49 protein-coding genes (1 of these 49 running past the window's edge) are annotated in these 57671 nt (G+C 35.2%); 4 read left to right on the plus strand and 45 right to left on the minus strand.

Going from position 1 to position 57671, the window contains the following annotated elements; all coding sequences use genetic code 11:
• Nucleotides 1-574: 574 nt before the first annotated feature.
• From I6F65_RS13245 to wecA (I6F65_RS13370), 26 genes are all read right to left on the minus strand, one after another.
• Nucleotides 575-1582, minus strand: coding sequence for an NAD-dependent epimerase (locus I6F65_RS13245; protein ID WP_197113267.1), 1008 nt, complete (start codon nt 1580-1582; stop codon nt 575-577).
• 422 nt (nt 1583-2004) lie between these two features.
• A complete protein-coding gene (locus I6F65_RS13250; protein ID WP_197113269.1) occupies nt 2005-3963 on the minus strand; it encodes a polysaccharide biosynthesis protein in 1959 nt (652 codons plus the stop codon).
• A gap of 156 nt (nt 3964-4119) precedes the next feature.
• Complete coding sequence (locus I6F65_RS13255; protein WP_197113271.1) at nt 4120-5295, minus strand: DegT/DnrJ/EryC1/StrS aminotransferase family protein; 1176 nt, start codon at nt 5293-5295, stop codon at nt 4120-4122.
• 42 nt (nt 5296-5337) lie between these two features.
• Nucleotides 5338-5970, minus strand: a complete 633-nt coding sequence (locus tag I6F65_RS13260; protein WP_197113273.1) for an acetyltransferase — start codon at nt 5968-5970, stop codon at nt 5338-5340.
• The gene (locus I6F65_RS13265; protein WP_197113275.1) at nt 5963-6559 is read right to left on the minus strand and encodes a sugar transferase; all 597 of its coding nucleotides are present in this window, start codon (nt 6557-6559) and stop codon (nt 5963-5965) included. The genes I6F65_RS13260 and I6F65_RS13265 overlap by 8 nt, the downstream gene beginning before the upstream one ends.
• Entirely contained in the window at nt 6556-7773 is a 1218-nt protein-coding gene (locus I6F65_RS13270; protein ID WP_197113277.1) for a glycosyltransferase family 4 protein, read from the minus strand. Before I6F65_RS13270 ends, I6F65_RS13265 begins: the two co-directional genes overlap by 4 nt.
• Before the next feature lie 2 nt (nt 7774-7775).
• Nucleotides 7776-9590, minus strand: a complete 1815-nt coding sequence (locus I6F65_RS13275; protein ID WP_197113280.1) for a heparinase II/III-family protein — start codon at nt 9588-9590, stop codon at nt 7776-7778.
• Nucleotides 9587-11728, minus strand: a complete 2142-nt coding sequence (locus I6F65_RS13280; protein ID WP_197113283.1) for a bi-domain-containing oxidoreductase — start codon at nt 11726-11728, stop codon at nt 9587-9589. The genes I6F65_RS13275 and I6F65_RS13280 overlap by 4 nt, the downstream gene beginning before the upstream one ends.
• Nucleotides 11725-12693 (minus strand): hypothetical protein, encoded by a 969-nt coding sequence (locus I6F65_RS13285; RefSeq protein WP_197113286.1) that lies wholly within the window; start codon nt 12691-12693, stop codon nt 11725-11727. The genes I6F65_RS13280 and I6F65_RS13285 overlap by 4 nt, the downstream gene beginning before the upstream one ends.
• A 52-nt stretch (nt 12694-12745) precedes the next feature.
• Nucleotides 12746-13990, minus strand: coding sequence for an O-antigen polymerase (locus I6F65_RS13290; protein ID WP_197113289.1), 1245 nt, complete (start codon nt 13988-13990; stop codon nt 12746-12748).
• Nucleotides 13990-14949 carry a glycosyltransferase gene (locus I6F65_RS13295; RefSeq protein ID WP_197113291.1) on the minus strand — a complete coding sequence of 320 codons (960 nt, stop codon included), beginning with the start codon at nt 14947-14949 and terminating at the stop codon, nt 13990-13992. The genes I6F65_RS13290 and I6F65_RS13295 overlap by 1 nt, the downstream gene beginning before the upstream one ends.
• A gap of 131 nt (nt 14950-15080) precedes the next feature.
• Nucleotides 15081-16100 (minus strand): ATP-grasp domain-containing protein, encoded by a 1020-nt coding sequence (locus I6F65_RS13300; protein WP_197113293.1) that lies wholly within the window; start codon nt 16098-16100, stop codon nt 15081-15083.
• Nucleotides 16097-16777, minus strand: a complete 681-nt coding sequence (locus tag I6F65_RS13305) for a CatB-related O-acetyltransferase (protein ID WP_231613180.1) — start codon at nt 16775-16777, stop codon at nt 16097-16099. The genes I6F65_RS13300 and I6F65_RS13305 overlap by 4 nt, the downstream gene beginning before the upstream one ends.
• 60 nt (nt 16778-16837) lie before the next feature.
• Nucleotides 16838-18328 carry a lipopolysaccharide biosynthesis protein gene (locus I6F65_RS13310; RefSeq protein ID WP_231613181.1) on the minus strand — a complete coding sequence of 497 codons (1491 nt, stop codon included), beginning with the start codon at nt 18326-18328 and terminating at the stop codon, nt 16838-16840.
• Between the two features lie 31 nt (nt 18329-18359).
• Nucleotides 18360-19445, minus strand: coding sequence for a DegT/DnrJ/EryC1/StrS family aminotransferase (locus tag I6F65_RS13315; RefSeq protein ID WP_231613182.1), 1086 nt, complete (start codon nt 19443-19445; stop codon nt 18360-18362).
• Nucleotides 19446-20321, minus strand: coding sequence for a glucose-1-phosphate thymidylyltransferase RfbA (rfbA, locus tag I6F65_RS13320; protein ID WP_197113295.1), 876 nt, complete (start codon nt 20319-20321; stop codon nt 19446-19448).
• 1 nt (nt 20322) lies between these two features.
• The gene (gene rfbB / locus I6F65_RS13325) at nt 20323-21411 is read right to left on the minus strand and encodes a dTDP-glucose 4,6-dehydratase (RefSeq protein ID WP_197113297.1); all 1089 of its coding nucleotides are present in this window, start codon (nt 21409-21411) and stop codon (nt 20323-20325) included.
• The gene (wecC, locus tag I6F65_RS13330; RefSeq protein WP_197113300.1) at nt 21412-22689 is read right to left on the minus strand and encodes a UDP-N-acetyl-D-mannosamine dehydrogenase; all 1278 of its coding nucleotides are present in this window, start codon (nt 22687-22689) and stop codon (nt 21412-21414) included.
• 175 nt (nt 22690-22864) lie between these two features.
• Nucleotides 22865-23986: a non-hydrolyzing UDP-N-acetylglucosamine 2-epimerase gene (gene wecB, locus I6F65_RS13335; RefSeq protein WP_197113302.1), complete on the minus strand. Its 1122-nt coding sequence runs from the start codon at nt 23984-23986 to the stop codon at nt 22865-22867.
• Nucleotides 23987-24360: 374 nt separating this feature from the next.
• Entirely contained in the window at nt 24361-26592 is a 2232-nt protein-coding gene (locus tag I6F65_RS13340; protein ID WP_197113304.1) for a polysaccharide biosynthesis tyrosine autokinase, read from the minus strand.
• A gap of 15 nt (nt 26593-26607) precedes the next feature.
• A complete protein-coding gene (locus I6F65_RS13345) occupies nt 26608-27042 on the minus strand; it encodes a low molecular weight protein-tyrosine-phosphatase (protein WP_197113307.1) in 435 nt (144 codons plus the stop codon).
• 13 nt (nt 27043-27055) lie between these two features.
• Nucleotides 27056-28171 carry a polysaccharide export protein gene (locus I6F65_RS13350; protein ID WP_197113309.1) on the minus strand — a complete coding sequence of 372 codons (1116 nt, stop codon included), beginning with the start codon at nt 28169-28171 and terminating at the stop codon, nt 27056-27058.
• Nucleotides 28172-28587: 416 nt separating this feature from the next.
• Nucleotides 28588-29073 (minus strand): transcription/translation regulatory transformer protein RfaH, encoded by a 486-nt coding sequence (gene rfaH, locus I6F65_RS13355; protein WP_197113312.1) that lies wholly within the window; start codon nt 29071-29073, stop codon nt 28588-28590.
• A 648-nt stretch (nt 29074-29721) separates the two neighbouring features.
• Nucleotides 29722-30915 (minus strand): glycosyltransferase, encoded by a 1194-nt coding sequence (locus I6F65_RS13360; RefSeq protein WP_197113315.1) that lies wholly within the window; start codon nt 30913-30915, stop codon nt 29722-29724.
• A 218-nt stretch (nt 30916-31133) separates the two neighbouring features.
• Nucleotides 31134-32213 carry a UDP-N-acetylglucosamine--undecaprenyl-phosphate N-acetylglucosaminephosphotransferase gene (gene wecA, locus I6F65_RS13365; protein WP_166111985.1) on the minus strand — a complete coding sequence of 360 codons (1080 nt, stop codon included), beginning with the start codon at nt 32211-32213 and terminating at the stop codon, nt 31134-31136.
• A gap of 292 nt (nt 32214-32505) precedes the next feature.
• Nucleotides 32506-33579, minus strand: coding sequence for a UDP-N-acetylglucosamine--undecaprenyl-phosphate N-acetylglucosaminephosphotransferase (gene wecA, locus I6F65_RS13370; protein ID WP_166111982.1), 1074 nt, complete (start codon nt 33577-33579; stop codon nt 32506-32508).
• Between the two features lie 508 nt (nt 33580-34087).
• Here wecA (I6F65_RS13370) and I6F65_RS13375 point away from each other — a divergent pair.
• The 4 genes from I6F65_RS13375 (at nt 34088) to I6F65_RS13390 (ending at nt 37958) form a co-directional block, all read left to right on the plus strand.
• Complete coding sequence (locus I6F65_RS13375; RefSeq protein ID WP_197113318.1) at nt 34088-34993, plus strand: Wzz/FepE/Etk N-terminal domain-containing protein; 906 nt, start codon at nt 34088-34090, stop codon at nt 34991-34993.
• Nucleotides 34993-35823 (plus strand): glycosyltransferase, encoded by an 831-nt coding sequence (locus I6F65_RS13380; RefSeq protein WP_197113321.1) that lies wholly within the window; start codon nt 34993-34995, stop codon nt 35821-35823. Before I6F65_RS13375 ends, I6F65_RS13380 begins: the two co-directional genes overlap by 1 nt.
• A gap of 142 nt (nt 35824-35965) precedes the next feature.
• A complete protein-coding gene (locus tag I6F65_RS13385; RefSeq protein ID WP_197113324.1) occupies nt 35966-36691 on the plus strand; it encodes a WecB/TagA/CpsF family glycosyltransferase in 726 nt (241 codons plus the stop codon).
• Nucleotides 36678-37958 (plus strand): O-antigen ligase, encoded by a 1281-nt coding sequence (locus tag I6F65_RS13390; RefSeq protein WP_166111970.1) that lies wholly within the window; start codon nt 36678-36680, stop codon nt 37956-37958. Before I6F65_RS13385 ends, I6F65_RS13390 begins: the two co-directional genes overlap by 14 nt.
• Nucleotides 37959-38391: 433 nt before the next feature.
• On the opposite strand, the gene I6F65_RS13395 is transcribed toward I6F65_RS13390, so the two are convergent.
• From I6F65_RS13395 to I6F65_RS13485, 19 genes are all read right to left on the minus strand, one after another.
• The gene (locus I6F65_RS13395; RefSeq protein ID WP_166111967.1) at nt 38392-39498 is read right to left on the minus strand and encodes an acyltransferase; all 1107 of its coding nucleotides are present in this window, start codon (nt 39496-39498) and stop codon (nt 38392-38394) included.
• A 61-nt stretch (nt 39499-39559) separates the two neighbouring features.
• Complete coding sequence (locus I6F65_RS13400; protein ID WP_166111964.1) at nt 39560-40993, minus strand: hypothetical protein; 1434 nt, start codon at nt 40991-40993, stop codon at nt 39560-39562.
• Between the two features lie 18 nt (nt 40994-41011).
• Nucleotides 41012-42304: an oligosaccharide flippase family protein gene (locus I6F65_RS13405; protein ID WP_166111961.1), complete on the minus strand. Its 1293-nt coding sequence runs from the start codon at nt 42302-42304 to the stop codon at nt 41012-41014.
• Nucleotides 42294-43529, minus strand: coding sequence for a glycosyltransferase (locus tag I6F65_RS13410; RefSeq protein ID WP_197113327.1), 1236 nt, complete (start codon nt 43527-43529; stop codon nt 42294-42296). The genes I6F65_RS13405 and I6F65_RS13410 overlap by 11 nt, the downstream gene beginning before the upstream one ends.
• A complete protein-coding gene (gene wcaK / locus I6F65_RS13415; protein WP_197113330.1) occupies nt 43520-44773 on the minus strand; it encodes a colanic acid biosynthesis pyruvyl transferase WcaK in 1254 nt (417 codons plus the stop codon). The genes I6F65_RS13410 and wcaK overlap by 10 nt, the downstream gene beginning before the upstream one ends.
• A gap of 8 nt (nt 44774-44781) precedes the next feature.
• Nucleotides 44782-46830 (minus strand): secretin N-terminal domain-containing protein, encoded by a 2049-nt coding sequence (locus I6F65_RS13420; RefSeq protein WP_197113333.1) that lies wholly within the window; start codon nt 46828-46830, stop codon nt 44782-44784.
• Complete coding sequence (locus I6F65_RS13425; protein WP_166111950.1) at nt 46827-47315, minus strand: hypothetical protein; 489 nt, start codon at nt 47313-47315, stop codon at nt 46827-46829. The genes I6F65_RS13420 and I6F65_RS13425 overlap by 4 nt, the downstream gene beginning before the upstream one ends.
• Entirely contained in the window at nt 47312-47860 is a 549-nt protein-coding gene (locus tag I6F65_RS13430; protein WP_166111947.1) for a hypothetical protein, read from the minus strand. The genes I6F65_RS13425 and I6F65_RS13430 overlap by 4 nt, the downstream gene beginning before the upstream one ends.
• Nucleotides 47851-48810 (minus strand): hypothetical protein, encoded by a 960-nt coding sequence (locus tag I6F65_RS13435; RefSeq protein WP_166111944.1) that lies wholly within the window; start codon nt 48808-48810, stop codon nt 47851-47853. The genes I6F65_RS13430 and I6F65_RS13435 overlap by 10 nt, the downstream gene beginning before the upstream one ends.
• Nucleotides 48810-49649, minus strand: a complete 840-nt coding sequence (locus I6F65_RS13440; protein WP_166111941.1) for a general secretion pathway protein GspK — start codon at nt 49647-49649, stop codon at nt 48810-48812. The genes I6F65_RS13435 and I6F65_RS13440 overlap by 1 nt, the downstream gene beginning before the upstream one ends.
• On the minus strand, nt 49633-50319 hold the full coding sequence (locus I6F65_RS13445; protein ID WP_166111939.1) for a type II secretion system protein J: 687 nt from the start codon (nt 50317-50319) through the stop codon (nt 49633-49635). Before I6F65_RS13445 ends, I6F65_RS13440 begins: the two co-directional genes overlap by 17 nt.
• On the minus strand, nt 50300-50701 hold the full coding sequence (locus I6F65_RS13450) for a type II secretion system protein J (protein ID WP_166111936.1): 402 nt from the start codon (nt 50699-50701) through the stop codon (nt 50300-50302). The genes I6F65_RS13445 and I6F65_RS13450 overlap by 20 nt, the downstream gene beginning before the upstream one ends.
• Nucleotides 50691-51191: a prepilin-type N-terminal cleavage/methylation domain-containing protein gene (locus I6F65_RS13455; RefSeq protein WP_166111933.1), complete on the minus strand. Its 501-nt coding sequence runs from the start codon at nt 51189-51191 to the stop codon at nt 50691-50693. Before I6F65_RS13455 ends, I6F65_RS13450 begins: the two co-directional genes overlap by 11 nt.
• Nucleotides 51178-52368, minus strand: a complete 1191-nt coding sequence (locus tag I6F65_RS13460; RefSeq protein WP_166111930.1) for a type II secretion system F family protein — start codon at nt 52366-52368, stop codon at nt 51178-51180. The genes I6F65_RS13455 and I6F65_RS13460 overlap by 14 nt, the downstream gene beginning before the upstream one ends.
• Nucleotides 52365-54038 (minus strand): GspE/PulE family protein, encoded by a 1674-nt coding sequence (locus I6F65_RS13465; protein WP_331461422.1) that lies wholly within the window; start codon nt 54036-54038, stop codon nt 52365-52367. Before I6F65_RS13465 ends, I6F65_RS13460 begins: the two co-directional genes overlap by 4 nt.
• Nucleotides 54013-54417, minus strand: coding sequence for a type II secretion system major pseudopilin GspG (gspG, locus tag I6F65_RS13470; protein ID WP_166111927.1), 405 nt, complete (start codon nt 54415-54417; stop codon nt 54013-54015). Before gspG ends, I6F65_RS13465 begins: the two co-directional genes overlap by 26 nt.
• Before the next feature lie 100 nt (nt 54418-54517).
• Nucleotides 54518-55234, minus strand: coding sequence for a thioredoxin domain-containing protein (locus I6F65_RS13475; protein ID WP_166111924.1), 717 nt, complete (start codon nt 55232-55234; stop codon nt 54518-54520).
• Between the two features lie 76 nt (nt 55235-55310).
• The gene (locus I6F65_RS13480; protein ID WP_166111921.1) at nt 55311-57083 is read right to left on the minus strand and encodes a hypothetical protein; all 1773 of its coding nucleotides are present in this window, start codon (nt 57081-57083) and stop codon (nt 55311-55313) included.
• A 272-nt stretch (nt 57084-57355) separates the two neighbouring features.
• A protein-coding gene (locus I6F65_RS13485) for an SLBB domain-containing protein (protein WP_166112054.1) crosses the window boundary here: on the minus strand, nt 57356-57671 show its 3' end. Its footprint extends 2300 nt past the window's final position; 316 of the gene's 2616 nt are visible here — the last part of the coding sequence; its start codon lies beyond the right edge, outside the window; its stop codon occupies nt 57356-57358.

Here is a 57671-nt window from a genome sequence, read left to right on the forward strand (position 1 = left end):
TTTACTTCGCGCTTGTGTAACATGGGTTCAATATTTTAAAAGCAATAAGCGAGGTGTAAAACCTCACCTACAATAAACATCAAACCCAACACATATGCCAAACTTGTAGGTGCGAATTTACTTCGCGCTTGTGTAACGTGGCTTTAATATTTAAAAAGCAATAAGCGAGGTGTAAAACCTCACCTACAATAAACATAAAACCCGACACATACACCAAACCCGTAGGTGCGAATTTACTTCGCGCTCATGTAGCGTGGTTTTAATATTTTAAAAGCAAAAAGCGAGGTATAAAACCTCACCTACAACAAACATCAAACCCAACACACGCAAAACCTGTAGGTGCGAATTTACTTCGCGCTCATGTAACGTGGTTTTAATATTTAAAAAGCAATAAGCGAGGTGTAAAACCTCACCTACATCAATACATACACCCGACCCGTAGGTGCGAATTTACTTCGCGCTTGTGTAACATGGGTTCAATATTTTAAAAGCAATAAGCGAGGTGTAAAACCTCACCTACAATAAACATAGAAAAAAAGGCACCATAAGGGTGCCTTCTATGAATACTTAAACTTTAGTTTTGGTAAAATTCTTTATACCATTTAACTAATTGGCTCACACCCTGTTTAACATCAACTTGAGCTTTGTAACCTGTGATCTTAAATAAATCTTGTGTATCAGCAAAGGTTTTATAAACATCACCGGCCTGCATTTCACGAAAGTTCTTTTTAGCTTCAATACCGAGTTCAGTTTCAATAGCTTCTATAAACTTCATTAAATTAATTGGGCTTCCATGACCTATATTATAAACAGCGTACGGAGCTGAACTACTAGCAGGTGAGCCTGTTTCAACTCGCCAATCAGGATTTGCTGTAGGTATTACATCAGCGGCACGTACTACACCTTCAACAATATCATCTATGTAAGTAAAATCTCTCCACATATCACCATTATTATTTATATCAATAGTGTCGTTGTTGAGTATTTTTTTAGTAAAAATATATGGAGCCATATCTGGACGACCCCATGGTCCATAAACGGTAAAAAAGCGTAACCCCGTCGTTGGTAAACTATATAAATGCGAATAGCTATGCGCCATAAGCTCATTCGCTTTTTTAGTAGCAGCGTAAAATGAAACGGGATGATCAACACTATCCGTTGTTTCAAATGGCGTTTTTTCGTTTAAACCATATACAGAACTAGACGATGCATAAACCAAATGCTTAACGCCGTTATTTCTACAGCCCTCTAGTACATTTAAATGCCCAACTAAGTTAGAGTCTGCGTAAGCATCAGGGTTTTCTATCGAGTAACGTACACCCGCTTGAGCCGCTAAGTGTATTACTTTATCAAACTGATGAGTTTTAAATAGCTCACTCATTACTGGTCGTATTGCTATATCGAGCTTAATAAATGTAAAAGCTTCATGATTTTCAAATTGCGCTAAGCGTGCTAATTTTAAATTCACATCGTAATAATCATTAAGGTTATCAATACCTACAACCTCATGCCCTGCTAATAACAATTTTTGACATGTGGCTGCACCTATAAAGCCTGCAGCGCCAGTTACCAAGTATTTCATATTTTTCCTTTAATAATAAAAGCGAGGTATAAAACCTCACCTACAAATAAAACATACACCCAACTCGTATGTGCGAATTTATTTCGCGCTCATGGATCATATAATGTGGGTTCAATGTTTAAAAGCGAGGTGTAAAACCTCACCTACAAATAAAACATACACCCAACTCGTAGGTGCGAATTTACTTCGCGCTCATGGCTCATGTAATGCGGCTTCAATGTTTAAAAGCGAGGTGTAAAACCTCACCTACATCAATACATACACCCAACCCGTAGGTGCGAATTTACTTCGCGCTCATGGCTCATGTAATGTGGCTTCAATGTTTAAAAGCGAGGTGTAAAACCTCACCTACAAAGCAAAGAAAGCGAGGTGTAAAACCTCACCTACATCGCCAATACATTCAGCATAAATCAGAGTTTATTTTACTTAGTTTTTAAGTTAACCACATTATCTAAATTTTTATCTACTGTAAGTTTTTCACTTTTAGCATTCCATACTAAATCGCAAATACCATCGGTTGGGTTAAATCCTGTTGGGGCATCAAGCAATAATTGGCGTATTTTTTCATGCTCAAAGTTATGGCACGCATTATCCATATCATCAATAAACACGTTAAGTTCGCTAAGCGGTAACATAATTTCTTGAGCGGTCATTATACGTTCGTGCGAGGTTTGAGCTACGCTATCGCCAATTAAAAGTTCTTCATAAAGTTTTTCACCTGGGCGAAGTCCGGTACATTGTATTTCTATATCACCGTGGGGGTTTATATCGCTTTTAATATCGAGACCCGAAAGCCTAACCATTTTGGTAGCAAGGTCTTTAATTTTAACAGAGTCCCCCATATCCAGAACAAATACATCACCGCCTTTACCCATGGCACCTGCCTGTATAACCAACTGAGCAGCTTCGGGAATGGTCATAAAATAACGGGTAATATCAGGGTGAGTGAGCGTTATAGGTCCGCCTTCTTTTATTTGCCTACGAAACAAAGGCACAACAGAACCCGACGAGCCAAGCACATTACCAAAACGAACCATGCAAAAACGAGTGTTATGCTTACTCCCCTGCTCTTGCGCTAAACCTTGCAGCACAAGCTCAGCCATACGCTTTGTAGCGCCCATAACATTCGTTGGGCGTACGGCTTTATCGGTAGAAATAAGTACAAAGGTTTCTACACCTGCATTAATCGCCGCTTTTGCAGTGTAATAGGTACCAAACACATTATTACGCACGCCCTCTACAACATTATGCTCAACAAGCGGTACATGTTTGTATGCCGCTGCATGATAAAGAGTTTGTACACCAAAGGTTTTCATAACCGTTTCAATACGGTTAATACGCTGTACCGAGCCCATCATTGGGAGTAGCTCAATATCTAAATTATTTTTAGCTATATATTCACATAACTCTTTTTCGATTGAATATAAACCAAATTCGCTTAGCTCAAACAACACTAATTTACGTGGATTTTGTTTAATTATTTGCCTACATAGCTCAGACCCAATAGAGCCACCGGCTCCAGTAACCATAACCACTTTATTGGTGATATTTGCGGTCATTAAATCGGGTTTAGGGGTTACTGCATCGCGCCCTAGTAGGTCTTCAACTCCAACATCGGTAATTTCAGCTAATGTTGCTTTACCTTCTACTATGTCGGCCATGCCAGGCATCGACAGTACTTTAATTGTTAAAGGTTCTAACTGCGCTAAAACCTCTTTACGACGAGATCTGCTCGCGCTAGGAATAGCCAATAAAACTTTAGTCGCTTTACGTTTAGTTATTAGCTCATAAATACTTTTAAAACCAAGTACAGGAATACCTTGTATTACAGAGCGATGCTTTGCTTTATCGTCGTCAATAAATGCACATACAAAATACTCTGGTCCTGCACTAAGAGCCGTAGCTAACTGCCGCCCTGCTGAGCCCGCACCATAAATAATTACCGACTCTTTTTTACTAGTCGTCATTTTACCTATAATGGCACGTACCAATACACGCGAACCACCAACGGTTAATAAACATAACCAAGCAAATATAAACGGCATAGTACGCGGTATATTTACATTTATAAAAAAGGCGATTAAAACTAAGCTCACCGTTGTTATTACAGTACCAAGTACTACAGCCCATATAGCTTGCGAGTTCATGTACCTAAGTACCGCCCGATAAAGCCCAAGGTTTACAAAAGCATATAAGCTAGTAGGTATTAACATGACAAGTAACAGCCAGTTACTTGCTACTTTTAATGGCTCAAAGCTATCAAGCCTAACAATAAGAGCTAGCCAAAATGCAAGCATAATAAATATCGAATCAATACATAAGGTAATAATTCGCTTTTTAGCGCGTGATGAGTTTAAAATTAAACGTATAAAACTATCCACAGCAAGTTCCCTATTGTTACTTTGTATAACAATTAATTAATAAAAGAGGATTAACATAAATATTATTTAAATTTGTGAATTATAGGTAAGAAGTAACTAAAACTATAGGAAACATAAAGTATACCCTCTTAAATAAATGCACTTCAATTTTATGCTTTAGGCATTTGCTAACCCTAACACGTCTTTTATTACTTGAGTTGTTTTAACTATTTCAGCTTCAGTTAAAGTAGGGTGCACTAAAAACATGATTGAGGTTTCACCTAGTTCTACAGCATTTGGCAAACGTTTTTCAGGGCGCCACTGTGTGTTATCAAATGCTTTTTCAAGGTAAACCTCAGAGCAACTACCTTGAAAGCACGGTACACCTCTGCTAACTATTTCGTTAACAATACGATCACGATCCCAGCCATCAGCTAGTTGTTCAGGTTTAATAAACATATAGTGCTTATATTCAGCGTGTTCAATGTACTTTGGCACTTTAACTAAACGGATACAGTTAAACTCACTCGCTGCGCCATCAAGCAGGGCAGCATTAGCTCGACGCTTTGCCGTCCAATCAGTCATGCGTGTTAATTGAATGCGACCAAGTACAGCTTGCATTTCTGTCATACGCCAGTTAGTGCCAAAGCTTTCGTGTAACCATCTAAATCCTGGTGGGTGTTCACGATTATAAATAGCATCAAAGCTTTTACCATGATCTTTATAGCTCCACATAGCTGACCATAACTCTTTTGAATTAGTAGTTACCATGCCGCCCTCGCCGCCAGTTGTCATAATTTTATCTTGGCAAAAACTCCATGCGCCAACATGACCAATGCTGCCAACTGACTTACCTTTGTATTTAGCACCATGCGCTTGAGCACAGTCTTCAATTACATAAAAGCCATGCTCTTTACTCAATGCCATTATGTCGTCCATTTCGGCAGGCATACCCGCTAAATGCACCACAATAACCGCTTTAGTTTTTGGTGTAAGTACCGCTTTAATACTAGCTGCTGTAATAGCCTGACTATTTAAATCTACATCGGCAAATATAGGGGAAGCACCTGCGGTAACAATGCTTGACGCAGAGGCTAAGAAAGTACGAGGCGTAGTGATCACTTCATCGTCAGCGCCTATATTTAAAGCTTTAAGTGCTAAATCAAGTGCTAAAGTGCCATTACCTAATGCAATTGCGTAATCGCTATCAGTCCATGTAGCAAATTCTTTTTCAAATTCGCGACCTTCCGTACCCGTCCAGTAGTTAACTTTGTTTGATAAAACAACACGGCTTACAGCATCAGCTTCTTGCTGAGTAAAGCTAGGCCAAGGAGAGAATGGGGTATTTAACATGATATTCCTATTAATTCTATACAATAATGGGGAAGTAAATATTTATATATTAGAAACTGCCGGAGAGCCAAATGCAGTAACGTTGTCGGGGATGTTTTTTACAACCGTGCTGCCAGCACCTATTAAACAGTTTTCACCAATTGTTATTAACTGCTTTACTTGACTACCGATACCAACCCAACTCTTAGTGCCAACTGTGACCCCTCCTGCTAAGGCGACATTAGGGCAAATATGAGTAAAATCACCAACAACACAATCATGCTCGACAATTGCCGCAGTATTAATGATGCAGCCGGTTCCTACTTTAGCAAATGCATTAATAACAGCACCCGAAAAAACCACAGTACCTTTTCCTATTAGCGCATACTGGCTTATAACTGAAATAGGATGAATTAATGTAACAAGGTTAAAATTGTTTTGTAGTAATAACTCTATTTTTTGCTGGCGAATATCGTTATTACCAATAGCAACTACAACATCGTTGTTAAATGCTTCATTCGCATTATTTAGAGCTATTAAATCATCGCACGTACCATGTATTGACCAATGTTCAATATGCGCTTTACTTGGGTAGGCATCATCATAAAAGTTAGCAGTAAAGCCAAGTTGCTCTGCAATATCGGCAATTACTTTACCATGACCACTGGCGCCAACTATAGCGAGCTTTTTAGTCATGATGTGAACCTTTAAATGGCTCAATAGTCACATGCCCGTCAGCGCTTATACCTTCGCGTACGAAAACTTTTTTTACTGTGAGTAACAATATTTTAAAGTCGAGTAAAAAACTTTGGTTATCGACATACCACACATCAAATTTAAACTTTTGCTCCCAACTAATAGCGTTACGCCCGTTCACTTGTGCCCAACCAGTTATACCTGGGCGCACATTATGCCGGCGTGCTTGATCACTGCTATAAAGAGGCAAATATTGCACAAGTAGTGGCCTTGGCCCAACTAAGCTCATATCGCCTTTTAATACATTAAATAAACCTGGTAGTTCATCCAAACTAGTAGAGCGTAAAAAAGCACCAAACTTAGTCATACGCTCATTATCAGGCAGCATATTACCAAGCTTATCTTTTCCATCAAGCATGCTTCTAAACTTCATCATTTTAAATATTTTACCATTCAGACCAGGACGATCTTGAGTAAATAAAATAGGTGAGCCTAATTTAAAACGAATGAGTACTGCAACTAAAATTATTACTGGTAATAAAATAAATAAAGCGCTTAGAGCAACTATAAAATCAAAAAGTCGCTTCATTTTTTTACTCCAGTAACCCAAACAACCCACTTATCAGCTAGATTATGACGATTAAAATCACGCTTAGCCAAAGCTTGGGCTCTTTCACCCATTTCAGGTAGTAATTCTTTATTATTTGCTGCATTTTGTAACGCGTCAGCAAATGCTATTGCGTTATCTGGTTCAATTGCATAACCGCAATTATTATCTTTAATCATACCGGCTAACCAACCAGGGTAATTATTAAGCACAGGTAAGCCCGCTGAAATATAGTCAAAAAACTTGTTTGGCGATGTCCCGTAATAAAAAGCAGGGATATTTGCTAATAACTGTAAGCCTATATCAGCTCCTTTCATTAGCTCTGCAAGTTTACTTTTATTGACCGGAGGGTGGAATATTACATTATCCAACCCTTCTAGCTTAGCCCTTGCCTGTAAGCCCTCTTTCAACTTGCCTTGACCAACAAGAACCAGCTTAATGTCGTTACGACCTCGTCTTTTTAGTTCAGATGCTGCATCCAATGCCGCATCTAAACCATTAGCCTGCCCATGGGTGCCAGTAAATACAGCCATTAAATCTTTATCTTCTACTCCCTCAGGTCGCCAAGCAGTAACACCATCAGCAAATATAGTTAAATCACATCCATTTGGGACAATTTCAACTCTACTTGCTTTCACACCACGTTTTTTAATACCTTCAACAATACCTGGCGACAAGCCTATACAACGATGAGCAGAGCGATACGAACACCACTCAAGCATAGACATTGCAGCTAACACTAAAGGATTTTTTATTACTCCCATCTCTTTTGGTAATTCAGGCCATAAGTCCCGAACCTCAAATACGAAAGGCTTACCTCGTAACCAACGCGCAAATATGCCAGGTATTCCAGCAGTCAAAGGGGTTGTAGTTGCAAAAAGCACGTCATATTTGTACGTTAGCGCAATACCGATACTCTTAACTGCAAACTTTAAAAATGTACCGGCACGTTTCATTAAACCATCAGTATTAGAATAAGCTAAATCAAATTCAATTATATTAATGCCATCTACCACGCCCTCTCTGCGACCCTTTATAAAATTTGGGGTTAAGCCTGTTTCTCCGCCTCCATAACTGCCGCAAACCATAGTCACTTGATGTCCATGTTTTAATAATCGCTGCGCCATTTCATATGAACGAATACCTGTAGAGCCGCTAGGTGTAGAAAAGTGTTGGTGAAAATATAAAACATTCATAATTAAAATTTTACTTCCGTAGTCAGTGTTCCAGGCTCGGCAACTTCTATTTCGAGTACTGGTATTTCAGATTCTTGGTGGTAATAACGAGATTCAAAACCTGTCGTTAGTTCAATGCGCATTATACTAATATTTGCTGAGATATTAATTGTACAAAACTCACTAACAAGGCTACTTCCAACTAACTTCCAATCTACTGGGATAAGTCTAAAACGAAGTACTGCCTTTTGCTTAAAGCCACTAACAATGTCTTCTATAGTAAGAAAATTTGGTTCTAAGCTAATTGCACGTGTATGTTTGCAACCAAATCTATCTTCATAACCTGCACTAATCTGTTGCGCACTACCTGAAAATGCAAGCTCCTTTTTAATAGTGGTTTTTAACCAATCACCTAATAAAAAGCGGCTCAAGCGTGGCATTTGATCGTGCGAGTCAAATTCAATTGTATTATGGCTTTTTACTCCACCATAATAATCTATGTATTTTTGCCCAGCATTGTAGCTAAATGTACCACCATCTCGAAATACATTTTGGTCATTCAACCAAAAGTCAATGTGCAATGCGTCACACTGGCTGGGTCTAAACTTAAACATAGGGTAGTTAAAATAAAGTGCGGCATTAGTCGTATTCAAATAAGCATAGCCACCATCTCCAAAGTCTTTTGCAACTTTTCTTGCTACGCATTGGCTAGGCTTTTTTAATTCTAACCATTCAAGTGGGACATTAAAATCACCGCTAAAGTTATACACTAGTTTATTAGCAAACAATGTACTGGCAAGCTGAACACTAGGCCTAAAGTCTCTATAATCAGTATTTGTTAACGGAATTAAGCGCGCCCCATCGTTAGCACCAAGGTTTGGAGTATCTCCAGTTTTAGAGTCTGTAAAATAAAATAACCACTTGGTAGCAGCTTCTAACTTTACATATAAAAGTTTTGAAAAATGGGGCAAGCTATGTTTTAGACGCCACGCTTCTGTCAAGCTATAAGTATCAAGCATCACTCTATGGTAATTTACTGAGTACTGACTAAAACTTCCGTCTATTTCAATTAATTTATTAGCTCTGTTTTCAAGCCACTTTAAACCTTGTTTTTGCCATTTAGCGCCGTCATTATCACCATTTAGCACAAGCCAGGAACCGCCAATATAAAGCGCTGCCGCTTCAGAAGTCCCATGGTTATTGTCTTGAGCAACTGCATACATGATAGTTGGCGATATTCGCTTTAAATGTGCTTTAACTAAACTCAATAATGCAGGAGTCGTGTTTTGGGTTTGTTTGAGCAATAACGCAGCCAAAGCTAAATGCATCACTCTTATTGATGCCTCTTGTCCACACTTCCAATTAACTCCACTATAAGTGGGGTTATTTTCAATCCAGTCGGTAACCCAAAAATTTAACTTAGTAAGCGTGTTTTTATCACCACTAACAACTTGTTGAGCAAAGCCAACTATCCAGTCAAAGCGTGATGCTTCCCAGACACCTTTTATGTCACCTAATTGGTTATTAAAATCATCTATTAAATACCAAGGTTTGTCAGAAGGTGCTAACTCGCTATTTAAACAGCTTTGATGCCAATTAGGGACCTTTAAGCTAGCTTTTTCAAAGCCAAAGTATACATGTTGATCAAACCACTGTGTATTACACTGGCTATGAATAATAGAGCCTACGTACGGAGTAAAAAAACTTCCCTGTTTAATTTCACTCTTAATGCTTTTTACTTTATTTAACCCTGTTTTTATTCCAAGTTGATATATAAACACTCGAGTTAGGTTTGATAAACCTAAATCGAGTGCTGTTTTAACTTTGACTAAACTCATTTTTGTATGCGCAACTGCTCTGCAATATCAATCGTCACTTTAGCAACTTCAAATAACTCATCTGCAGGTATTGGTGCTAATGTCCCATATTTTACAGAGTCAATAAAAGCCGAAGAACAAGCTTTTTGACCTTTATCTTGCTTCCATAAATTAAGCTTTTTAAATCCTTTCCAGCCAAAGCCCTTCAATTTAATAAAGTTATCTAACTGCAATGTACCACCAGCTGCAAATACCTCAATTCTTTCTTTTGGATAGCTCGCTGCACCATTTGCTAAATAGTGAATAGTTCCAAATGATCCATCAGCAAAGCCAAGAATAATTGCCGCTTTATCTTCTGTAACATCAACTTCATTTGTATCGCCCATTCTTCGAGCTTGCACACTTACAATTTCACTATCGGCTAAGTAACGCATTAAATCGATGAAATGACACGCTTCACCAATAATACGCCCGCCTCCTACGTTATTATTTTGCGTCCAGTGATCAGCTGGAATACAACCAGCATTCATTGTCATAATAAATGATTTAGGTTCTTTAATTGGTGCCAATAGCGATTTTATTTTTTGTATTTGAGGTGAAAAACGCCGATTAAAACCAACCATTAGCTTAGGTGCTTTTTCGGTTTTTATTGCCTCATCATAAACGGCCTTAACTTCGGCTAACTCATCATGTGTAATTGCGAGTGGTTTTTCTACAAATACATTTTTGCCCGCTTTAAGCGCTTGCTGAACAAAATATGCGTGGCTGTTGTGTTGAGTAACAATAGCAATAGTATTAATACTCGGGTTTTCAATCATATTCTGCGTATCAGTGGTTGCCTCGCTAAAACCAGCTTTCTCACCATGAATTACACCATTAATACCACCAGATGTAGAAATGCTATGAAATTGTGCACCAGCTTCTTTAAAAGCGGGGATCAACATACGTGAAGCATAATTACCCGCACCAATGAAACCAACTACAGGCTCATCCGCTTCATATTTAGGCGCTTCTTTCAATTTTATTATTTTTTTATGGCGACTTGTTACATCTGACTCAAACTGCAATAAAATACCCAAAGCACTTTTATCGGTTGTTAATAAGTCATAAGCGTCACTTGAATTTTCGAATTTAAACCGATGTGTAATTAGCGGTTTCACATCAATTTGCCCACCTGACATCATATCAAGTATTGCTTCGAAGTTACGTTGCTCTGTCCAACGCACAAACGCTAATGGATAATCATTACCTTGCTCTTCGTAACTAGGATCGTAACGCCCTGGTCCATAAGAGCATGAAACTTGAAAAGTTAGTTCTTTTTCATAAAAGTCAGCACGACTTAGTTCAAGACCAATTACACCAACTAAAATAATGCGACCGCGCTTTCGACTCATTCTAGCCGCTTGCGTGACTGGGTCATTTGATTTAGTTGATGCCGTAATAATAACGCCGTCAACACCAATACCGCGGCTAAATGCCATGCCTGCAGCTACGGGATCTTCCCCTTTACCAGGATTACACGTTTGTGCACCAAATTGCTTGGCCAAATCGAGTTTAGATTGGTCAAAGTCAATTGCTAACACTCGGCAACCTTGCGCACGTAACATTTGTACTGTTAATAGACCAATTAAGCCAACACCAGTTACAACAAAGCATTCTCCTAAAGTAGGATTAGCTAAACGAATGCCCTGTAAACCTATACTTGCAACAACAGTAAATGATGCTTCTTCGTCGCTTACATTATCAGGTATTTTGGCAACTAAGTTTTTAGCGACACGCACTACATCAGCATGTGGACCATTCGATACAACCCTATCTCCCGCTTTGAAATCTTCAGCACCTTTCCCTGCTATCTCAACAGTACCGACATTGCAGTAACCTAGAGGTAAAGGCTGTGCAAGTTTTGATTTAACAGCATCAACTGTAGTCATCAAGCCATCAGTTTGTACTTTTTCAAGTACCATTTTTACTTTATCAGGTTGAGCGCGTGCTTTATCAATAAGGTTCGCTTTACCAAAATCCACTAACATTCTTTCTGTGCCTGCAGATATTAGGGTAGTCGTAGTATTTATCACTACATTGTTTTTTGTTACTTGAGGCACCGGAGCTTCAACAATGGCCGAACCTCCTTTAGCCATATCTTGAAGTATTTGTTTCATAAGTAACCTCTGTTATTGTTTATAATATTTGTTAAAAGGTCTACGACCGATGATTGTTCATCTAAGGTAATACAAATAACGCCTTCAGGCCTTGGGCACACATTAGATGCTATTACATTTGCACCGAAGTCCAATGCCTCTCGTACACTGACAGAATCACCGTCCGTTTTAGTTAAACGCAAAAGAGCTAAAGTATTTTTTAAAAAGGGTAGTTGAGAGGCACCATTATCAATAAATATAAAATTAGGAAAAACTTTTAGGCTTTCAATTTTACTTCGTATTGAAGAACCAAACGCATCTTCAGTGACTATACCAATCATTAATACAAAATTAACCTCTGGATATAAGGGGAGAAGCTGCTTATATACTTCAAGAGTATCTAAAATACCGTACAAATCTAATTCGCTTTCAGTACTTACTGATCGCCAAGCTGAACACAGTATAATATTTCTCTGATCCATTTTAGCAAGGTGATGATATTTTTTTGGTAAAGATAAAACGGCCTGACCTACTTCTGCTTCTGTAGGCTTTAAATAAGGTGTCATAAGAGTAACCTTCTCCATATTTATACCTTTACTCTCATAGTAATTAACAATATTTATATTTACAGCTTTAATGCGAAGAGCCTTATGGCAAAAAGCAATTAAAATAGCTTCACCAAATTTTTCTCGTTTTAATCTTCTATAACTATTATGATCTACAAATACACAGGAACTAGATATCCCTGTAACAAATAAGAAAAAAAGTACTATCTTATTTGAAACATTAACCTCAACCTCGATAGAGGATCTTTTAAGTTTATAAAAGTAGAATAGAAAAAATAGCTTTATTAAATTAAGTCTATAACGACTATCAAAGTGTCTTACATCAATATTTTGTAACCGTAAACTGTTTAGTTTTCTCATGCAATAAACGGATACTCCACCCAACGGGGGCGGGATCGCTCCTAGTAGAAAAATAGTCAATATGCACTCCTTAATTAAACTACTGACAATTTAAAATAAAAACTTACCTGCCTTATCTTTTTATGAATACTCTATAATGAAGAAAAATAAAAATAAGAAAGACTGTGAGCATATATAAATTACTAACTGTATAAGATAACTTATAATAAAAAACACCATGAAGAATGACTTGACAATACAAGGTATAAACAACGACAACTCCGAGACTCAAGGTTTTTGTTCGAAAAGAATACATAAAAATAGAAAACAAAGCAGATATAAAAGTCACAGTTAATAAAAGACCAATAGATCCTAAATGTGTATACCAACTGCCTATAAATGTTTTAAAAACATATTTACTAAAGCCATATGTATTTAAAAAACCGAAATGATCATCTAATAAACTGACGCTATCAGTCTCTTTGAAATATTTTAATATTGGAAATATTTTTGAAAAATCCATATTGTTCGCATCTATATTGGTAGCATATCGATTAAACTCTCCAAACTGTTGCGAAAAATATATAAGCATTGATTGGAATAAAGAAAAATAATCTCCACCCTTGAGAAAGCGGGCTAAAGATATAAGAATAAAAAATGAAATAAAAGATAAAAATAAAAATAAAAAATATTTTTTTATTCTCCTTCTAACTTCTTTATCTAGAAAACCCTTAAATATTATATATGAAAATAAAAAAGACATAGACCATAAAACAATTCCATCTCTACCAACTGATGCTAAAACGTTAACTATATAGCTCATAGATGTTAGAAGCATTAATATATTAAACCATTTTTTTTCTGGATGTTTTAAGTAAGAGTAAAAGAAAAACACGAGCATAATAGGATAAAACTGTGTTGTGTATGAAAATAAGAGATACAACCCACCGGAACTAACACTTTCCTGTGAAACAACCATAGCTCTAAGATTTATAATATTATCTGCAGAGGAAAAAACGCCATATACTATAGGTATAAAATATATAATTGCGAACGCATTAGTAACAATCAAAAACCAACCAATTCTAAAAAACGCTTTATCATCAGCACAATATATATCGTCAACTTTTCGTAAATTCAACATTGATACTGGAATCATATATATTAAAAATGCAAGTAAAAATATTATCGTAGCAGTAATTGAATATTCTTTGTACGGTACACTAAATTCAGCGAATAAAAAAAATGAACCCAAAATAGAACTTAAATAGAGGAACGATAAAAAAGAAAAAGGAGTAATCACTCCTTTACTTATTATTAGCTCCAAGGTGAAAAAACTAAAAACGACACATGACGCAATGAAAATATATTCGTTCACTATCGTATAACCTTTAATAGTAGGTTTGCAAAAACATTTAAAAAAGGTAAACCAGATATTTCATTCATTACCTTTGTATGATTCTTATATTCTTTCAACCCTCTTTTTTTACACCAAGCGGCTAAAAACATATTGTGATATAATTCGAAAAGAATAAACTTAAATGACTTCCTTTTTTTTTCATAAAAATACTTGGCTACATTATAAGAACTCAATCTATATAGATACTGTTTCTTGTTATCTAAACTTCTCGAAACACTAGCATTAAATACCCTATAGCAAGATGATACTTCATCTATATAGTGAATTTTATAATTATTATAAACAAACAACCATGTAGGATAATCTAACATTTTCCATTCATTAAACTTATAAGTATAAGTTTGATAAAATTCTAGAAGGATTTTCTTTTCAATCATAACGGTAAGTGTTGCAATTGGGTTTTTAATATATATTCCATCACCAATTTTACTGCCTAAGATATTTTTTTTAGATTTAGTGCCACTTGCATTGGATATTATAGCCTTGGTATAAACCATTCCATGATTTTTTACTAATACAGTAACTTGTTTTTGTAATTTATCCTCACATATCCAAAAATCATCACCTTCACATAGTGCTATATAATCACCACAGGCATACTCAATAGCTAAAGGTGTTATTTTTTTTCCTTTAGAAAACTGGTTCTCTTCTTGTAAAACAAGTTTAATAATTGATGGATATTTATCTCTATAACTTTGCAATATATTACGAGTACCATCAGTTGACAAATCATCATGAATGATAATTTCAAACCTAAATTCACACTTCTGAGCTAGCATACTATCAATAGTATCTTGAATGTATTTCACTTGATTAAAAGTAGTACAAACACAACTTATATATACTTTATCAGTATATTTCCAATGCACTTTAATTTCATCTTCAGTTTCAGGAGCTACTAATTTTTGACTTATCATTTAAGTACTACCAGTTTTATATCTTTGTTACAAAGCACATTAGCTTCAATCACTAATATACTTTTATTTTCTGTTTTATAATAAAGTTAAATACATGCTTATTCAGTGTAATTGTTAACTTAATAAAAACTTCAACACTCATTTTTCCCTAATCGTCTAATAGATAATTCTTTAGATACATATACCTGCGTTTCGAAACTAACATCTTGAGGAAGTACTTCTGAATCGTCTAACCAGCTTTTTAATAATTTAGGAAAATTAAAGCCCACTGCATGACTAATAGGATAATGCCCAGAAATACGACAATTCATTTCAGTTACATAAATCTGACCATTTACATCAAAGCAATCAACTGACAAAACACCTTTATGTCCAATGTTTTTAGAGAGTTTTTTTGCTATATGCTGATAATCAATATTATCTACAGTTAAACCTAAATCAGTTTCTCCAGCTCTCATTCTTACTTTCTGTTTTACAAGGCACGTATAGTAATTAGTCCCTATGTCATTAATAACATCAACACCATACTCGTTACCAATAAGTAACTCCTGAATAATAATAGGTTCATCTTTAGTTAAAGATGATTCATATTTTAAGTAAGAATTAAAAATTTCCTTACAGGACTTTTTATATAAAACTTCAAGCTCATCTTTATCATCAACTATATAGATTCCCATAGAAGCCATCCCCCAACGAGGCTTTATTATTAAAGGAAATGTTAATTCCCCTTTTGAAACTGCTTCAAGTGCCAATGCAGTACTAAGATAACTCTTTGGTGTAGGGATATTTAGATTTTTTAAGAAAGTATAAGTTTTCCACTTATCATTACAAACCTCAACAGAATCTACTGGAGCTAAAATTAATGTAATTCCATTCTCAATAAATAATTCTTCATGCTGTGCTAAAACAAATAAATCAATATCAAATAGAGATAAAACATAAGATATTTCATTTTTTTTACAAAAATTTATAATTGAACTAATATAATTATTTTCATAAATAAGGGGAGTAATCAAATAACCATCTGCATGCGTCATGGTATAAGTTAATTCACTGTTAGCTGTAAATATTAATCTTTCACCTAAAAATGCTTCCTTAAAATAATCAACTAAGTAGCCTCTTCTGCCAACAGAAGTTAGTAATATATTCATATTTTTTTCTCCAATTCTAAGCTGTCTATTGCACTTTCAATATCATTAGATGCAAAAGATTCGAATTTGTTTTTTATTATTTCAGGAGGTAAATCCCACCAATTTAGTTTTTCCAATCTGAGTATAATATCTTTGGGGAATCTAAACTTAACAAGTTTAGCTGGACAGCCCGCAACAATAGCATAAGCAGGCACATCCTTTGTTACGACTGAGTTAGCACCAATTATGGCACCATTAGAAATAACCACTCCTCTAATAATCGTCGAATTCGCACCAATCCATACATCATTGCCAATTGATAACTTTTTTTCAAATCGATCATATGATTCTTGACCATTATTCAAATCACAATTGCGATTATATAAAAAATCATGTGTTGTTAACTTATTGTAATCATGCTCTCCAGCCCCAATCGTGACTCCCCAAGAAATAGAACAAAATTTACCTATAACTGAATGCATTATAACAGTAAACTGCCCAGTATAACTATAATCACCTAGCTGTGTAGCTAACAAGAAATTATTCCTATCAACCCTTACATTATTTGACAAATCACAAGAGTAAACTCGACTTGATTCACCTAATATACAATTAATTCCAACCTTACTATTTTTCAGAATAGAATTAGCATATGCAGTAAAGTCATCCCCTGTAATACTATTTATAATTGTATTCATGTACCCTCTTTAAAGCTAAACGTTCATAGCACATAGTTCTAAACTAACCCTAAAGCGTATTTATTTGAGAACTACTGTGATTATTTTTTTATATAAATCATGCTCTATTAACCTAATATAGACTATGTATAAAAATGGCATTACGAGAGTATTAGCGACCAAGTTTGTATACAACCCCGTATCTGTATAACTTATAAAAAAAGTAACCAAATAATACGTGACTGCCGAACACGACATAGCTCCGAGCCAAATAGGAGCAAGTACCTTAACTTGTCTTGCTATTTTCAAACGACTGAATTTACCGGTGTAAAATGAGTTAATAAAAAAAGCTATATAGCCTTGAACTACCAGACCGATGCACATTGCTTTGATCCCTAAAGGAATCGTTATAAGTAACATGCAAACAATTAAACTTTTTTTTATGATCTCAAGCTTTAAAAAAATATCCGAACGACCTTTAACATTCAATAAATTCAAATTAATAGCATGTACTGGGTACAACATAAAAGCAAAAGCTAATATAGTTAATAATTCAGCTGCAGGAAGCCACTCTTCACCTAAAACAAGGGTAATTAAGGGGGTTGCAATAATCCCCAACCCAGCCATTAAAGGAAAAACTATTGCTGCAGCAAGTCGTAACGTCAATAAATAAGCTTGTTCAAATTTATCAATATCTTTTTGAATGTTACTTAGCATTGGATAAGTAACACGTTGGATTACTGTTGTAAGCGTCATAGCAGGCACGCTAGCTAATTGATTAGCTTGAGTAAATAACCCTACTTGTCCAGAACTAAATTGCTTTCCAATAACCACTTGGTAGATATTTTTGAAGAAAGTATCAAGCAATCCAGCTACTAATAACTTGGAGCCAAAACCAAATAAGTAACTAAATGACTTTTTACTAAAACCAGTAGTAGGTAACCACTTACAAAAAAAGTTTAGCAATAAGGCATTACATACCGCTTGCATTACAGTCTGCCCAACAAGTGCCCAAACACCATAATTTAACTCTGCCAACCATATAGCAAAACCGCAACTAATAAAAACACTTAACAAAGAGGCTTTAGCTTGAGTTTTAAAATCCATATTAATAGTCAGTTTAGTCCGCTGAATAATAGAAAAACTATTAACAATAACGACCACACCCAACACCCGCAATAGGCTTTCTAACTGAGGTTGCTCAAAAAATAAAGCGATGTAAGGAGCTAATATAAATAAAGCTCCATAGCAAATTACACCTATGCCTATATTAAAATAAAAAGCAGTTGAGTAATCAGTTTCAGTTCGCTCTGTATTTCTAATTAACGCAGAAGAAAAACCGCTATCTACAAACACTTGGCTCAAAGCGATAAACACAGCTAACATACCTACTAAGCCGAATGCTTGAGGCCCTAGTAATCGAGCTAAATAAAGCATAACTATTAATTGGATTGCTTGAGTTACTAGGCGTTCAATAGCACTCCATTTCAAACCGCTTGTTGTAGATTTTATGTGTTTATTATTAGGGCTGATAAATTTTGTCCGTAAAGTTTTTAAACAAGGCATTTCCATTAAAGTAATAGCTTGAGCATGTTTAAATATTCTATGATTGAATAATTTTTTTAATCACGTCAGTTACTTTTAATACATCACTTGGTGTAATGTATGCATGTAAAGGCAAACATAACACGCCACCTGAAATACAATGACTGCTTTCGCACCCAAAACTCTTTTGTTTATTATAAGCTATGTCTAATGAAGGAGTAAAATAGCGTCGACTTTGTATATTTTCACTAGCTAAAGCCTCGATTATTTTTTCCTGTAATTTTTCGTCTTTAATAAAAATAGGCATATATGCGCCATTTTTAGTGGCTAGCTCGTGCCATTTTGGCATTTCGACATATGCTTTTAGTTCTTCCACATATAAATTGAATAATAATGTTCTACGCTTCATTACCGGCTCTATATCATCAAGTAACGTTAGCCCAATTGCACATTGATATTCATTTAACTTTGCGTTAATCCCGGGACTACCCAATGCGCCATCACTTTGAATACCAAAATTAATAAGCTGTTTGGCTATTTCAAAATTAGTTTTGTTTTTAAAAATAATAGCACCACCTTCAACAGTATGAAATAGTTTGGTAGCATGAAAACTCAGGGTACTAGCATCACCAAAATTCAAAACCGACTGTCCGTCTACTTTGACTCCGAAAGCATGTGCAGCGTCGTAAATTACTTTTTTATTATACTTATTAGCAATATCTGTAATACCTTTCACATCACAGGGATTGCCATAAACATGGGTTGCTACAATTGCATCATAACTCTCATCTTGACTTAAAGCTTCATCAAGTTTTTTAGGACAAAGGTTATAATTAGAAACATCTATGTCGCTAAAAGCAGTGTCAATACCTTGCCATAGTAACGAACTGGTTGTAGCAACAAAACTAAAGGGCGTGGTGATTGCCGAGTTAATATTCAAGGCTTTACAAGCCACCTGAATAGCTAATGTTCCATTGGAAACAAGTAACAGATTCTCAACACCTAGGTAGGCTTCTAGCCGCTTCGTGAGCTGCTCATGCAATGGACCAAAATTTGTATACCAGCCACTTTCGTTTACTTGCGCTAAATATGAGGTCAATTTTACTAAGTCTGGAGTAAGTGGTTTATTGAGTGCGATCATCATTCAGTCTTTAATTAATTGCATTAAATATTGGCCATAGCTATTTTTTAAAAATGGCTTTGCCAGCACTTTAAGTTCTTGTTTACTTAACCAACCATTGTTAAATGCAATTTCTTCTAAACATGCTATTTTATAACCTTGGCGTTTCTCGATTGTTTCAACAAATTGTGCAGCTTCAAGCAAGCTTTCATGTGTACCTGTATCCAACCAAGCAAAACCACGACCGAGCATTTCTACATTAAGCTTACCTTGAGCTAAATACATTTCGTTTAAACAGGTAATTTCAAGCTCACCACGGTAAGATGGTTCAACTTGTTTGGCTATTTCAACTACAGAATTATCATAGAAATATAATCCTGTTACAGCAAAATGCGACTTTGGTTTTACCGGTTTTTCCTCAATCGAAATTGCTTTTTTATTTTTGTCAAACTCAACCACACCAAAGCGCTCTGGATCTTTAACCTGATAGCCAAAAACTGTTGCACCTTGACCATTCTTTGCATTTTCTAGTGCGTGCTTTAATTTTGGCGTAAAGCTTTGCCCGTAGAAAATATTATCACCGAGCACTAAACAAACATCATCGTTACCTATAAACTCTTCACCAAGAATAAACGCTTGCGCTAAGCCATCAGGGTTTGGTTGTACTGTATAATTAAGTTTAATACCAAACCTTGTACCATCACCAAGTAAGCGCTTAAATGAATCACTATCCTCTGGGGTAGTGATTATTAAAACCTCATTAATACCTGCCAGCATTAAAACTGATAGCGGATAGTAAATCATTGGCTTATCATAAATAGGTAACAACTGCTTCGATACGCCCATAGTTATTGGGTAGAGGCGTGTACCTGAACCGCCTGCGAGAATTATTCCTTTCATGTCACTCCCCTTTAGCTTGTGTATTTATTTCACCAAGGCGTTCACGCTGATAAGAACCATCCTGAACATTCTTACACCAGCTTTGATTATCTAAATACCATTGAATGGTTTTATGTAAACCAGTTTCAAATGTTTCGACTGGTTTCCAGCTAAGCTCTGCACCCATTTTTGTTGAATCTATTGCATAGCGGCGGTCGTGACCAGGGCGGTCTGTCACATAAATAATTTGCTGTGCATATTTTGATTTTTTAGGCACCAGCTCATCTAAAATACTGCAAATAGTCTGCACGACTTCAATATTCTGCTTTTCATTATGACCACCGATATTATATGTTTCGCCAACGTTACCTTCGGTCACTACTTTATATAAAGCACGGGCATGATCTTCTACATATAACCAATCACGAATTTGATCACCTTTGCCGTAAATTGGTAGTTCTTTACCTTCAAGCGCGTTTAATATAACTAGTGGTATTAACTTTTCAGGGAAGTGAAAAGGTCCATAGTTATTTGAGCAATTAGTTACAATTGTCGGGAACCCATAAGTACGCAGCCATGCACGCACTAAGTGATCACTCGACGCTTTACTCGCAGAATATGGGCTACTTGGCGCGTATGATGTTTGCTCGGTAAAAAGTGGTAGCTCACCAGCCTGCTCATCTGGGTGTGGTAAATCGCCGTATACTTCGTCTGTTGAAATATGATGAAATCTAAATGCTTGTTTTGCATTTTTGTCAAGTGTATTCCAATATTCTCGTGCCGCCTCTAAAAGGTTATAAGTACCAACGATATTAGTTTGTATAAACTCTGCAGGACCAGTAATCGAACGATCAACATGACTCTCAGCAGCTAAATGCATTACAGCATCAGGTTTATGGATTTTAAATACGCGATCAAGTTCTTCGCGGTTACAGATATCAACTTGTTCAAATGTATAACGAGCATTTTTGTCTACTATCTTTAGTGACTCTAAATTGCCCGCATAAGTAAGTTTATCTAGGTTAATAACTGTGTCTGGAGTGTTTTCGATGATATGTCGAACAACTGCAGAGCCAATAAAACCAGCACCACCGGTCACTAATACTTTCATTTACCAAATACCTTTTGTGTCTATTAGGTAATCACTTTCAACTGCACCATTTTTAAACTCTTTATGGTCAACAAGTAACAAATGAACATCTGCGCTTTCTTTCGCGCTTTTCAATGTAGATAGATTAAATGTTGAAATACTACTTGGAAGTTTATTTATATTAGGTTCAACAGCTATAACTACACCCGAATGCAATGCTGCAATTTTTTTTGTGATGCTTAGTGCTGGGCTTTCTCGTAAGTCATCAATATCTGGTTTAAAAGCTAAACCATAACAAGCTACGGTCACATCTTTTGCTGTTTTTGTTGGGTTGGACTGTAAAAAATCTGCAATAGCTATTTTTACTTTATTAATTACCCACTGTGGTTTAGCGTCATTTACTTTGCGAGCAGTATGAATTAATTGAGCCTCTTGTGGCGTTTTACTCACAATAAACCACGGATCGACTGCTATACAGTGACCTCCAACTCCAGGGCCCGGTTGTAAAATATTAATACGTGGATGGCGGTTTGCAAGTGATATTAACTCCCACACGTCTATGTTTAATTTATCACAAATAATTGACAACTCATTAGCAAAAGCTATTTGTACATCGCGGCATGAGTTCTCTGTTAGTTTTGCCATTTCTGCGGTACGTGCATTAGTTATTACACATTCACCTTGTACAAATGTTTTATAAAGCTCTACTGAGCGCGCTGAACATTTTGCAGTCATGCCACCAATAACGCGATCATTTTCGACCAATTCACGTACTACGTGACCTGGTAATACACGCTCAGGGCAATGCGCTATATTTACATCAGCATTTTCACCCGCTTTTTGTGGAAATGATAAGTCCGGGCGAGCTGCTGCTAACCATTCAGCCATTTGTTCTGTAGCACCTACTGGTGAAGTAGACTCAAGGATAACTAAGTCACCTTTTTTAAGCACTGTGGCAATAGCTTCACTTGCTTTTTTGATATAGCTTAAATCCGGTTCTGGTATTTCAGAGTCATTTTCTGTATTTAAAGTGCTTTTGAATGGAGTGGGCACTGCAATTAAAAAGGCATCCGCAGGCTCTGGTAATGTTGTTGCTTTTAAATAACCTTCAGTAACTGCGGCATGAACTATCATATCTAAATCTGGCTCTACTATATGTATTTCACCGCGATTTATTGTATCTACTGCATGTTGGTTTATATCTACCCCAATTACGTTTTTTTTACGTGACGCAAACATTGCAGCTGTAGGTAAACCAATATAGCCTAAGCCAATAACTGAAATTGTATTAAATGACATGATAGTCCTATTATAAATTTATTTAAGCTTCAAGCTTCGGAAAAGATTTAGAGTTAAAACTTAAAAAGTATTCAAAGCTTCTTTTTAACTTTTAAAAAGCGCAATAGTAGCCAACGCTAACAATTAGCTTGCTAATTGGAAAGTAGAACCGCCAGCAAGCTGTACGTCTAAAATTTTAATTGTTTTTTGCAAGAATATCGCAAATGCGTTGACACGCTTGACCGTCGCCATATGGATTATGAGAACGACTCATTTCTTTATATGCGGCATTATTCGTAAGTAGTTCATTTAATGCAGATGTAATTTTTGCTACATCAGTACCAACCAATTTTACCGTACCTGCATCTACTGCTTCTGGACGTTCTGTGGTGTCGCGCATTACAAGTACAGGTTTACCTAAACTTGGTGCCTCTTCTTGAATACCACCAGAGTCCGTTAAAATTATGTGCGCACGATTCATTAAGTATACAAACGGTAAGTATTGTTGTGGTTCTATTAAATGCACGTTATCAACGTCTTTTAATATACGCTTTACAGGCTCTTGTACATTTGGGTTTAAATGTACAGGGTAGAGTATTTGGCAATATGGGTGCGCTTTAGCTGTTTGCGCTAGTGCCTCACAAATGCGTTCAAAGCCGCCACCAAAGCTTTCACGGCGGTGGCCTGTTACTAAAATAAGCTTTTTACTTTCATCAAGCATTTGGAAGTTTGCTGCTAAAGAATTACTCAGCTCTGCATCATTTTCGATTTGCTGCTTAACTAGCAGTAAGGCATCAATAACCGTGTTGCCTGTTATAAATATATTTTGACTGGCATAGTTCTCTTTTAGGAGATTCGCTTTTGAAGTTTCAGTTGGCGCAAAATGAAACTTTGTTAATGCTCCAGTTAGCTTTCGGTTACCTTCTTCAGGCCATGGAGAATAAATATTACCAGTACGCAAACCTGCTTCAACATGCCCTACTGCTATTTGCTCGTAATATGCTGCTAAACTTGCTGCGAATGTCGTGGCGGTATCGCCATGAACTAATACAACATCAGGCTTAAACTCTTTAAGTACTGGTGTTAGCTCTTGTAGTATACGACTTGTGACCTCTGGCAAGGTTTGCCCAGCTTTCATTAAGTTTAAATCGTATTCAGGGGTAATTTTAAAAAGTTCAAGTACTTGATCAAGCATTTCACGATGTTGCGCTGTTACACACACTTTAGCGTCAAAGCGGATATCGTCAGCCAATGCATGTACAAGCGGCGCCATTTTAATGGCTTCAGGGCGAGTACCAAATACAGTTAATACTTTCACATTTATGTCCTTTATGGAATTAAATTAAATAAGAACAACTACGAGCTGCCATATTATTCAGAAGCAAAAATCAATCTATTTTTAAATGCTTGTTATTAGAGGAAGATGTAAAAAAGCGTAAGAACACAAACAAATACTTGAAAGTATTCCTTGGGTAAACATATTCTTAATGCTCTTTTTAAAATTCAACGTAGTTACGAGCCTTACCCATAACACTAGTAAGCGGTGCGACCACAAGTGAGCCTAGCTATATGTAATTAGTTCTCTTTTGCACTTACTCATAATGACTTTATACCTTTATGAATATTCTAATTACGCGTCGCTAAACCCCACCAACAAAGTTGAATAGCGCAAATTTAAGCCCCCCCTATATTTTATTTATCACTTTTGTATTCGTAGTTATAGTTACCATAATATCCATATGCATTACCGGCTTTTTTAAGTACCCCGTTAAATACAAGCCCTTTTACATCAATACCATTTTGCTCAAACCGATCGCGCGTTAATGCTATTTCGCGTACATGGTTTTGACCGAAACGTGCTACCAACAACGTAGTACCCGTGTGTGCACTTACAATAGCGGGGTCGGTTACGGCCAATATTGGAGGGGTATCTATAATTACAATGTCGTAAGCAGCGCTTACCTCTTCAACCAATTTGCTAAAGTTTGAGTGCATTAATAACTCTGAAGGGTTTGGCGGTATTTGCCCACGCGTTATTACGCTTAACCCTTCTACTTTTGTTGGTTTAGTTACTTGATTTAAATTTAAACGACCTGATAAGTAATCACTTAAGCCATCGTTTGCTTCTATACCAAACTGTGTTTGTAAGTAACCTTTGCGCATATCGGCATCTATAATAAGTACTTTTTGCCCACTTTGTGCCAATACCGATGCTAAGTTAACTGATATAAATGATTTACCTACACCTGGGCTCGGGCCCGATATTGCAATAATATTATTTTTAGCTTCCATCATCGCAAAGTGTAAACTGGTGCGTAAGCTTCTTAAAGCCTCGATTGCGAGATCGGCTGGGTTGTCTAACGCTAATATCGATTTTGGTTTAACTACTTTGTTTTTACGTACTTTGTTTGTAAAGCTTGTTAGCTTATCTTGGTTGTCTGAGTACGGTACGCTTGCATAAACGGGTATGCCTAGGGCCTCAATTTCACTAGGGTCTTCTACGCCTTTATTTATCGCTTTTTGCACTAATACAATAGCCACCGCTAACATACCACCCAGCATAGTTGCTATTATTACTATTAATGCTTTTTTAGGTTTTACTGGTTTACTGGTGTTTACCTCAGCGTAATCTATTAAGCGCACATTACCCACGGTACCTGCGCGCACAATATCTAGCTCTTGCGTTTTACTTAATAACATAGTGTAAATTTCGTTACTTACCTCTACATCGCGCTTTAAACGTAGTAGCTCTTGCTGAGTTTGAGGCAAACTACCTACCTCTTTAACTAATTGCTCTTTTTGCTTATTTACAGCGGCTATTTGCTCAACAATACCTTGATAACTCGGGTGATTTTTTTTGAACTTACGCCCTAGCTCTAAACGTTGTAGGTCAAGCTCTTGCAGTTTAGTTTCAAGCTTTACTACTTGCTCAAGCACGCCTTGGGTTTCTAAAGTAATATTTATTGATTGACGCTTTATTTGGTAATTATTAAAACGTTGTTCGGCAAATTCTAATTGTTTTTTAATTTCGGGTAATTGTACTTCTAAAAACTCCAGCGATTTTTGCGCTTCAGCACTGTTACGCTCTACATTACGGCGTACATAAATAGCGGCCACTTTATCAAGTACTTTTTCGGCATAACTTGGTATTGTGTGCTGTAAGCTTAAATTAATAATACCTGAGTCTTTACCTTTTTCGCTTGCACTTATTGCTGCTTGCAAATCTAAAATGGTGTTTAGGCGGTCTTGTCGGGTTAATAAAAACTCTGTGCCTGGTCGTGCATTTAAACTGCGTACAGTTAAGGTGAACTTGCCGTTTGTTAGCTCTTGCCCTACTTTACCAGTTTGTATTTGTTCGCCGTTTTCGTTTAATAATGCAACGCTGTTATTGTCGAGCGCTATTAAAGTAAATGTTTTACCTATTGCCGAGCGTGGTACGTCAAATCTAAATACGTTTATACTTTCGCCGCCCCATGCATAGCTGTTTGCACCAAAGCTAGGTTCGGCTAGGTCGCCTTTTTCCAGTGGAGTAAATTTACGAAATGCTCTGTTGCCAATATAGGGAAAAAACTTAGGTTTAGCTGTTATATCAAGCTTTAATGTATCTACGGCTTCGCCAATTATGCTACGCGATTTTAGTAGTTCTATTTCGGTTACCGCAGCCGATGTACTTTCGAACATACCTGCCATATCGTCAAAACCAGGAACCGAGGTGCCTCCGTTTTCAACCTGCAACATTGCAGTTGCTTGATACACTGGGGTAGAAAATACGGCATACACAACACCTACAAACATAAATGCGGCAATTATTGCTGCAATAAAATATTTGCGATCTATTAAGCCACCTAACAGTGCCATTAAATCTATTTCTTGTACTTGTTGTGTTGTGTTATTTGTGTTTTTGTTTGTAGGCTGGGCATTCATTAACTTTGCCGTTCCTTATAAATATTTTTGCCAAGCGCTACATGCGCTGTCGATTAAAGTGTATACGTGTTCAAATGCTTCTTGGCTTTGGCGATATGGGTCGGGTATTTCGGCGTTATTAATCCACTTGCCTAATAAAAATGTTTTACCGCGCGCCTCTGGGTAGCGCGCGTGTAGGTCATTTAAATGTCGTTGTTCCATTACTAAAATAACACTATTTTGAGCCACTAATTGCGATGAAAGTTGGCGTCCTTTATGCTCATCCATATTAATACCGTAAGGCTGTGCAATTTGTTTTGCAATAGCATCGGCCGGTTTGCCTTCTAGTGCGGTAAGCCCTGCCGATGATACTTTAATACTTTTACCTTCCAGCTTACTTTTTAAAACATACTCTGCAGTTGGGCTTCGGCAAATATTGCCAGCACACACTACTAATACAGAATCAAACATATTTAATTAACCTTTAGTTAGCCGAAATATCGTCAACACTGTCTACCGATGCAATAGATGGTAATAATAAGCTAATTACACGGTTCCAACGTGCTAGCGGTGCCGATGTTACATAAACAATGTCGTGTGGTTGCAGCTCAAATTGCTCTGCTAATACTAATGCGGCTGCATTTTTTGCGTGTAGTTGATATACGTCGGCAAGTACGCCTGTTTTTTCAAAATTACGTTTACGCAGTACAAACACACCATTTGCATCGGCTGTGTTTTCGTTTAAGCCACCACTTTCGCTTAATGCTTCAGCAAGGTTTAAACCATAACGATTAAGTGTTACCGACCCTGCTTTTTTTATGTCGCCCAATACAAATACTTTTTGTTTGTCGTTACGGTTTACATGCACAATGTCGCCATGCTGTAACAAGCGGTTTTGTGAAATATCGCCATTGGCGTAAAAGTCGTCTAATTGAATTACTTCTGTTTTGTCGCCACGAGTAAAAGTAACTGTACGCCAATCGGCTGCTTCGGTTAATCCGCCGGCTTGGTTAAGCGCGTCAATTAATGTAAGTGGGATTTCGCTTACTGGGTATACGCCTGGTTGTTTTACTTCGCCTGTTACATAGGCTTTTTGGCTTTTAAATCCAACTATTTTTACATCTACTTGTGGGTCTTCTATTACACGACCTAAACGCTTAACTAGCTCACTACGCACTTCGCTAACTGTACGCCCAACAGCTTGAATATTTGGCGCATATGCGTAAGTTATAGTACCGTCTTTTTGAACTCTAAAACCATCAAACTCAGCTGTACGCTGTACTGCAGCTGGTATTGTTAACTCTGGGTGATCCCATACGCCTATACTTAATACATCGCCAGCACCTAATCTGTACTGGTATTTACTTGTATCAACACCTATTAGGCTTGATATTGGTTTAGCTGATTTACGAGCCTGCTTTTGCTCATAAATTAATAATGGGTCAATAATCTGAATATTTACTTCATCGAGGTTTTTCTCAAGGTTAGTTATTTGCTCACCGCTTTCTATCCCTTCAAAGTGGCTACCAGGAATAATTGTACAGCCAGTCATTGATAATAATGTAAGTGATATTGCAAGTGATTTATAGCCAAGAGCCATGGTTAAAGTCCCATTTTAAATTTAAATATTGTGCTGCCCACCAACCTTGGCGAGTACTCATTTTTTTAGCGCGATAATTAAAACACGCCAACCTTGCCATCGCAAGGTTAAGGTACATTGTAAACGTGTTTGGGTAAAAAATATTTAACTTCTGAATAAAACTTAAATATTTTGTAAAAAAACATTTTATTTTTACTGTTTTATTTTATTACTAACCAAGCCTAACTATTTAATCAGCTTTAATGTTAATTACTGTTTAGCTGGTTTACTAAGTGCCTATTAAAGGTACTTTATTGCTTTTGGCACGCTTCCGCCCTTAGGTTGCAGTTCCTACGTTCTGATATGTTTTACCAGTATTAATACTCACTAAGCCTTATATGACGTTGTTATGGCATTTAAGGTTAACTCTCGCTAATTTACGTTATTTTTATTTCTTTGTTGTTTATGCTCATTTCTATTTGTTTATTAAGTAGCTTAATTAACAAAATACTGCGCATGTCTCCATCGGGCTCTTTATAAATAGCGTCGACATTATTAAACGAGTCATTATTTACACTCACTGAATCACCCGCTTTTGGAAGCTGTGATTCTGAGGTGTGCATTCGCTCGTTTTTTAGTGTTTTAATTAAATTTTCAGGGACTTTTTGATAACTTGATCCATATGCTACAAAACCACCAATCCCTCGCGTGTTTTTTACCGCAGAAAACTTTTCATTCGGAGATTCTAAGCATACAAATAAATAACTTGGAAATAAGGCTGTTTGCTTAGTTGTACAGCGACCTTTTACTAATTTTTTTGTTGTTAGTATTGGAAAAAAAGCTTCAATATTTTGATTTGTTAAATTAATTTTTGATCTTTCTTCTTGCTGGGGCTTACATACAACTAAATACCAATTTTTCATATTGCCCCTCCACAACTTTAATTGCACATTTTGCAATCATAAACTAAGCGAGCGCAATATTATACTTACCCAAATCCTAATCTGCAATAGTGTTTTTAAGTGAATGCACACTTACATAATTGACTTTTAATTATACAGCGCGTTAAAGCAATACTTACGTTTTAGTGTATGTAAATTAATATGATATATAATGCGAGTTAAAGAAATTATAACTTTTTATTAACCTGTTTTTAGGGATTAAAAAAACAAAAAACCGAGAAAATAATGAGCTTCAATACTGAGTTTTATTTAAGTTGGAACCTATGATACTCAAAGGTAAATTCCTAATTAATTAACTTTTGGCTACTTTTATAAATTTACAGCCTAGAGGCTAGGGTCTGTTGATCTTTCAAGGTTAAATTTGCAGCAGTCTGTTTGGTATTTAGTCAAGGCAGAGCCTATGCAGTGTGGTTATTCCCCATAAATGGGCGATAACGTAGCATTAATGCCAAACAGGCGCTGCCCAAAGGGTTCTTCCTAGGGGCTATTTACTCTTTGTTGCTCGGTTTTTACTTAGCCCACTAGGTTACAAATCTCGCGCCGCGATTAAATAGCCCCTAGTTTGAACAAATTTTAATCCGCAAAGATCAACAGACCCTAGTGTAAACATTATTGTAATAGGGTTAGCCATGGCGTAATACCAAACTCTGGGTTATGTAGCTGTGTTTTTATATTACTTTTTGAATGTGCCTTTATGTTTTTTGTACTTTGCTGTAGTGCTTCTACTAGGTATGGATTTATTGCATAAGCATTTTTTTGGCTTTGATATAAAACACCTAACTGGGTTTTATATACACTTGGCAACGTTAAATTGTAATCAGTGATCTCAAAGTTGGTCATTATTTCTCTGGGTCCTGATAAGCAATCGGCAACTATTGAATAGGTACCTAATGCTATAGCTTCAGCTAGTACATTAGGAAACCCTTCAAAATAAGAGTTTAATAAAAAACAATCTGCTCTGTAAAACCAAGCTGCAACGTTATCTTGGTTCCCTAATAACGTTGCATTAATTTTATACTTACTAATAATATTGGTCAGCGATTCTTTGTGCTCTCCATCACCAATTATTAATAATTGGTCGTTACGGTTAGTTATTAAATTATATTTATGAAACGAATGTAACAATGAATGCACTTGCTTTTGATCAACAAGTCGCCCGCAGGTAATAAAAGTAAGATCGTTATTATTTGTGGCTTTTGGCTCTATATTTGATTGAGAGTCGGCAGTTATTTTTTGTAAATTAAGGCTGTTATAAATAACCTTTACATTGGTGTGTGAAATATCAAAATTATTTACAAGATCTTGCTTTATTGCATTGGAATTACATATTACTAAATTTGCTTGATTGTATTGGTAGGCTAATATTTTTTTTGCTAAAAAAAGCTTTAAACCACTTTTTGATCCATATTGATTTGATAGGTAGTTTCTTACGTTTAAAAAGGATTTTATTTGGTGCGTTTTTTTACAGCTGTTAATTGCCGAAATAGATAATACGTTGCTCCATTCTAAAAATGAAAATACAGCGAAATAATTTCCATTTTTTATTACACTTTTTAATACGTTATAGCTCGCAAACAACTGGCGTATTTTGCCAATAGTGCCTGAAAAGCTTTTTGTTTGAAGTGGAATATATACAAAATTTAGCGCTTTAACTTTATTTAGCATACTTTGTGTAGGAGTAAACAACGATGTAATTTCGATTGTATTTTCATTGCTATATAGAGAAGCAATTTTTAGCATTTGTCGCTCAGCGCCCCCATTTTCCATTTTATCAACCAAAAATAGTATTTTGTTTTTTTTCATTTTTATTTCCTTGCCAAATAAAATTTTAATTACTCGGCAAAGTCATATTACCAAAAAAGTAACTGAAGCAGTTAAAGCGTAATTTATAATGTATGAGAAAACCATTTTACTTGGCAGTTAACGTGTGGGATGCGCTACAAATAAATACTGCATTTTATTTTCAGGATTTACAAAAAAATTAGCTTTGACTATTATTTGTACATTAAGTGTTTGCTGTATTAATGTTTTAGTGAACGTTGTTTAAACACTTTACTTTTAATTCTTTTTATAAAAGTAAGTACTCTCCAGATGTGCGTAATTAAATAGCTATAGATTAAAAAAACAACTATGAAAAGTATAAAACTAAGGGTTTCACTAACTTGTTCTAAATAGATACCTGTTAGGGTCATGCATAATGATATAGCTGAAATAATTAATAATGTTTGCTTAGGTGTTGCGCCAGCCCTCATAAAAATATGATGCAAGTGCTCTCTATCAGGCTTAAATGGGGATTCTCCTTTGCATATCCTTCTAATCATTATTGCTGCCATATCAATCAATGGTACTGCTACAATCCATAAAGCGGTTACGGGAGCTAACGCTTCTGACGATGGTTGAGTACCAATGCACAATAACCAAATAATTGAAAAACCAACAAGCATGCTACCCGCATCACCCATAAATATTTTTTTATATTTTTTAATGGGCCAGCTTAAATTAAACATTAAGTAGGCAATTATTGCTCCTACAAAAAATACACATAGTTTGTACCACACTAAACCTGCATTAAATAAAAGCACAGCCAAAGCCGAAAATGCAATAAGTGATAACAAACCAACTAAACCGTCAATTCCATCTACCATGTTAAATGCATTTATGCAGCCAACAACAGCCAATACGGTAAAAATAACCGAAAAATGACCAAGCATTATTGGTGTATTAAAAAATACGTTACCTAAAGATACTAATTTATAATCTACAAAAAATATCATTGCCAAAGCTATTGATACTTGTACTAATAATCGAGGTTTTACAGGTAGGTCTTTGTAGTCATCAATAACACCTATAGAAACCATTAACCCCGATAAAAATACATACGTAAGTATATCTGTTGAGGTTGGTAAAAGGATAAATGTACTTATACTTATACCTGCAAACACACACACACCACCCACTAACGGTATTGAGCCTTCGTGTAGTTTTCTATGATTTGGCTGATCGACTAATCCACACTTGGAAGCGATAGGTTTTGCAAGCCATATAAGTAAATAGGTCAACAAAAATGCAATTACTAAAAAAAATAAAATATCAACTAGCATTGTTAACGACGACCCACACCTTAAAGTTAGCTGAGCATTATAAAGTAAGTTAAATATCAAGACCACCTTAAGCTACGAGTTTTAGTAAGGCAAAATATAAGCTAGGTATTATCTTAAAATTAGAACGCTACTTTATTGAGTATAAGTGCTCTTATATTTGTATTTATTAAAAAATATCTCAATAAACACTCCAAATTTGTAGCATTATCAAAGGATATATTTGAACGCCTGCTTAACATGGTTTTTAAAGGGCTAAAACACAGTTTTTGCTATTTGGTTTTATTTAAACTAATTATACACGCCTTTTTTGTCTACGTAGCTTTACACGAAAACGCCTAACAAACTTAACCACATGCCAAATACGTAACATTACAAAGCTATAAACACCAAATACACATAAAAAACCTGCAAACATAATTGATTCATGTATTGCGTACCACTCAGATACAATTGCTATTGTAGAAAAAACGGCACTTAAACAAAAAATAATACATAAGGCTGAACGGGATGAAAAACCGGCACGAAGGAATATATGGTGTAGATGTTCTCTATCTGCATGAAAAGGAGATTGACCTTTTTTAATACGCCTAATTATTATTGTTGCCATATCTATAAGGGGGACTGCTACAATCCATAAGGCAGTGACGGGTCTAAAGCTGATACTAGCTCCTTGCGTGTTGCTCACCAACAACCAAACAACAGTAAAGCCTATAAACATACTACCAGCATCGCCCATAAATATTTTACGGTAACGCGTTCCAAAAAAGCCTAGATTAAAAATAAGGTATGGAATTAAAGCGACAATAATTAATACCGTAAATAGATTTTCTTGCCCTTTAATAAATAATAAAAATGCAATTGCGCCTAGTGTATTTATTGCCATTGCGCCCAGCAAACCATCAATACCATCTACCATGTTAAAAGCATTAATCATTGCAACTACTGCTATATACGTAAAAAGTAATCCGACATAGCCGAGCTTTATTTCTCCAATAAAAAATAAATTTCCTAAGCTAACAATGTAATCGTCAATTGTGAAAATCATAAATGTAGCAATGATGATTTGGAAAAAAACTCTAAATTTTACGCTAAGGTCATGTTTGTCGTCCATAACACCCAATACGACCATTAACCCTGCAGCACATAAATAACTCACAAGCTCAACATTTACGGGTAACCACATACTGCTTGATATAACAACACTACAAAAAACAGCGATGCCACCAATTAATGGAACATGACCAAGATGCTGCTTTCGTTCATTTGGTTTATCAACTAACTCAAATTTTACTGCAAAAGGTCTGAGTACGCTAATTGCGCATAATGACAATAAAAATGAAGATATGACTGCAAAAAAAATTTCCACGCTTCCTCCCTGTACGATGCAGTATAGTAAAATATCTAGACAAACCAATACTATCAGCTTAGTAACAAAATACTAAACTTTATTGTTTACAAAAATTATTTATAAATAACAATCACCGTTTAATAATGACACAAAATAACAGTTAGAATTAATGTAAATTGTAAATACATGTGACCCAAAAAAACAACTATAGCTCAACCCCAAAGATTAAAATAATTACGCCTGCTACTTAATTTTAAAATTGGGCTAACGTACTCTCTATTCAATAAAGCCATTGCACTTAAAAATGGGTAGTTGGATGCATGCTTTTATAAAAACTGAACCAGTGCCTAAATAAAATACTTTTAACAATAAAAACAATCATAAAACCTCCTTTTAAAAACAAATGCCAATATACATTTAGTGCCACGATTAACCATAAGCATAGTTGCTACTGGCAACCTATCAAAAGTTAGGTATAATTCGGTGATTTTTAGCTTAAGACTAATTTAAGAAGGTTTTGAAACACATGCTTAATAAAGAAGCGCACCATAATTATCTTCCTCCTCCAGAGCTAAGTGAAGTTATATCTTCATTATGGTCTTTCAAAATTTATATTATTATTTTATGTTTTTTTGCTGCTATCGCATCTGCTTTTATAGCAATTAATACTCCAAATATATATCGAGCAGAAACCCTTTTGGCACCCACTGAAAGCTTGCAAGGTCAAGGCAGTGAGGTTTCATCTCAATTAGGTGGCTTGGCGTCACTTGCTGGATTAGGTGGTTTAGATAACAAGGGGTTTAAGACCGAAGTAGCACAAGCTAGAATTTTTACAAAAGATTTTTTATATCAATTTATTAATAATCATGACTTATTAGTAAATATACTTGCCATTGAAAGCTGGGACAAAGAAACCAATAAAATAACGTACAACGACGATATATACGATAGTGAAACTCAATCATTTACATTACCTGAAGATAAAAATTTATATTGGCTTGCTTATAAAGTCTTAAATGACAATTTAATAATTAGTAAGGTTCCTGGTGGCTTGATTAACGTGGCTTACGAACATCCTTCTCCGATCGTTGCTCAATATATTGTAGAACATATAATTAAAGATATTAATCAGTTAATGCAAAATTATGATATTGAACAAGCCAATAACAGCATTGAATATTTAAACAAAAAACTGACTCAAACAAATGTTGCTGATATGAAAACTGTTTTTTATCGCTTAATTGAAGAACAAACTAAAAATAAAATGCTGACAGAAATAAAAAGTGAGTACATATTTACTACCCTTGATCCGGCTTTAGTCCCTGAAGAAAAGTCAGGACCTAGGCGCGCTCTTATTGTTGCGGTAAGTGTTATTTTAGCGGGTATGTTTGGCTGCTTCTTAGGTTTAATTCGATTTTATAGAGCTCGCTAATGCATTCTCCTTTAATAACTGTATATATGCCCACGCACAATCGTGTTAATAACTTAAAACGTGCAGTTCATAGTGTGCAAGCACAAGACCATACTAATTGGCAGTTAATTATTGTTAATGATGGTTCAAAAGATGCTACGGCTGACTATTTAGATTCTTTAGTTTTAACTGATGAGCGGATTATTGTATTTCATCATGAAATAGCTCAAGGAGCCTGCGTAGCAAGAAACAAAGCTATTGAGGCTGCATCAGGTGAGTTTATTACTGGACTTGATGATGACGATGCTTTTACACCGAATCGATTATCATACTTTTTAGAAAATTGGAGCAATAACTATTCGGCCCTCTGTACACCTGTTACTGTGTGTAAAGGACAAAGTAAGGTTGCTCACCATTACTTTATTGGCGAATTAACGTTTAATGACATACTCGTCGTAAATAAAGTAGGTAATCAGTTGTTTTGTAAAACTGCCGATTTAAAATCAATAAATGGCTTTGATCCACATTTTAAAGCACGTCAAGATGCAGATACTTGGGTACGGTTTTTAAAAGCACACGGAAAAGGTAATAAACTCCCAAAATCAACGTATTTACAATATGAAGAACAAAGCCAGTTAAGTATTACTCGATCACCGAGTAGGCTTATTGGGTTTCGCCAGTTTATTGAAAAACACGAAGCACTAATGAGTAAAAGACAACGTAATGCAATGGCTTGTTGGGAATCTATAATTATGGGCCGATGGGTACCTTTATTCCTTTTATTGAAATCTGACTCTGATATTTATAAGTATTCTTTAATGCATAATATTAAAAAGTTACTTAGGCGCTAACTGGTGTATATTTTATTAACACCTCGAAAAATAAATTTAAATCTAGCTTAATGTGATTATTCGTTTTTTAAATAACAATAATGACTGTTGCAGATTTATTATTCGCAATGCCTTACCTCTATACAAAACCTAGAGCTTTATTATGAACCCTCAACTAAATAAAAAAATCAAGTCGGGTGCAGACTTTATCGACACTCAACAAGCTGCATTTAATGCTAATAAATCTACGATAATCTCATTTTTAAATCCGTTTTCTTATTATGAGGTAGCTAAAGAAGCAGAGCTGGTTGAAGAGGTTGACTATTATTTTTCTGATGGCTTATTATTATGTATATTACATAATTTATTTTTACATAAAATAACAAGAGCAAGTTTTGATTACAGCTCAATAGCCGCTCCTTTTTTAAAGATAGCAGAAGCAAAATGTAAACGAGTTGCCGTTATTGGTGCAACCGAAAATGAAAACATTTTAGCTATAAAAGTATTAGAACAACATTATCCTAATTTAAATATAGTCTACAGTCGAAACGGTTATATTGAAGATAACGATATAGTTGTTAATGAGCTAAATGCTTTAGCGGTTGAAATAGTTTTAGTTGGTATGGGAACCCCCTACCAGGAGCGCTTTTCTATTAATTTAAAGCAGACACTGTTAAAGCCTGCTGTAATAATAACCTGTGGTGGTTTTTTAACGCAAACGTCAATTAAAGCTGACTACTATCACCCTTTAATAAAAAAAATGGGATTACGCTGGTTACAGCGTATGGCAATGCATAAACATGTACGCGATAGAGTTTTAAAAGCATATCCAAAATTTATTTTTTCATACTTATATGCAATGCTAAGGCAAAAAATTGCAAAAAAATAATACCTTTAGTAGCTCGGCTCAATTCTTAGTATTATCTACTATTTTTATGTTGTGCTACTGGCCTACTTACATTGTGCCTGCACTTGATGATCATGCTCTTCAAAAAGTGTACTTTGTTATAATGGTAATTTATTTTTTAACCATTACTTTAGCAACGAAAACCCCCCTTAAAGTTCCTAGTGTAGCTTATATTTATTTATTCCCGCTCGTTATAATGATGATTACTTTTTTGTTTAGCATGCAGTATTTTTCATTTTTTCATGTATCGGTTTTAATTAAACCGCTTTTATTATTTTCGTTTGTGGTGTTTTTTTATTCATTTTTAACAACGCATTTTACCCATGCAAATAGCGGTAAAATAAAAAAAGCATTAACTATTATATTTGTATTACAAATTATTTTTATTTTATTACAAATAATTTTAGGCGATATTGCTCCGCTAATGTTATTTAACTCTAAAAAAGTTTACGAAGGGTTTGGCTTTAGGGCACCAGGTACATTTGAGTGGGTTTATATAACATGCTACTTTTTAAGCTTTTTTTTAGCGATTTATATCATTGAGTTTTTCTTTGGAAAGCGAAAACTTTTTGCCTTTGTATCTATTATTCTTGCCTTTTTAGCTATATTTTTATCTCAATCAAAAACAGGTTACCTTGCAACCGTTTTAATCGCCTTTTATTTTACTTTTTTGTCTATGTTATTAAGGCTGGGCATTGCGAGTAAAATACTTATTAGTATGTGTACTCTATTAGTGCTATTTGTGGCTGCGATTATTTATCTTGAGGTTAACCTTGATTACGTAACCCGCTTTGCTGAGCTGATACTGGACGGTAAACTTGATGGCTCTACCTCAACACGTACTAAGCAAACTTTAATAGCGTTACACGAAGGTCTTAATCACTGGTATAAAGGCTCACCAAGAGCGTTGGATGGGATTATTATTGAGAATACGTACCTTGACTACCTATTCCGATATGGCTTATTTGGATTGTGCGCATTTATACTCATGATTAGTAGCTTTTACACTTACTCTCTTATGGTTTGTATTAATGCAAATAAGCTATACCGAAAAGGGTTGCTAAACTTTCAGATGTTTCAACTTAGTGTAGGTTGTCATATAACATTTTTTGCCGCATCTCTTTATTCTTTTACAGGTACACCAATCGATGCCTATAGGTCTGCATTATGGTCATGTTTTGTAATTGCTTTAACAGCCTATATAAACTCATTGATAAAACAACAATCGCAGCCTAATAAAACACCCTAAATATTTTAGTATTAACTGCAAAAACAGCAATATCATTAAATATAAATATTGCTGCTTTCAATTTTTTAGATTGAAATTCACTTAAAAAACAATTTAATTTCAGTGCGTAATTTACAACCTAGTTGATACGGTTGCTTCCTCTAAATAATTATATTGACTTGAGTTCATAAAAATAAGTAAAAACTTTAAAGAAAGCGCTTCGAGAACAGCGTTTTCGTACTTAAAGTACATACCATTACGCATTTGTAGGAAGTAACCACTGTTTACCAAATATCTTAAATTGAATTAGCTTGGCGTTTTTAAGAGCAAATATAAATTACTGTGCCTACAGAAAAGCCCCTCTGTAAAAAACGCTATACCTTATCTTAGAGCAAACTTTTATCGTTACTACGTTAATTCAAGAACTCTGTTGCACTAAGCCTTGGTCGCTACACTATTTATTTTGAGTTAGTTTTTTACCGTAGTTAATACCTGGGATTTCAATAAACCGGTACATAAAATAAGAACATACAATTGTTATTAATAATAATATAGCAGTACTAATAAACCATGTAGTAAAACTTAAATCGAACGAATTTAGAAAAAAAGCAAAGAATGGCAACATAATCACTAAATGGATTATATAAAGTGAATAAGATATTTCTGCTAAAAATTTAGACGATTTATGATTAAATAACGAGTTTAAAATACTTAATGCTTTTTTGTTTTTATTTTTTTCTACACATATCCACCAATAAGAAAATATAAATAGCAAAGGTATTGTCAGTGATTTATTACCTACATATAAAAAGAATAAAACAACTAAAATCAAAAATACTTTAATATATTTAGCACTTTGAGTATTTAACATTAAATAAGCAAGTACTATCCCTGCGGCGAAGTTATGAAATTTAAGCGGTAAATAACTGGGCATAGAAAAATGTAAACCTAAGCGATTAGAAATAAACCAAATAGCAAACATTCCACAGAGTGAGATAGGTAAAAAGATTAAAAAATTCTTTTTTAGAAAAATAAATAGTAACGGAAAAATAAAATAAAACTGCGCCTCTAAGCCTAAACTCCAATCTGGCAATGGTGTACTAAATGCATATTCTGGTATTACGCCAAAAACAAAAGTGATGTGCAAAAAGAAACTTCTAATCGGCTCATCTATATAATACCGAGCCATATCTGTTGAAGTATAAGGTAATATTTCTGCTATGGCTTCGCGGCTTTGCCCTAAGTAGGTAGAGAGTAGTAATGCTATAATTAACGAAATGTAATACGCGGGGGCAATTCTAAAAAACCTTCGAATAAAAAAGTTCTTTAAACCTTTTTTTGTTTCTAAACCTCCGTATAGTTTACTTATTGAGCACTGAAAATAAATTAAGAACCCAGACGCTAACATAAAAGCATTAACAGCTTCTTGCCCTATCTCACCCGATAAAAAACCAGGTCCACCGCCCAAAATGGCAGCATGATGGAAAAAAACCAGCAGTGCCAGCCATCCCCTTAAAAAATCAAGATAACCAATATCGTATTTAGGTCCGCCTGAAGACATAAAAATTAACTCCTAAAATAATGCTAAATGGTGTAAATATACCCGTGAAAAATCAAAAACATTATTTTAGTATTCTTGATTTGAGCGCCCGCATAATTTTTTTGAAATAATAAGGCTTACACCAACCATAAATATTTATAGGTAAATTAAAAGGTAATCTCCCTAAAAACTCAGATTTAGCTTTAATAACTTTAACTAAAGACATATCCGTTGCCTTTATTTTTTTACTTAAACTAAAACCGTGCTCTATAAAACACCGAGACGAAAATGGTGTAACAAAGTTAATACCATTAATACAGCCATACTTGTGTGGGCTGCTAAAAGCAGCGACTCTATTTTCAAGATAAAAGACGTCTAAAATATCATAATCATTTAATTTTTTATCTAGACTATCTAGATAAGTAGTTGCTTCTCGAATATAAGATTTAGTTAGTGGTAAGGCTGTAATTTTTAATAATAACTCAGGGGTTAATTTTGTTTTATAGGATTTATATGCATTCCAGTAAAAACCACGAATGAATTCACCTCCAATCCCTGTTAGTGAGAAGAAGTCTTTTTTTTCACTATCTATCAGGTTATAACTTTTAAGTGGGTTACCTGCAACTGCATAGCCAACACGAGATAACCAATTCTCTTTATCAACAGTTGATAAGCTCTTATAGTGTGACTTTATAATGCCAACATGATTTAAGTTGAATTTTTTTGCTATGTGTTTAGCTGTAATAAAGTCCTGCTCTGACCCTGGATCGTAATCATAACGAGTCATAAACCTTAATTTATGTTTGTTTTCTAGTGAACAGGCAAGCATAAACCGTGTTTCTTTTCCTGCACTGAGCGCTATTTGTGTGTCACCTTCATTGATATAAGCTGACATTACTTGGCTTACTGATTGAGATATTTTTTCTAAGTGCTGCTCGTCACTTAAGTTTGCTAATTTAGTAAATTTATAAAAGCGACAGGTCTTCTTACTTAATAAACTGTATTCATGATTACATAAAAGACGACGATAATGTATGTAAGGAGTCATACCAAATGGATAGAAACCACCTGAATTTTCATTCAAATTTTGATCTATATCTGCATCAAACTCTAAGCTTTCATTAAAAAAAGATGCAATAACATTAGGAGTAGATGCAATTGCATTTAGCTTTGAATTAAAAACTGCGGGTTGAGACATTAGGGGATCGCCAAAAACGCTCATATCGCTTATATCTACTGCAATAAACCGCCCTGCTAAATCAGTTTTTTTACATCTTAAATTACAATCTTCGTTAATTAACAGACCTGTTTTAAGGTTAATAGCCCACCCTAAAACCAGTAGCTCTTTTTCATATAGCATGACTTTATTAATAGGTAACGAATCATGGTATCTACACTCAATATTGGTTCCTATTACACTATTCAATTTCCAATTTTGAGGAAGCTCGTCAATAAGTGTAGCGTTTGATGTGATAATAAATTGGTGACGCCAATCGACTATTGTTGTTTTTTGCATTTAAAATTCAACCAATAATTAAAAGCTATAAATATTTAATAGTGCATAAACACTTAAAATAGGAAGCAAGATAGTTAATATCGTAGGTAATGATAATTTAATTTCACGTTTAGAAAAATATACTACAGCGAAAATAGTTAAAGCGATTTGTAAAACGCCCATGGCATAACTAAATAATATAAGATCATTCAAGCTTGCAAAAGCAAAAACAATAATCACACTAATAAATGAAGTAATTAAATTCCAAAGAAACTCATGGTCGGCACGCCCTTTTGCTTGGGCTGCTACTCCTAGTACAAACCCTATTGGTCTTAACATTCCTATGATCAATAAGATTGTAAAAATAGGGAGAAACCCTTGATACTTATCCCCTAATACTAAATCTGAGAATATGTAAAAAAAGAAAAATATCATTACAAACAAACCCAAGTTTAAAAAACTTACCTGAGTAACAAAGCTATTTAAGTAACCTAAGAATGCTTTATTATCCTTTTGCATTTTGGCAATGTTTGGATAAAAAAGCCGACCTATTAAGGGTCTTATAAACTTTACAGGTTGTAACACCATTTCTTTTGCGAACGAATAGATACCTAAGGCTTCTAACCCCATTATTTTACCTATTACGATCTGATCTAACTGGGTTTTTAATTGATTTATAATTTGAGAGCCCATTTGATAACCACCAAATTTCAAAGCTGGTTTAACAATAGTCCAATCAACTTGAAAATTTGGGTGCCAACTTTTTTCTGCTAATAAAAGCAGTAGGGCTAATCTAACTATCGAGGTAATTACAACCCCATATACATAAGAAAATAAAACAGATACATCAGACTTAATAAGCAAAAAAGTAACCGCTAACAAACTCATCTTGCTAATAATATCAATTTTAGCTAACAAGATATTTTTACCTGACTTTATAAAGTGGGCTTGATATTGAGCTGCGCCTCCTAACAATAAAAAGTTAACTGACAAAATTAATAAGCAAGTGGATATTATTGGCTCTTCATAAAATACAGATATGGGGTAGGCTAATGCAAACATAATGAGACTAGCAAAGCCGCCTAGGCCTAAATTTACAAAGTGCAGTGCATTTTTTTGCGGGTTGTCGATATCTTGTTTGTGGATGAAGTAACTTGCTAGACCAAAATCTTGTATTAAAAAGATAACTGAAACGACTATATTAACAATCGCAAGTATACCCAACTTTTCAGCATCACCAAAAAATGCAATAAGAAAATAGATAGCAAATTGGCTCAACCCAGCAATGCCTGATGAGCTTAAAATCCATAATCCTTGCTTTTTATTGCTCATACACTTCAACTAACAAAGAAGCTAATTGTTCATACAACATTGATTGTTCGTATTTCTCTTGGATTGTTAATTTTGCCATTTCACGCATTTTAGCAATATTTAGTTCGCCAGTTACTAAGCTAGTAATTGCTTGTGCTAAGGTTTCGGGTGAATGTTCTGGTGCTAATAAACCACTTTTATGATTTGTAATAAGCTCAGGAATACCACTATGATAAGTAGAGACTGTAATTAGCCCCATAGCCATTGCTTCCATAAGTGCAACTGGTATTCCTTCCATATCACCGCTAGGGGCAGTAATAGAAGGCAATAAAAACACGTCCGCACTTTGTAATAGTTTACTTATTTTTTCTTGAGGTTGAAATCCAAGTAATGAAGTACAGTTTTGCAAGTTTAAGACCTTAATTTTGTCCTCAATTGCATCTTGTAACTTTCCGCCGCCAACAATACTATATTCAAAATCTAGACCTTGATCTTTTAAAATTTTAATCGCAGAAAGCGCGTCAAATAAACCTTTTTTTTCAATAAAGCGTGCGACTGTTATTATTTTTAGCGGTTTAGACAATGGAGTATCGAATGCTCTACATTCAAATTGCTGACTATTTATACCCATTCGGTTTACGCGTATTTTTTGTTCCTGACAACCTAACTCTATTAACTTACTTTTCCATAACTCACTAATCGGAAGAATTAAATCACTCGTTTCAAAGAGCTTTTTATAATCCTTTTGAAACACGTTTAATATTGACTTAACCGAAATATCAGAGCCATGGAATACAGTTACTAATTTACCATTTAATAAATTTAGCTCTTTCATTTTGTTCGCTACAACGCCAGCAGTACCAAAATGGGCAATAAAAACATCTGCTTCATGTATATGCGTACTGCAACTCACTATACTGGGTAGCAGTAGTGATTTACTGTGAATACCAAAATGCTTTATATTAAGTGCTTTTATTTTTTTTATTATATTTTTAGGTTTAAGTACATTCAAAACGCGTTTTAACCGTATAGTTAACGTGCTATCTTTTGCTGATTCATTCGTTAAATACGTTGTTTTTTCAACTAACGAGTAGTCTATAACAGCTTGATGATTATGGCTTAAATCACCTTTACGTGTAGCAATAATATTTACTTCATTTCCTAACTTGATAAGCCCTATGATTTGGTTTATTACGAAGGTTTCTGATGGCTCTGGGAATTGATTTAAAAAAAAAGTTATTCGCATGTATCACTCGCAATGCTATTTAATGCATTCTTTATCATTTCTCTTACTTTTTGTCTTTCTTTGCCAACTTGAACATTCATTTTTAACTCAACTTGGTTCAAATTATTTAAAATATCTTTTGCCGAATTTAATAAGTCACCATCAAATAAAGACTCTATGTCTTTTGAAAGTTCAGGCATATCAAGTTGAGCCATTATTCCTTTTGATTTATGCTCATAATTTATAGCTATTGCAGGTGTACCAAAGTTCATCGAAATAATAGCACTGTGCAACCTAGTACCAATTGTTAAGACGCACATATTAAGAAACGACCCTAACTCTATATCATTAAGTTCATCCATAATGACATAGCACAGAGCTTGGTTTTTAACTAACGCCTGCACCTTTAATGCAACCATTCGATCATCTCGCTGATAGCTATCAATTCCTGTACATGTTGAACACAGTACAACTTGATAACCATCATTAATAAGCTCATCGATAATTAGCGCAAAACGCTCTTCGTACTGTTGCTGAGTAACACCTAAACGCTTGTCGAATGGTGCCAGCTTTCTAAGTGTAATCGCTATAATAGGCTTCGATTTAGCTAATTCTGAAATATGGCTAGGTAAGTTCACTAATTCGTTTGGTACCAACCAAGCCGTATCTGAGCCCATTTTTACCTTGCTATCGGTAATAGATGCTTTATGCATATAATCAAGACTTAGGCTCTCTCTTAAAGCAAGCCCATCAACTGATGAAAACACTTGGTTTGCAAGTTTAGCGTACTTACTGCTATTAAATGGTCCAACCGAATGCCCTAGCATAAATAACTTTTTATCTGCTATTAATGTACATAAAGCATGTTCAAATTGAGCAGGTCCGTACAAATCAACAAAAAAAGAACCACCAACCTGAATAACAGCATCATACTGATTTAACGTATTAACATGCTGTTTGATGTGCACTGGTAAATTTTTGAAATTTTTAGCTTTAAGTTGCTTAGCTAGTCTATAGCCTAAAAATCGACGACTAACCTTTTTCCACAAGCGTTCTTTAAACGAACCACTAGATGAGTGATATTGATCTAGTGGATCCATTTGTAGGCGTTCACTCAATAAGTAACTAGAGCTAACAGGAAATCGACTGTAGATATCTAATTCTATATTAGGTACCTGCTTTCTTAGCTCGGCGATTAAACCTCTTAAAATAGCTCCGTCACCTCTATTTCCACATGTGTGATTACCTACTAATAATAACTTCATTTACTCACTCATTTAATTGTTATTGGTGTACTGTATAACTCAGTCATAGCTTCACTAAACTCGTCAACTTCGCTCGAGTTATTAATTACTTTGGTCGTGATTAACATAACAAGTTCTGTACGGCCTACCGCGTCATCTTTTGTTTTGAAAAGATTACCTAAAATTGGCAGCGTACTTAATCCTGGTATGCTATTACCTTTATTGTCTTTAGTTTGCTGAATTAAACCACCAAGTGCTACTGTTTGACCATCTCCAGATAAGATTTCTGTTGTAATAGAACGATTGGTGATTGTAGGAGAGCTGCTACCACCTAAGTTATTTGCGCTCGCATTACTTACCGACATTGAAACACTTAAGCTTATAACTCCTTGAGAGTTAATTATTGGTGTAATTGTAACGTTTACGCCTGTTGAGCGATACTGAACAGAATTAGACACCGAGTTATTGTCACCAACATTTTGTACGGTTTGCGTAATAATTGGAACCTGATCACCCGAGCTAATAGTTGCTGATTCTCCATCTCTTACTATTAGGTAAGGGCGTGATAAAACACGAGAATCACTTTTTGTAGAATTCCAATTTAAATTAGCCTGCCAGTTACCACTGAGTACTGTACCTACAATACTGCTTGGTGAGCCTGTAAAGTTAGTTAAAGGACCGCTTGAAGGCTCAAGCCCTGTATTTTGGTAAACCCAGTCAATACCCGACGATACAGAATCACTTAATGTTACCTCTAAAATAGTAACATCGAGAATAACTTGCCCTGGTAGTACATCCATTTTTTCCATTAATGATTCTACTAAACGATACTCATCGGTCGTGGTATAAAAAATCAATGCATTTTGTTGTTTATCAAGACTAAAGCGAATTGGACCTTCGCTTGATACACTTCCACGGTTTCTGCTGTCGGCTCCATCTGAACCAGAATTAGAATTAGAACTACTATTAGGGGTACTCGTTTGCCCTAGTAATAATGTACTAATTGATTCAAGCATATCTTCAGCTTTTGCATATTTAGGTTTGTAGATAAAATATTGTCTTTCGTCACCCGCTATTGGTACATCTATTTTATTTGCCCAAAAAGTAATACGATCGATTATTTTTTCACTCGCTGCATAGGCTACAAATGCGTTAATACGAGGAATAGGCACAAATGAAGCATCTCCAGCTTGTGACACTTCCATACCATCTTCAACAAGTAATTTTTCGATTTGTTTAATGCCTTCAATAGGTGAGATATGCGCAAACTCAATTAACCGAATTTGTCGTCCATATGCTCTAGGCACATCTAACATATTAACTATTTTCATTGCTCTTAATATTTCAGTTCTATCACCTTCTAAAATAATTAATTTTTGTAATGAATTTACAGTTACTTGCGCAGTAGATAGCTTTTTCATAATACTTGTTATGTTTCGGCTACTGCTATAAACGTAAGGAACAATTTGGGTAATTGCCCCAGACATTTGTGGTATATCAATTTCTTGATTACCAATACCAATAGCAATGGAGTTTTTTTGATCTGATGATGTTGTTTTTGATAAATATAAAATATTGTCTTTTCTGAGAGCTCTAATTGAGCTTTCTTCAAGCGTTTTTATAACTACTTTATAAAAGTCGGTTCTTGGTATTTCTGTAGAAATATTTAATGTTATTTTGTCATTTGAAGCAGCTAAGCCTGGTGCTACTACGTAATTAAGACCTAGAAGTTCGTCGAATACGCGGCTAGTAAATTCCTTGATTGATATTTCATCTGCCGAAAATGTAATAGGTGCTCCGCTTAACGCAGGTGATTTTTTAGCATCTTCTTTTAAGCGAGTAATACCACCTAAATCTTGTATTTTTAAAGAACTGAAATCATTTCCGTTTTGAGTTTCTTCCTCTTGTCGGACTATATCGCTATTTTGCTTACCTGTACTTTTAAGTATGGATCTTTTTACAGAGATCTTATCGTCACTAATCAAACTTTTTTTATCATTAGTACTTTTTGTTGCACAACCTGAAATGGTTAGTGCTAATAAAACTAAAAGAGATCCCTTTAATGGTTTGCTAATCATTTTGTTACTTCCTCAACACCATTTGTTTTTGTAATACTAATTACTTGTGGTTTATACATTTTAAGCTGTACAGTTTGACCGCTATTTAGCAACTTAACCTCTGTAGCACTGATCTTACTCAGCTCTAAAGATTCAAACTTATCGCCTTCAATGACATCAATTGTATCCTCTCCTGTCGGAGTTTTTAACCGTAAGCGAACCTTTGCCATATCACCACTGGTATATATTGCCACCAACGAGAGCGTTACTTCTATGATATCGGGCTCTACGATATCCTCTTTATTTTTACCTATGTATTGATAATCTACACCGAGTGTTTTAGCTAACTGCTCAATATCAAATTGTTTTTGTGAAACTCTAGACGTTTCTAAATTAAATGAATTAACCTCTTTTTTATTACTATTATCATCACTTAATAATAAAAAATCGCTTACCCATACGAAAGCCGCAATACATGCGCATAAAAGTACTAATATATTTCTCATGATTTTTTAAATACCCGTACAAACTCAATATTTGCAGTTACTTGATCAGGTATAGCTTTATCATGTATTAGTGACACTTGCCTTACCCTATTTCCATCTTGAATATTTTCAAGCTCATGGAGCAAATTAAGTACTTGATTGTAATCCCCTGATACGTTCAGTTGCCCTGCATAAACAGAATAGGCAGTATTAATTTCCACCTCTCTAAAAGGTGCTTTATTATTTATGTTTAATTCATATCGGGCAACAGCTTCATCGACTATTTGTAACCAAAGTAAAGATGGCTCTTGGTTTTTTTCTAAAACAGGTAGCCCTGAGAATTCTTTTGAATTAGCTTCTAGTTGAGCAGAACTATTTTTTAATTCCTGCTCTGATGCCAAAACAAACTCTTGTTTAGCCACAATCTTTTTTAAACCTTCGAGTTCTTGTTTATTAGTATCTAGCCAATCGAGCCAAGGAAAAATTAAAAACTCAAAGCTCAAAAGTAAAGCTATTAGCCCTACTCCCCATTTTTTTATTGATATAGATGATGTATTCACTTCCATGTAACCTCAATGGTAAAAGACTCTGATCCCGTTTTATTTTTTGTTACAGCTCTTGAAAACTTAGCTTCTTTAACCGATTCTGTTTTAATTATCTGTTCTAATACTTTGGTCGCTGAATTTTCTGATGTGCCAAATATTTCAACACCTTTAGTTATTAATTTTACTCTTTCAATAAAAACACCTTCGGCATCTATATTGATTAAACTTAATTTATTTAAGACATTTGGATTATCTTCTAAAAACTTTATAAAATCAGACGTTAATTTAATCTCTTTAATACGATTCTGCCGTTCTGATAACACTGCATTAACGGCGGTTTCGTTATGTGTTTTTATTCCTTGGTAATGATTAATTGCAACCATTAAATACACACTTAATAAAACAGCGGTTATGCTAAATATAGAACCAACTGCAATTAACAATTTACGATTGCTAAGCTTTTCAGGTTTATTATCTGCCTTTTTATTACTCAAAAATAAACCTATAACTTGCAACCAATTAATTTTACTTAGTTGGTTTTCATAATTAAATGAAGGCTTAGCATGCGTAATTAAAAGAGGCTGTGCCTCTGTGTCATCTGAAGCTGAATACAATGGAATAACAACACGACATTCTTCTGGTATCTTATCTAAAATAGATTCAGGAACAACAAAATAAGAAATAGTAAATTGATTACTCGATAACTTATCTATTGACCAAAAAAAACCACCTTCCATTGGAGGCAATTGAATTTTTTCTGCTTGAATGATATTTTTTATTTCTGTTATTGGTGTGTTTTCGTATGTTCGTGTAGTAGCCCAAAATAAATTACGATCAATTAAGCACGCTGTCGCTAAAGTAACTTTTGGCTTTTTTTTCTCTGTTTTTGATACAACACTTTCTGTTGTCAGATGGTATTTAAAGTGGCAAAAAGCCGAGGGTGAACCTAACTTCTTTAAGAAATTTTTCATTATCTAAAAATCAGCTCTTCATCTGTTATAGAATATGGACTGAAAGAATCCTGTCCCCGTAATAGTATAAACTTTTTTGTAATTGAAATATTTTTGTTTGAAGTGATTTTGATCAAAAAGCGTCCGCTAGGGTAATTCACACCATCCGCTGACGTATTTTGAGCACTTTGCTCCAAAATTCCTAAGGCAGAGTATAAAGATTTAGGCATAAATTGTCGAACTATGTACTCCGATGCATATAATGTAATATATGGTTTTATTTGTTCATAAAGATCTTCACTTCCCAATATATAAACTAGTTCTTTAGATTTTTGAATAACACCATTTTTAGGGAGGTAGGGCTCACTATAATCACCACGTTCAGCGCCTTCTAAATGCTTTAGGTTATCTTGATCCTGCCAATCATCCAAACGATCACTAATTCTAAGCAGCTCATCTTGACTTACGCCTTGATTAAGTAATAAAAGATTAAAGTCTGACTTATTAAAAGGTACAAGTGACACCAAACCACTTATGTCTTGAACTGACACGCTATAGTCTGCAAGTTCTTTTGTTTCACTAGCCAAGTTTTTTGTAAAAGCATTTGTGACTGATTGACCTTGAAAGTCATCTCGAGGACCTAAAATACTAAATGAAGTAGTCATGTAGCTATAAATTAACTCTGCTTGCGCGTTCTCTAAGCTTAATTGAGCATCTGTACTTTGCTTCAATATGCCAGCTAATCGAGCGTTATTTTGCCCTTGCCCTGTCATATAAAGCATAATTACAGCCATAACAGCAGTAATCATTAAAACAATTATTAAAGCGACCCCTTGATTATGTTTAGCCTTCGAAAGCATTTGTTGCTCCCTGCTCAAAAGAATTTAACTGCGGTATTTTTAACATAATTGCAGATTGCTCTCGTGTATTTATTTTTATATAAAGAGGTAATATTTTTCTTTTTTTTGCTGAAAATACATTTGACCACATTGGTTTAGGTTTTACAGCTATACTAAAAAATTCTGAATAATAATTACTTAATTCAAAGCCATCTTTCCAACCAAAATAACTAAACTCTACTCCCTCTCCTTGCATATATATAATCGGAGATTCACAACTAAGATCCTCTCGGGTTATGTTATCAAGTAAAAAAGAGCCATATTCAGCTTCACAATACTCTAGGCGTTTATTACGAATACTTAATGTAATTACAGCCATAGGTGAATCAACCTGTATGGGTTTATCAGTTATAAATGACACACTATTAGAATCACCTTCAAAAAAAGGCACCTGTTCATTTAATTCTGTGCGGTATATAAAGGGGATAAGTGAACGTATTTGTTTATTAATTAGTTTTACTGTTGTTAGCGTTTTAACCTTGTAACTTTTGTCTTCCTTTGTAAGGGTCGATAATGAATACCTATAACTGGTAACTGATAAGGTCATCACTAAAGAAAAAATAACCATTGCTACAAGCACTTCTACTAATGTAAAAGCTGATTGATTACATTTATTGCTTCCAATATACATCTTTAAAACTCAATATTTTTTTATCATCTTTCGTAACAGTAACTTCATACAGCACTATATTGTCATCTGTCGTGGTAGTTGTATTTTCGGACTCTGAGGATATAAAGCGTATGGCTGGTTGAGAATTTAATACAGATAAGACCCATGTATATGTACTATTTTTTATATCGTAGGTTCCCGCTGATACGTTTTGATACTGATACTGATAGCTCACTTCATCGCGAATATACTCGGCTAATAATCCACGTTCAACATTATTCATTAAACGCTTCTCATGTAGTAAAGATGAGCGCATAACAAAGCTAATGGCACTAACGGCTATAAATAAAATAATAGAAGCAATTAATACCTCAATAAGGGTCATCCCTTTATTATGCTTCAATTTTCTCACTTTTATTTGTTCCCTTAGAGGTAATCACTAAGCTAATTTTTTTAAAGTAATTATTGGCATTAAATACATGCGTTACAGGGGTTAGCGTAAATGTTTTAAAGTCTATACGTTTAACCAAATGTCCCTTTGTTTCTCGCTCATTCGGTTCTTCATTTGTATCAGGTGCCACAACTGCTAGCTCTGTACTAATAATATTGTTGTCATCAAGTTTCTCGTCGTCTGCTTTTTTTAATGGCTTATCTTCTTCATAAACTTCTAAAAAATTATCAGACACAACCAATGTTAATGAGCCTCCTTTATAAACGCTATACTCTTTTGTAAACGTTATAATTGATGCTAGTTGTTTTTTTTCGCTGTAAAATTTAGCTTGATCAAATTGCTGCCACATATTAGGCAAAACAAATGAAGTAGTTAGACCAATTAAGACTAAAACTATGAGCAGCTCTATTAATGTAAAGCCTTTGTATTTAGAAAGAGACATCGTTTATCGATACTATACTTAGTAACATTGTTATTACTACAGAGCCAACAACTCCACCCATAACTAAAATGAGTAAAGGTTCTAACATTGCTGTAAACCTGATTAGCCATTGCTCAAAACTCAGTCGTGCTCTTTCTGCTATCTCAGTAAAAGAGCTTGTTAATGTGCCACTCTCCTCACCTACCGATATTAATGAAATACCAATATCATCAAAGAGTGAAAGCTTTGCCAATTCATCGCTCAAAATGCCACCAGATGACACTGTTACTACAATTTTTCGGAGGCTTTTTTTTAGTTGAGGGTCTAAAACAGTTTCACTTGCTAGCTCTAAACCATTAGACAAGCTCACACCGCTTTCAAGGGTAAGCTGTAAAGAGGTTGCAAAGCGAATACGATCAGACTGCTTTACAATAGTTTTTATAAGAGGGAGCTTAACTGTCGCTTGAATCATTTTGAGCCTTAATTCATGCTTTTGAAAAGCAAAAACAGCGCCAGTTATCAGTAAAACAATACATATTAATAAATGTATCTGATAATTTTGTATCCATTTTGAAGCATCCATAAGTAATTGCGTATAACTTGGTATATCACTTACCGATTCAAACATTGTAGACATACTCGGTATAACAAAGTTAAATATTGCCCAAATTGCGAGTACGCAAACTATTAGAATAAAAAACGGGTATGTAATTGCTTGAATTACTTTATTTCTGAGTGCATTTTGAAATAACAGATTTTGACTTAATCGGCTAAATACCTGTGGTAAATTACCGGTACTTTCGCCAATTTTAACCATTTCAACAAACAAAGTAGAGAATGTTTCTGGTCGTTTTCCAAGAGCATCACTCAATAAAGCCCCTTGTTTTATATCTGATAAAACCGAAGCCCATACTAAACCAATTGCTGACTTTCGATTTGATTTAACTAATACAGAAAGTGCTTTATCTATTTTTAAGCCATTTTTTAACAATGTAGAAAGCTGATTAGTCGATTGCTCTAAATCAGAGAGTGTTATTCTTTTACGTTGTATTGCTTGGGAAACCGCACTGACTTTAATAACTAATTTATAGTCTTTTCTTAAGTTAGAAAATGCTTCCTTTTCACTCTCTGCGGTGATCTCTCCATTAACCAATTCTCCGCTATGTGAGTATGCTTTAAACTTAAAAAGCTGGCTCATCCCGCAACCCTCATAACTTCCTCAATCGTTGTAATCCCTTGCAACGCTTTTAGTAGTCCATCTTGCTTTAAGCTTCGTAAGTTTTTATCAGCCATTAATTGATAAAGATTATCTAATAGCTTTTCATCTTTAGGTATTCTTTTAATATCACTATCACATGGTAAATACTCTAAAAATGCAACTCGACCAGCATATCCACTGTTTTCACATTCCTCGCATCCTACAGCTTGGTAGAGCCCTTTTTGATTAGGCACTGTAAGTTGATGTAATGAATACTTTTCATGAAAATGTTTACTTTCTTCAGGACCTAGCGGCTGTTTACAGTGACTACATAGTGTTCTTGCTAATCGCTGTGCCATTATAGAAACCAAGCCTGCGTTTAATAAATACTCTTCAATACCTAAATCCATTAGACGTGTGTATGCAGAAGGGGCATCGTTTGTGTGCACGGTACTAAACACTAAGTGACCTGTTAAAGCTGATTGTAGCGCGATTTTAGCAGTTTCATTATCACGGATTTCACCAACCATTATTACGTCAGGATCTTGTCGTACTATACTTCTTAAACCAGCCGAAAAGTCAAAACCTATATCTGAGTTAACTTGAACTTGGTTTACACCTGGAAGTTGGTATTCAATAGGATCTTCTAATGTGATAATTTTAATATCTGGCTTATTTATTTGATTCAAAAATGAATATAATGACGTTGTTTTACCTGAACCAGTGGGACCCGTCATTAAAATAACGCCTGAAGTTCGTTTAAGATCTTCATTTATAAAGGCGATCAGATCTTCAGAATATCCTAATTTTTCGAGATCAAACTTAACTGCATTTTTTATTAAAAAACGCATTACCACACTTTCACCAACACCAAGTGGTAAAGTTGAACAACGAATATCTAAATCCGTAGAACCAGCTTTCATTTCTATTTTACCATCTTGTGGGCGACGCTTTTCAGCGATATCCATACCAGACAATATTTTTATTCTTGAAATAACAGCTAATTGTAAACTATATGGAATAGGGTCGGCTTCTTTTAAAATACCATCAATTCTGTATCGCGCACGGTAGCGACCATCAACAGGTTCAATATGTAAATCTGAGGCCCCTAATTTTACGCCTTTATTTATAAGGCTATTTACCAAGCTTACAGTAGGTGCTCCAAGCGCTAGCTCTTTTAATACAGCTACATTGTCTGAGTACCCTACAAGTTCAGGTTGTTCTTGTGACAAAGCTTTAAATTGCTCGCTAAGTAATTCAAAATCTTTTTTTGTTAGTGCATAAAATTCAATATCAAAATCTAAAAACCGTATGTAATCTAAACCATCTTTATTATGAGGAGAGGTGAAACCTAACTTTAAGGTCTTACCTTCGATCCCTAAAGGCAGCAAATGCGCAGCCAGCAAGAACTCGCTATTCACGTTACTTATTTTTTCTATACTGCCTTGCTCTAACTCAATTGGACCAACCCATTCTTTACAACCGAGTAAATTTGCATACATTGCACACAATTGGTCTTCATCGATCCAGCCAGAATTTAGTAAAAGTATATCTAGCTTTTCGTTTGTAGTTGTTTGATATTCAAGCGCCTGAGACATTCTATTTATATCAATGAGATTGTGCTGAGTTACATATTCCCTTACTTTAGTGTTCCACATCAGCGTCTTCACCCTCGCCACCTGGCTTGCCATCTCTGCCAAAACTTTTTAAAGAGAACATATCGCCATTTGTATCTGAACTTGCACTATAGCTGTATTCATTTCCCCATGGGTCTAATGGGATTTTTTGTGGGAAGTAAGGACCATCCCAAAGCTTATTAGAGCTGCTTAATAATTCATCTAGTTTAGTTGGATAATAACCAATATCTAAGCGGTATGAGTCTAGCGATGTCGCCATTACCTGCATTTGTGCTTTAGCTGTGCCTTCTCTAGCAGAGTCGACTTTACTGAACATTCTTGGGGCTACAATGGAAGCTAAAAGGCCTAAAATCACCATTACAATTAATAGTTCTACGAGTGTAAAACCGACATTTTTAAATTTGTATTTCATAATCAAATCCATGAAGTGTTACTAATAATACGAATAAAAAGGGAGCTTTAAATTCAGCTCCCAAATTTATCATAGCCACGCAGTAATGTAACTACATAAACTATTTAGATTGACGTACCTTGTCGATTGCTGATTCAAATTTTTCTAAACTACCAGAACCAGAAATAAGTTCGTAATTTACAATAGAGTTACCTTCCTTTTTACCAATGATAAAAGTTGGTGTAGAAGTTAAACCTAGTTCAGCAGCATCTTGTAAAGAATGCGTAATAATATTATGAATACCGGTATCGGTTAAACATGCGCTAAATTGCTCTTCGTCTAGCTCAAAATCGTTAATTATCTCAGCTAATGAGTTTTGCTCCATTGAGTTACCAAGTTCAAATAAACGATTTTTTACACCTTCGTACTGCCCTTGATTATAGGCACAGCGAAGTGTAACAGCTGCGTAAGGTGCTTTGGGATGCAAACTAGCTAATGGTAATTCCCTTGCAGAAACAGCAACTTGGTTAGTATCAACAAACTTAGCCTTAAAATCAGGCCATACGGTTTGTTGAAACTTTTTGCAGTATGGGCAATGTAAGTCGGTAAACTCTATCATTACAATTTCAGCATCTTTAGAGCCAATAAATACAGCATCTGATGACAATTCAATTTTTTCTGGACGAACTAGCGAACCTAATCCAACTTTAACGGCAATTTGTCTTTGAACTTCTTTTAATTGTGCAAGCTCTTGTTTAAGTTCTGTGTTTTCGTTGTTTTGTACCGATTGACAACCAGATAAAATAGCGACAAAACAAAGTAATAATAGTTTATTCATTAATATTCCTTATTTTCAACAAAAAAAACCCCCGCAAAAGCGAGGGTTTATCGGCTAATAATTAACTAGTTGTTAATTATTGGCTCCACTCATTTTGGTCAAGTACAGGCATTACACGGTCAGAAGCACCGGCTACACGTTGTACAGCTACACCGTGAACAAGGTCACGTGGTGCAGTTACAGTGAAAGTCAATGAATGACGTTTACTGTTTGAAGTAGTGTTAGCGCCTAAAGCACCTTCAGAGTAACCACCGTCTGCGCCAGTGTAGCCTTTTTGAGCTACAGCTTCTTCAATAAGCTTAGGTACAAAGTAAACAACAGAAGACTTAGCAGCAACAGTACCAAGTTTAACAGCAGTTACTTTACGGTTGTTAGTATTACCATTAGCAGACTCACCGAATACATCAACAGTAACTTCTGCAGACTCATCATGTTCGTTAGTTACACGTACAAAGTTACCTTCGCCGTTTACAACGTAAGGAACTTTAAGTACAGCACCGTTAACGCCAACTTCATGAGATACTTTGCTAAGCTCACAATGGTCGATGTAATCTGCGTTACCAAAGTCTAAAGTATAATGAGTATTAACATCGTAGTTAAAGTTCATGATACCAGTAGCTGAAGTATTAGTTACCGCGTAAAACATTTGGTTGTAATCAGCACCAAATAAGTTACTAGTAGAAGTTTTAGCGTTTGTTTCAACATCACCACCAGTTGCTTCAGGAGTGAATACGTCAAGTGCATACGTTTCGTATACTGGAGCAGTTGCTTTAGTTAAACCAAAGTCACCCCAAGTAGTACCAATTTCAACTGGCTCTTGAGTTGCTAATACACCTGTAGCAGCTGTACGAGAGTTGAAAAGACCCATATCTACAGTAGTACCAGGCATTACTGAAGCAACAAATGAAGTTTCTAGTTTATCAGAAACAGTTAATACGATGTTACGGTCTAGAGTAGCACCACGGTCGTAGAAAGCAGTTTTGTAAATTACTTGATTTTTTCTAACAACAAGTTGTTTAGAAGCATCAGCATCAAAAACAAACTCTGTACGTGCTGTAACAGCTTGACCAGCAGCATTGCTGCTTTCTGCGTTTACATCACCAACAGCTGTTGTACCGTCTTGGAAAGCATAAAACTGTGGAGAAATATCTGCGATCTTAACGAATGAAGATACACCACCTTGAATACTGAAACCAGTACCACCATCTGAGATAGCTTCAGTAGCTCTGATGCTTACTGATTTAGATGTAGTTGCAGTAGTACATTCTTCGTTAGCAATTTTGATACCAATTGGATCAACAGCAAACTCGTTACCTGTAGCTACACGAGAGAAAGCTAGACGAGTACCAGCGCCAACAACATTATCTTTTGTAATGATAGTGATAACGTTAGTACCATCAACTGTACCATCTGAAGAACCGATAGCTTCAATATCGCCGTCGTCATTTAATTTAACTAAATGAACTTGGTTTGCATTACCGTCAAAAAGAGCACCAGTAATTTCAAATTCAATTTTAGAACCACCTGGGATATCGGTAGTTGGGATGTAGATGATTTGCTGATCACCAAAAGTACCATCGCCTTCGATATCATCGAAATCAATGCTAAGGTTACCAGTTAATTCATAAGCAATGCTTGTTTCATTAAGAGTTTCTAAAGTTGCTCCACCAGCAGTTGTACGCGGTGTTACACAAGCTGCGCCAGTGTACTTAGTGTCAAATGCAGAAACACCAGTGTTATCAGCATTTTTGTAAACTTCAAAACATGCTTCCGTACCAGCGTATACATTACCTGCTAAAACAGCTGTTACTGCTGCAGGGATTAGAGCGATTTTTGAAAAGCGCTTCATTTTTATCTCCTTGACCATTTAATTAGTACCCGATGGGTACAGTTCAGTTTTAAAATTTATTTTCGTTGTTTTAAATTAAACAACGAAAACTAATATTCTTAAACTCTTCCAATACTCCTCAAATGAAGTATCAGTTCGAGGTGGGGCAATTATGATAACTTAACCACATTAATTCAAGGTTTTATTAAAAAAAATACACATTTCGTTCAAATAAAAAGCTAAAAAAAGGAATAACCTATTGATTTTAATTAAACTTAAAGCATTAACTTTTTTTACAAAGCACTTAATGCAGCAACCGCAACACCTAGTTGGTATAACACTTGAGTTGCCTTACTCCAAAGGGTTAATTTATCCATGTGTTCGGCGTCTAAAGGCACCACTATTGTATCGCCAGGCTCCAGCAGCTCTGACTCACTAGCTGCAAACCAATTACCTTTATTAGGAATTTTTACTGAGCCATTCGCCTTTATTACATAAATACGATCTTCTGCAGCTCGAGATTTCATTCCCCCACTTTGATTAATGTAATCTTCAATATCAATTCCATTTTTAAATAAGTGAGAAGTAGAATAATTAACCTCACCAATA

Origin of the sequence: Pseudoalteromonas sp. SWXJZ94C (assembly GCF_015864385.1) — a bacterium.
Lineage (GTDB): Bacteria > Pseudomonadota > Gammaproteobacteria > Enterobacterales > Alteromonadaceae > Pseudoalteromonas.

Excerpts from the sequence above, each read along its gene's own strand:
- I6F65_RS13410 (WP_197113327.1), bottom strand. The coding sequence starts at position 43,529 with ATGCGAATAACTTTTTTTTTAAATCAATTCCCAGAGCCATCAGAAACC.
- I6F65_RS13275 (WP_197113280.1), bottom strand. The coding sequence starts at position 9,590 with ATGAGTTTAGTCAAAGTTAAAACAGCACTCGATTTAGGTTTATCAAAC.
- I6F65_RS13435 (WP_166111944.1), bottom strand. The coding sequence starts at position 48,810 with ATGAAAAATTTCTTAAAGAAGTTAGGTTCACCCTCGGCTTTTTGCCAC.
- gspG (WP_166111927.1), bottom strand. The coding sequence starts at position 54,417 with ATGAAATACAAATTTAAAAATGTCGGTTTTACACTCGTAGAACTATTA.
- I6F65_RS13360 (WP_197113315.1), bottom strand. The coding sequence starts at position 30,915 with ATGAAAAAAAACAAAATACTATTTTTGGTTGATAAAATGGAAAATGGG.
- rfbB (WP_197113297.1), bottom strand. The coding sequence starts at position 21,411 with ATGAAAGTATTAGTGACCGGTGGTGCTGGTTTTATTGGCTCTGCAGTT.
- I6F65_RS13420 (WP_197113333.1), bottom strand. The coding sequence starts at position 46,830 with ATGATTAGCAAACCATTAAAGGGATCTCTTTTAGTTTTATTAGCACTA.
- I6F65_RS13475 (WP_166111924.1), bottom strand. The coding sequence starts at position 55,234 with ATGAATAAACTATTATTACTTTGTTTTGTCGCTATTTTATCTGGTTGT.
- I6F65_RS13295 (WP_197113291.1), bottom strand. The coding sequence starts at position 14,949 with ATGATAAGTCAAAAATTAGTAGCTCCTGAAACTGAAGATGAAATTAAA.
- I6F65_RS13385 (WP_197113324.1), top strand. The coding sequence starts at position 35,966 with ATGAACCCTCAACTAAATAAAAAAATCAAGTCGGGTGCAGACTTTATC.
- wecC (WP_197113300.1), bottom strand. The coding sequence starts at position 22,689 with ATGTCATTTAATACAATTTCAGTTATTGGCTTAGGCTATATTGGTTTA.
- wecA (WP_166111985.1), bottom strand. The coding sequence starts at position 32,213 with ATGCTAGTTGATATTTTATTTTTTTTAGTAATTGCATTTTTGTTGACC.
- I6F65_RS13245 (WP_197113267.1), bottom strand. The coding sequence starts at position 1,582 with ATGAAATACTTGGTAACTGGCGCTGCAGGCTTTATAGGTGCAGCCACA.
- I6F65_RS13380 (WP_197113321.1), top strand. The coding sequence starts at position 34,993 with ATGCATTCTCCTTTAATAACTGTATATATGCCCACGCACAATCGTGTT.
- I6F65_RS13260 (WP_197113273.1), bottom strand. The coding sequence starts at position 5,970 with ATGACTAAAAAGCTCGCTATAGTTGGCGCCAGTGGTCATGGTAAAGTA.
- I6F65_RS13440 (WP_166111941.1), bottom strand. The coding sequence starts at position 49,649 with ATGCTTTCGAAGGCTAAACATAATCAAGGGGTCGCTTTAATAATTGTT.
- wcaK (WP_197113330.1), bottom strand. The coding sequence starts at position 44,773 with ATGAAGTTATTATTAGTAGGTAATCACACATGTGGAAATAGAGGTGAC.
- I6F65_RS13300 (WP_197113293.1), bottom strand. The coding sequence starts at position 16,100 with ATGAATATATTACTAACTTCTGTTGGCAGAAGAGGCTACTTAGTTGAT.
- I6F65_RS13455 (WP_166111933.1), bottom strand. The coding sequence starts at position 51,191 with ATGTCTCTTTCTAAATACAAAGGCTTTACATTAATAGAGCTGCTCATA.
- I6F65_RS13375 (WP_197113318.1), top strand. The coding sequence starts at position 34,088 with ATGCTTAATAAAGAAGCGCACCATAATTATCTTCCTCCTCCAGAGCTA.
- I6F65_RS13425 (WP_166111950.1), bottom strand. The coding sequence starts at position 47,315 with ATGAGAAATATATTAGTACTTTTATGCGCATGTATTGCGGCTTTCGTA.
- I6F65_RS13345 (WP_197113307.1), bottom strand. The coding sequence starts at position 27,042 with ATGTTTGATTCTGTATTAGTAGTGTGTGCTGGCAATATTTGCCGAAGC.
- rfbA (WP_197113295.1), bottom strand. The coding sequence starts at position 20,321 with ATGAAAGGAATAATTCTCGCAGGCGGTTCAGGTACACGCCTCTACCCA.
- I6F65_RS13405 (WP_166111961.1), bottom strand. The coding sequence starts at position 42,304 with ATGAGCAATAAAAAGCAAGGATTATGGATTTTAAGCTCATCAGGCATT.
- I6F65_RS13255 (WP_197113271.1), bottom strand. The coding sequence starts at position 5,295 with ATGTTAAATACCCCATTCTCTCCTTGGCCTAGCTTTACTCAGCAAGAA.
- I6F65_RS13280 (WP_197113283.1), bottom strand. The coding sequence starts at position 11,728 with ATGAAACAAATACTTCAAGATATGGCTAAAGGAGGTTCGGCCATTGTT.
- I6F65_RS13340 (WP_197113304.1), bottom strand. The coding sequence starts at position 26,592 with ATGAATGCCCAGCCTACAAACAAAAACACAAATAACACAACACAACAA.
- I6F65_RS13460 (WP_166111930.1), bottom strand. The coding sequence starts at position 52,368 with ATGAGCCAGCTTTTTAAGTTTAAAGCATACTCACATAGCGGAGAATTG.
- I6F65_RS13315 (WP_231613182.1), bottom strand. The coding sequence starts at position 19,445 with ATGATGATCGCACTCAATAAACCACTTACTCCAGACTTAGTAAAATTG.
- I6F65_RS13430 (WP_166111947.1), bottom strand. The coding sequence starts at position 47,860 with ATGGAAGTGAATACATCATCTATATCAATAAAAAAATGGGGAGTAGGG.
- I6F65_RS13395 (WP_166111967.1), bottom strand. The coding sequence starts at position 39,498 with ATGTCTTCAGGCGGACCTAAATACGATATTGGTTATCTTGATTTTTTA.
- I6F65_RS13480 (WP_166111921.1), bottom strand. The coding sequence starts at position 57,083 with ATGAAGCGCTTTTCAAAAATCGCTCTAATCCCTGCAGCAGTAACAGCT.
- I6F65_RS13270 (WP_197113277.1), bottom strand. The coding sequence starts at position 7,773 with ATGAATGTTTTATATTTTCACCAACACTTTTCTACACCTAGCGGCTCT.
- I6F65_RS13265 (WP_197113275.1), bottom strand. The coding sequence starts at position 6,559 with ATGAAGCGACTTTTTGATTTTATAGTTGCTCTAAGCGCTTTATTTATT.
- I6F65_RS13310 (WP_231613181.1), bottom strand. The coding sequence starts at position 18,328 with ATGGAAATGCCTTGTTTAAAAACTTTACGGACAAAATTTATCAGCCCT.
- rfaH (WP_197113312.1), bottom strand. The coding sequence starts at position 29,073 with ATGAAAAATTGGTATTTAGTTGTATGTAAGCCCCAGCAAGAAGAAAGA.
- I6F65_RS13305 (WP_231613180.1), bottom strand. The coding sequence starts at position 16,777 with ATGAATACAATTATAAATAGTATTACAGGGGATGACTTTACTGCATAT.
- I6F65_RS13350 (WP_197113309.1), bottom strand. The coding sequence starts at position 28,171 with ATGGCTCTTGGCTATAAATCACTTGCAATATCACTTACATTATTATCA.
- I6F65_RS13400 (WP_166111964.1), bottom strand. The coding sequence starts at position 40,993 with ATGCAAAAAACAACAATAGTCGATTGGCGTCACCAATTTATTATCACA.
- I6F65_RS13445 (WP_166111939.1), bottom strand. The coding sequence starts at position 50,319 with ATGTATATTGGAAGCAATAAATGTAATCAATCAGCTTTTACATTAGTA.